The organism is Chromobacterium sp. ASV23 (genome assembly GCF_016428945.1).
GTDB lineage: Bacteria > Pseudomonadota > Gammaproteobacteria > Burkholderiales > Chromobacteriaceae > Chromobacterium > Chromobacterium sinusclupearum.
In genome coordinates this window covers 1-54775 of record NZ_JAELTR010000026.1, presented here as the reverse complement: position 1 = coordinate 54775, position 54775 = coordinate 1, and the positions used below count along the sequence as shown (strand labels likewise).

Sequence of the window (54775 nt, the reverse complement as noted above, 5' to 3'; positions counted from 1 at the left end):
ACCTATCACGGCAGCGCGATGAGCCTGACGGTGCAAGCGGCCAGCATCGCCGCCTGGAACGACGAGGCGCATGTCGAGTCCAACCGGGCGGCCTATGCCGCCAAATTCGCCGCCGTGCTGCCGCTGTTGGCGCCGGTGCTGGACGTCGCCATGCCCGATGCCGGCTTTTACCTGTGGGCCAAGGTGCCGGACGGCGACGACGTCGGCTTCGCCCGCGCGCTGTTCGAACAAGAACACGTGACGGTGCTGCCGGGCAGCTACCTGGCCCGCGACGCCCACGGCGGCAACCCCGGCCGCGGCTATATCCGCATCGCGCTGGTGGCCGAGACGGCGGAGTGCCTGGCCGCCGCGCATAGAATGGTTGCGTTCTGCCGCAGCCGCCAGCCGGCCAGCTCGGCCTGAGCTTTCGAACCACCCCGACCAGATTGAATGATTTAGATGACGACTTCGATTCACATTGCCAAAGGACTGAACCAGATGCATCCGATCCAAAGCCTGATCGAGCAGGCATTCGAGAAACGCGCCGAAATCACCCCCGCCACCGTATCGCCGGAACTGAAAGCCGCCATCGAGCAGGTCATCGCAGAACTGGACAACGGCCACCTGCGCGTCGCGGAGAAACATGGCGACGAATGGGTGGTGAACCAGTGGGTGAAGAAAGCCGTGCTGCTGTCCTTCCGTATCCGCGACAACGCCGTGCTGGACGACGGCGTCAACCGCTATTTCGACAAGGTGGACACCAAGTTCGCCGAGTGGAGCCAGGCCCGCTTCCAGGAAGCCGGTTTCCGCGTGGTGCCGGGCGCCGTGGCGCGCAAGGGCAGCTTCATCGCCAAGAACACCGTGCTGATGCCGTCCTACGTCAACATCGGCGCCTATGTCGATGAAGGCACCATGGTGGACACCTGGGCCACCGTCGGCTCCTGCGCCCAGATCGGCAAGAACGTGCACCTGTCCGGCGGCGTCGGCATCGGCGGCGTGCTGGAGCCGCTGCAGGCCAACCCGACCATCATCGAGGACAACTGCTTCATCGGCGCGCGCTCGGAAATCGTCGAAGGCGTGATCGTCGGCGAAGGCTCGGTCATCTCGATGGGCGTCTACATCGGCCAGTCCACCAAGATCTACGACCGCGAAACCGGCGAAGTGATGTACGGCCGCGTGCCGCCGGGCTCGGTGGTGGTGTCCGGCAACCTGCCGTCCAAGGACGGCAGCCACAGCCTGTACTGCGCCGTGATCGTCAAGAAAGTGGATGCGCAGACCCGCAGCAAGACCAGCATCAACGAACTGCTGCGCGGCGTGTAAACCGTGGACGGGCTGGCCCTGCCGGCCCGTCATCTCCCCTGCGGCGGCGCCCGCCCGCCGGACACGCTCCGGCCCCCGCTGTCAATCAAACAATGTCAATATTGTTGATGCTGCGTCAATTTTGCACTTGGTAACATAGCTATATTTGGCGCTAAGCCGCCAACGCTATAAAATCCGGCTATTCGCGTACGGAATAGCACGCTTCCATAAAATCGGCCCGCCCGGCGATTGCCGTGTACTTCCTCGCGTCGCAGCTCCGTTCCGCCACCGCGGCGCCAACGGCGGAATTTCGCCGTACCGCTCGGGTCATACAGCGGACTCTCCTTGCAAGCTGTTTGGAAATTTCGTGTCCTCAGACTATTTCATTGAATTCAGGAACGTCAGCTTCGCCTACGGCGACCGGCCCATCCTGAAAAACCTCACTCTCGGCGTGCCGCGCGGCAAGCTGGTTGCCGTCATGGGCGGCAGCGGCAGCGGCAAGACCACGCTGCTGCGGCTGATCTCCGGCCAGATCCGGCCGCAATCCGGCCAGGTGCTGATCGACGGCGTGGACATCGCGCGGATGAGCAAGGCCGACCTGTACCAGCACCGCCGCCGCATGGGCATGCTGTTCCAGTTTGGCGCGCTGTTCACCGACCTCAACGTGGCGGAGAACGTCGCCTTCCCGCTGCGCGAGCACACCAAGCTGCCGGAAAGCATGATCCGCGATCTCGTCACCCTGAAGCTGGAGGCGGTAGGCCTGCGCGGCACCCAAAAGCTGATGCCGGCCGAGCTGTCCGGCGGCATGGCGCGCCGCGTGGCGCTGGCGCGCGCCATCGCGCTCGATCCGCAGCTGATGCTGTACGACGAGCCGTTCACCGGCCTGGACCCGATCTCGCTGGGCGTGATCGCGCTGTTGATCAAGAAACTCAACGACGCGCTCGGCACCACCGCGGTGATGGTGACGCACGACGTGCACAAGTCGCTGGAAATCGTCGATCACGTGCTGTTCGTCGCCGGCGGCCAAGTCATCGCCCAAGGTTCGCCGGAAGAAGTGCGCAACTCCGATTCGCCGTGGGTGCGCCAGTTCGTCAACGGCGAGGCCGATGGCCCGGTGCATTACAGTTATCCGGCCGCCACCGCCCTGGCGGCCGACCTGGGCCTGCAAGGAGGCGCACATGCTTGATTGGATGACTTCGCCGCTGCGCCGCCTCGGCCACCTCACCATCAACGCGGTGTGGCGGCTGGGCTTTATCAGCCGTTTCCTGCTGGCCATCCTGGCCAACAGCGGGCAGAGCCTGCTGCGGCTGCAGCTGACCATCCGCGAGATCTACTTCGCCGGCGTGATGTCGCTGATCATCATCGTGGTGTCCGGCCTGTTCGTCGGCATGGTGCTGGGCCTGCAGGGCTACACCACGCTGGTCAAGTTCGGCTCCGCCGACGCGCTGGGCGCCATGGTGGCGCTGGCGCTGCTGCGCGAGCTGGGACCGGTGCTGGCCGCGCTCTTGTTCGCCAGCCGCGCCGGCAGCGCGATGACGGCCGAAATCGGCCTGATGAAAACCACCGAGCAGCTGGACGCGATGAGCGTGATGGCGGTGGACCCGATCGCCCGCGTCGTCGCGCCGCGCTTCTGGGCCGGCGTGATCTCCATGCCCATCCTGGCCGCGCTGTTCAACGTCGTCGGCGTGTTCGGCGGCTATCTGGTGGGCGTGGTGATGATAGGCCTGGATGCCGGCACCTTCTGGTCGCAGATGCAGGGCAATGTGGACCTGCACTATGACGTGATCAACGGCCTGATCAAGAGCCTGTGCTTCGGCGTGGCCGTCACGCTGATCGCCGTGTTCGAAGGTTACGACGCCAATCCGACCGCCGCCGGCGTGTCGGCCGCCACCACCCGCACCGTGGTCACCTCGGCACTGGTGATCCTGGCGCTGGACTTCGTGCTGACCGCCTTCATGTTCTAGGAAAAAAACGAATGAAACGCTCTACCATTGATCTATGGGTCGGCATCTTTGTCGCATTGGGCATTGCCGCCGTGACCTTCCTGTCGCTGAAAGTGGCTAACCTGACGCCGCAAAGCGCCTCGCAAACGTATGTGGTATACGCCGACTTCGACAACGTCGGCGGCCTGAAGGCGAAGGCGCCGGTCAAGGAAGCCGGCGTGGTGGTGGGCCGCGTGACCGACATCCGGCTCGACCCCAAAACTTACCGCGCCCGCGTGGCGATGAACATCGACAAGCAGTATCTGCTCAGCGACGACGTCAGCGCCTCCATCCTGACCTCCGGCCTGCTGGGCGAGCAGTACATCGGCCTGCAGCAGGGCGGCTCGGAAAACAATCTGGCGCCGGGCGGCATCATCACCATCACCTCCTCGGCCATGGTGCTGGAACAGCTGATCGGCAAATTCATGACCGGCTTTACCGGCAAGGACAACAGCAGCCAGTCGAAATAAACGTCCGGCCTTTGCCGGCCCCCACGCGGCGCCGACGCCATGATTGCGGCCGGCGCCGCAAGATTCGCGAAAATGGAATATTGAAAATGAAAAAGCTATTTACCCTGCTCTGTCTCATGCTCGGCTTGTCTTCCACCTCCGTGCTGGCGGCTTCCGACAATCCGGTTGAAATCATCAAGGACGGCTCGCGCCAGGTGCTGGACATCCTGAAGCAGGACAACGGCAAGAACACCAAGCAAGTCCGCCAGCAAGCCGAAACCGTCGCCGTGCCGCTGTTCGACTTCCCGCGCATGACCGCGCTGGCCGTCGGCCTGGGCTGGCGCCAGGCCACCCCTGAGCAGCGCGACCAGCTGACCCAGCAGTTCCAGACCCTGCTGGTACGCACCTACTCCACCACCATGACCCGCTTCAAGACCGCCCAGGTCAACGTCCAGCCCAATCCGGTCGTCAGCGCCAACGGCAAGGACGCCACCGTCAAGTCCAGCGTGACCCTGCCGGGCAACGCCAACCCGGTGGCCGTGGACTACGTGATGTACAAGAGCGACAAGGGCTGGAAGATTTACAACGTCAGCGTGGAAGGCGCCAGCCTGGTCACCGTGTACCGCAACAGCTTCAACGAGGAGATCCGCAAGACTGGCGTGGATGGCCTGATCAAGCTGCTGCAGGACAAGAACGCCGCGCCGGTTGCCGCCGCGCCCGCCGCCAAGAGCAAAGGCTGATGCTGAACCTTACCGCCCCTGGCGCGGCCAGCCTGTCCGGCCGCATCGACATGGCCAGCAGCGGCGCCGTGCTGGCGCCGCTGGCCAGTTTGGCGGCGCAAGGCCCGCTGCGGCTGGACCTGTCCGGCATCGAAGCCGCCGACTCCGCCGCGCTGGCGCTGCTGCTGGAGGCGCATCGCGTCTCCGCCGCCGCCGGCCATCGGCTGACCTTGAGCGGCGTGCCGGCCGGCCTGTCCTCGCTGGCCAGCCTGTACAATCTTGAACCGCTCATATCCTCCGGAGAGTGACATGCGTCGCGCACGCACCCTTGCCGTCGCCGCCACGTTGTTGCTGGCCGGCTGCGCCAGTAATCCCAGCACCGCCTACGATCCCTACGAGCCGTACAATCGGACGATGTTCACGGTCAACGACAAAGCGGACCAGTGGGTGATCAAGCCGGTGGCACAAGGCTATCAGGCCGTAGTGCCCTCGCCGCTCCGCACTGGCGTCAGCAATTTCTTCGACAACCTGAAGGACGTCTACAGCTTCGCCTTCAACGTGTTGCGCGCCGAACCGGAAAAAGCCGCCAACGACTTCATGCGCGTGGCGATCAATACCGGCTTCGGCTTGTTCGGCCTGCTCGACATCGCCACGCCGGCCGGCCTGAAGAACAACAAGACCACCTTTGGCGACACCTTGGCCGCCTGGGGCTGGAAAAACAGCAACTACTTCGTGCTGCCGTTCTTCGGCCCGTCCACCGTGCGCGACAGCGCCGGCCTGACCACCTCGCTGGCCGGCCCGGGTCCGGAAAAGCTGATCTATCACAATACCAACGAAGCCATCGCCTTCTACAGCGTGTATGGCGTCAGCACCCGCGCCAAGTATCTGGGCGTGGACAATCTGCTGGATACCGCCGCGGTGGACCGCTACAGCTACACCCGCGACGTCTACATGCAGCTGCGCGCCAAGCAGCTGGGGCAGCCTGATCCGACCCAGCCGGCGGACAACCTGAATCTGGACGAGTTGATGGACAGCCCCGGCGGCAAGAGCGACAGCTCCGCTCCGGCGGTTCACGCCGTCGACGGTTCGGCGCCGGCAAGTTCGGTCAAAGCGGCGGCCTCGGCCGCCCAATAAGGCCCGACCGCCCCAGACAAGCGCGCCGCCCCCCAGGACGGCGCGCTGTTTTTTTGCCGCTCATGCCCCGCTCAAACACGCGGACCTGCAGCCCTTGCGCCAGTAAGGTTACAATACCCCGGCCGCCCTGCGCCTTTCGCGCGCGGGCGGCTGTTTTTCATTCTTTATTTGTCAGGAAACACCATGAGCCAATTGCCCGCCTGTCCGCAATGCGGATCGGAATTCACTTATCAGGACGGCGCCTTGTTCGTCTGCCCGGAATGCGCCCATGAGTGGTCCGGCGAGACCGCCGCCGCCGTGGAGGAAACCCGCGTGGTGCGCGACGCCGTCGGCAATGTGCTGCAGGATGGCGACAGCGTCACCGTGATCAAGGACCTGAAGGTCAAGGGCTCGTCGCTGGTGGTCAAGGTCGGCACCAAGGTCAAGAATATCCGCCTGGTGGACGGCGACCACGACATCGACTGCAAGATCGACGGCATCGGCGCGATGGGACTGAAGTCGGAGTTCGTCAAGAAGGCCTGATCCGGCTATGATCGCCGGGCCTCAATGCCTCAGGTGATTAGTTCCTTACGAGCCGAAAACCATCAACGCGCCATCGGCAGTGCCAGCACCATCTTGATCAGCTCGCACTGCCGCTCGATGCCCAATTTCGAATAGATCTGGGCGCGCTGTGTCCTCACGGTGTTGATGGACACGCGTCGGAGCTTGGCGATTTCCGCCGGCTCAATGCCCGCCCCTAGCGCCGATGCCGTCTGCGCTTCACAAGGAGTCAGATCATACAAGTCCTGCAATGCCGAGCGATGGTTGCGATGATGTTCCGGATCATGCAACAACAGCACAGCATGCAGCCCTGCGGCATCAAAAGCGAGCTCCTCCGACTTGGCGCACATCGCCCAAGCAATGTAAGCCTTTCTCCCTGAGGGCCGCTCAATCAATAGCGTCTTGGTCTCGGCATTCATGCCCTGCACCAAAGCTGCACTGTTGTAACCGAAAGACTCGCGGTGGCATTTGATTCTTTGAAAAATCAATTTATCCTGTTGCAGCAACACACCGTCTCTTGACTCGAGTACACGACTCGCTTCGTTATTCATCCTCATCACAAGACCATTACGATCGAGCAGCAGCACCCCCTGCGAGAGTTGATCAAATACAGACAAACTAGCCTTGGCCATTCGCTCCAAGCTCTGCATCCGACCAATAACGCCCTGGACGCAACGGATATGCGGCAACAAGGTTAAAAGTGCCTCCCGATCCATATCAGTATAATTTCCTACTTCCGGCGCTCTGACGAAACTGAGAACACCTATCTCATCATCACTCAGTGGAAACAGACCCAACATCACTTGCAGCGTACTTGGCAGCTCATCCTCTTCATTTAAGCTTAGAAAGCTTACTACCGTATCCCGATCACTCCCCAAGTAACTCTTCATTAAATGATCATAAATACGCCCATCAATATTTTTCTCCATTCCTCTTGAAGCTATCTTGATAAAATTCTGGCTACCTTGGTGAAAAAGAAAAAATACGCCCATGCAGGAGCCTAATAGTTCATTCAACTCCGCCAGCAATTCACACAAGCTTGAAGCACCTTGAGCAATCCCATATATTTTTGACAAAATTTTCATATCCCACCTCACCAACATGTCAATGAAGCAATCAAATAGTTTCCCTGAAACTATAACTCCAGCCAAACCCATTTCGCCTGGTCTTCCCATGCATGCTTGGCTAATTCGCTCAAGCCTCGCCAAAAGCATCAAGCTGCAAGCTGGGTTTTTGCGAGCTCGCCGCGCCGTCCAAAAAACAGCACTCTGACTGTGATCACCAACAAAGCACAGACTGCGAACAGCCATCCACAGAATATGGAACCGGCCATGCCCATATTGGTGATGAACCATCCGCCGGCCAAAGAGCCCAGCGTAACCCCAAGATTGATGAAAGAGATGTAGATCCCGGTGGCAAATTCGGGCGCTTCAGGGGCTTCCGATGTCAACCAGATCTGCGTGACGATCAGGCCGCTGGTATGCGCGCCGCCCCAGAACAACATGATCACGATCATCGGCGCCAGCGTCGCGCTGCCGAACAGCTTCAACACCAGATAGGCAATCGCCAAGACGATGGGGTGCAGAAAAGTCGTGCGCACCATATTGCTGGCGATCATGCGGCCTGCCAATAAATTGCCTGCCACCCCGCCGATGCCGAATACGACCAGCAAGATGCTGATCACTTCCGCCTTTAGACCCGTCTCACGGCCAAGGTATTCGCTGGAATAGCTATAGACGGAAAACATCGCGGCGAATATCAGCATGGATGCGATGATGTTCAGCCAAAGCGGGACTTTTTTCAGTATCGCCAGCTGTTTTCCATACGACGGCTTGGCCGAGACCGCTTGCTCAGGCAGCATGAGAATAATCCCCAACGCCGCCACGAGATTGACCGCGGTGCAAAATAGAAAAGCGGCTTCGTACGAAAAGCGCGCGGCGATCCAGGTAGTGATGGGCACGCCCAAAACCATGCCCATGCTTGTCCCGACGAAAGCCTTGGCCGCCGCCTGCGTCGCATGCTCCTTTTCATACAACGAGGCCGCCGCGACAAAAGCCAATGAGAAATAGACCGGATGAAACAGTGCGGGCAGTATCCTCGACCATGTCAGCACCGCATAAGAGGTGGAATAGGCTGACAGCACGCTGCTCAAGGCGAAAACAATCAGACAGAACACCAGCATCTTCTTCCTGTTGTAATTCGACAGAAAAAGCACCATCACTGGCCCGCAAGCCGCCACGATCAATGCGAATAAGCCAACCAAGGCGCCGGCCTGGGCGATGCTCACGCCAAACCTACTGGTCAGGACAGGCAAGATGCCAACCACGCCAAACTCGATGGTATAGACCCCGAACAAGCCCAAGGCGATGAAAAAGATGGGCGAAATCAATCGCATGCTTATCTCCATTCAGAAAACGAAGCATCGAGAGGCCTGCCTCAGGGCCAGGCCAGCCATCCCCTTATCCCCGCTCCGCCGCTCCGACCACCAGCGGCCAAGGCGGGTTGAACAAGCGAGTGGAAACATTCCCGCCGCTGCCTGACAGGCAAGCCAAGAACAGCCTTAGCGGCGGAGGGGGTCGATGCGGACAATCAGAACCAGGCACGCGCGCAACGTTATGACGCCGCTCGCGCCAGCAAATCATTCCTCGCCATAGACGGCGTTGCACAAGTCCACGGTAAATTGGCCGAACATGCCTTCGAACGCCGTATTTGTGAACGCCACCACGCTCAGCTTGCGCGAAGGGTCGACAAACCATGAATGGCCATACGCGCCGCCCAGGCGCCAGCTGCCCGCCGATTCCGGCGTCTGGGCCAGCTGCGGATCCTTCAGGATGGTGAAGCCCAGGCCAAAGCCGCGGCCGGGCCACGGTGCCAGCTCCAGCCCACCGGCCTGATTGCTCGCCATCTCCGCGACCAAAGCCGCCGGCAGCACATTTCCCCCGCCTTGGCGCAAGGTTTCCAGGAAGTGCAAAAATTCCCCGGCCGTGCCTATCATGCCGGAGCCGCCGGAATGAAAAGCCGACTCGTTAAACGCCCGCCCTGGCGCGAAGCTCAGGCCCTCAGTGCCTTCGAAGACCGGCACCACCTCCAGCTCGCCCATCCGCTTCGGCTCGGGCTCGGCATTGACATAGGCCGCGGCCAAGCGAGTTTGGTCAGGCACGGCAAACGAGGTCTCGCCCATGCCCAGCGGCTCGGTGACCAATACGCGGACCGCGTCAGCAAGCGTGCCCCCAAACACTCTCGCGATCACGGCGCCCAACACATCGGTAGCCAAGGAATAGCCCCAGGCCGTGCCCGGTTCGTACAGCAGCGGCGCGGAAGCGATGCGGCGGATATTTTCTTCCAGACTCAGATCGGACAACTCCATGCCATCCGACACACCAGCGCGCTTATATTCTTCGCCACCCGCCCTCTCCAGGAAGCCGTAAGTCAGCCCCGCGGTGTGCGTCAGCAGATGGCGCACCGTCAGCGCCGCTTCCGCGCCGCCGGCCAGCCGCGGCCGAAATTCCGGCAACCAGCGGCTGACCTCATCTTCCAACGCGAGGCGTCCCTGAGCGACCAGCGCCAGCGCCGCCGCGGACACGATGGGCTTGGACACCGACGCGAGGCGGAACAGCGTGTCCAGCTGCATCGGTGTGCCAGCCTCTCGGTTCGACATGCCTTTCGCCCGCTGATAAACCAGCTTCCCATCTTGTGCGACCAGCACCACCACGCCGACTAGTCTTTTGTCCCTCAACGCCTGCTCAACCACGGTGTCGATGCGGCTGCCCCACCCCCGCTTCCGCAGATCGAATATTTCAGCGGATTTATCATCATTCGTCATAAACATATAAATTTCCGTGCATTTCATTCCCAATCAAGAAATATGTTAACGGAATAAACTATAAAAGATTATTCATGCCATTGAAATAGATTAAGATTCCGATATGAATGGACTAAATAGTCCGGAATGGGAGCATTCGATTTGGACAGCATCAGCGGTTTTGCCATCTTCGTTCTGGTCGCAGAAAGCAGGAATTTCGCTTCCGCAGGCCGTCAGCTTGGAATCTCGTCGTCCGCAGTCGGGAAAAGCGTGGCCAGATTGGAAGAACGCCTTGGCGTCAGGTTGCTGCACCGCAGTACGCGCAGCATAACCATGACTTATGAAGGGGAATTATTCCTCGAACGATGCAAACGCATCCTGTCCGAAGTGGAAGCTGCGAAACAGGAGCTATCTCATGCGGCAGAAGCGCCACGGGGAAAGCTAAGAATCAGCCTCCCACTGGTTGGCGGGCTGTTGAATCCCATTTTGGCCAATTTCATCCACCACTATCCTGAAGTCGAACTCGAACTCGACTTCACCGACCGCCTCTCGGACGTAATAGAAGAAGGCCTGGATGCCGTAATACGCTCCGGCGAACCCAATGACTCCAGATTGATGTCGCGCCGCCTGGGTTCCTTCCGCCTGGCGATTGTAGGCTCGCCGGAATATTTCAAACGAAACGGAGTGCCGGAATCCCCGCAAGATCTGTTAAAGCACAGGTGCTTTCATTATCGCTTCTCCAGCAGCGGCAAGTTCGAGCGCTGGCCATTTCGCAAGAATCCAAACGACCCCGAATTGAAAATACCGGTGTCCATGGTCTGCAATACCATAGAATCCCTTATTTATGCAGCCATCCAAGGCCATGGAATTACCTGTGTGCCGGACTTCTCCATCCGCGATGCTTTACAGAATGGAACGTTACGCACAATTCTCGATGAATACACCGAACATACCGGAACATTCAGAGTATTATGGCCTTCCAATCGGCACATGCCGCCAAAACTGAGGGTGTTTATCAATTTCATATGCGAACACATCCCACTCAGGGATGCCGCATCCACATGACTCAAGCAACTCACTCATATTTGAATGAAATAGCGCCGCAACGCACTGAAAACTGTGGTGCCGCGGCGGTCATAGCCAGAATATTCAAGCTTGCTTGATTTGAGACGGGATATGATCCGTCACCTGATACAGGTGATACTCCCAAATTCCCGCTTCTTTCAATTTATTGTAACGAGATAGAAATTCGCCATCCTGGAACAGGGTCTCAAACTCCGCCTGACTCAACCATTTCGCCTGATTGATCACGGTCTTACCATCCACGCTTTTATACAAGTGGCTCCATTCGAAACTGGGATAATGCTGGGCAACGTAAGTCACCGTCTCACGCAGCACATCCAATGCCAAGTCTTGCTTGCCCTCGTTGACATGCACAACGTTGACCAGAAAGACTTCGGCGCTCTGCTGCCGTTCAACGGATACTTCGGTTTCTTTCACTTGGGCTGCGACTTCAATCATTTCTCTCTCCTGTCCGACATTCTTTTCCGAGACGACACGCTGTCGCCTGTTTCATCCACGCATCACGCATTCAACAAGTGAGAAACCGCCAACTTGCCGTCCTGCCACAGCAACGGCGAAATCTCGTCCTCGACCTCAACCGCCTTGACCTGTCCAATCACGATTTCATGGCTGCCGTAAGTAAAGGTATCGACCACAGCGCAGCACAGCACCGCCTGCGCGTTTTTCAGGCATGGCAATCCGTTCAAACTGGTCCAGTCGCCGTATTCGAAGCGCTCCTGGCCCTTCACCTTGCCGCTGAAGACAGGCACCAGCGGATTGGACTCTACGGTCAGCATGTTGACGGCAAACCTCCCTGCTCGCATCAAGGGATGGAACATGCTGGCCGAATGGTTGACGCAGATAAGAACAGCCGGCGGTTCGGTGGACACCGAGCTCACCGCGGTCGCCACCATGCCGAAGCGCTGGTCCTGCTCTCCGGTCGTGATGATCGACACCGTGGCGGTCAGTCTGCGCATCGCTTTCTTGAAACCCGTCAGGATGGCATCCTGCTGCCCAGTTCCCGCGATGTCGATTCGCTCGCTTCCCAATTTCTCAACCAATGCCGGTCGTACAAGATCGAAAGCCATGCCTGTTTCCTTGATGCTTTTCATCACGCCACCTTGATCAGTGTGGTTTCGGGAGTGAAAGGCGCGCGCAAACCTTCTTGCTCCATCAAGGGGAGCACGTCGCGGACGAAATCTTTCAGCCCGGTGTGATAATCCAGCCAGGTCAGGCAAATTCCGTCCACGCCCAGCTCGGAATAACGCTTGAATTGCTCGACGATCATTTCCGGGGTGCCGATCAGCGGCACCCCGGCGAAACCGGCTTTGATGTGGTAGCGGAACCTTTCCGCTTCTTCGGTAGAGCCGAACATGCCGGTATTGATGCCGAGTTCGCGGGTGATATTGCTGCAAGCCTCGTCATCGCCCATTTGATTGACGTAGTAATCGAGGTATTTTTCCGCCTCCTCCAACGAGTCCCGCTGCACCACGTAGGCGTAACACCAGATTTTCAGATCGCGGCCGAACTCGATGCGCGCCAGATCGCGATAGGAGCGGATCTGGTCCCGGATCGCGTCATCGCCGTCCTCATGCTTGAGAATGAGGTACGCTGCATCGCAATGCTGCGCGCAGAAGCGTTTTCCGCGCGGCGAGCCGCCTGCGTTCATCAGGAAAGGACGGTTTAGCGGCTTGGGGTCGGAAACAGCGTTCGTTAGCGTGAAATACTGCCCGTTGAAATTGAATTCACCCGGATCGCCCCACGCCTTTTGCACAACGTGCAGCCATTCGTCAGCCTGGGCATAGCGGGCTTCGTTATCCAAACTCACGCCATTGAACATGCCCATCTCGGAGGTGAACCAGCCGCAGATCATGTTCAAACCGAAGCGGCCACCGCTGATATGGTCTATCGTCATCGCCTGTTTGGCGGCGAACAAGGGATGCACGGTCGACAGATGGGATGTCGCCATGATGGCGATCTGATCCGTCAGCGCCGCCATGCCGGCCGCCCACGCGTAGGTTTCGTAGGACAGGCCCTCCGGATTGCTTTTCCCGCCGAACCCTCGCCAGCGGCCAACAGGCACCAGCGCCTCCAGCCCGGCGGCGTCGGCCAGCTTGGCCACCTCCAGATTCCCGGTCCAGTCGTTGGCGGCCAATCGCTCCGGCGCCGCGCTGAAGGTGCATCCCCCATCGATATTCAATCCGAAAACGCCCAGCTTCATCTTGTTCTGGCTGACGAATAAGGGGTTCGGCTTTCTATTCAACATCGCTTTCGTAGACATCGTCGCTTCCTTGAAATAATTTCTGTGAGATCAAAATGAGCATCGCAGCGCCAATCCGAGCGGAGAGCCGCCTCATGTCAGCATCTCCAGCGGATTGGCCCTACAAACCTCATCCACCCTTGCGGCGCTCAAGCCGAATTCGTGGAAATATCCCCGGCTCATCTCCAGCCAGGTCGCAATGTCAGGCTGGCTGACCTGCCCCAGGTCGGAGCTGTATATCACCCGGGGCAACGCCGAGAGCACCCGGCTAAAATCCTCCTTGTCCTGGTAGCCCAACAGATACGTCAGCGCAGTCTGTTCGACATACACCATCGGCGCCTGGCCAATGTCCGCCAGATCGTCGGCATTCAGCCCGGTCAGCGGATTGGCAGGCTGATTCAGCATCAGCCTCGGCACATCGAACCTCACCGCCGCGTCCACCAGCCGCAATACTTCGTCGCGGTTGGCATGCCCGGTCGAAATCACGATCGGATAATCCTTGGCCATCCGCAGCACGTCGCAGGCGGCTACGGTCAGGCGGCCATCCTCGCCCGACACGGTCAGCGGCCCGATTTCCTTGTCGCGCAAAATGGAATGGCTGAGGCTCCGCGACAGCCGGCTGTTGTGCTTGCGGCCAGTGACCGTCGGCAAGTGGACTATCAACCTCAAGGGCCCCTCACCGTGCTGGCAAAGCGAGCGTTCCACCACCCTGGTATCTATGCCGCCGGCAATTTCGTTCAGCACAATGGACCCCGAAACCGGCAGTCCTAGCTGCCTCGCCTCCCACGCCTGCGCTGCCGTGCATCCCAGATGGTTTTTCAGCACAACCCAGCCTTCCTCCTGGGCGTAATGCTGAGCCGCACCCACCACGGAATGGCGCCTGATATAGGCATCTGGGCCGGCATGGTAGTGAACGTCGATGAAGGATGCCTTGTGGATGGCGAGCTCGCCGGCCTGGTCTGCTACGCGGATCACAACGCGATCTCCAGATGTTCGCGGACTGCCCGCACTACCCCGTCGGGATCGTCCTGCAAAGGCCGCATGCCCCCGCCCTTCACTTCTAACCGCGCATGTCCGCCATGGTCACCGCATGCCACGTTGACATCCCGCACCAACTGCGACTGCTCTCCGTAGACATGCAACAGCCGTCCTGCATAAGCCCGTATCTGTTCCGTGACATCAATATCGCGTAGCAATCCGAACCCCTGTTCCAGACGCCGGCACTGATTCAATCTGTCTCCCGTGATGTCCTCCATTGGCGACGCAGCTTGCACACCCTCTGGCAGTACATACCGGTTCAACAGCATCAATGCCTCCTCCAGCCTTCTCTGTCCGGCCAAATCCGCCATTGCGCCCAGCCTATAGTTGAGCCGGTCATCTGCCTTGCTAGGAGCGGAAATCAACAGCGCCTTTTTTGCCCGGACGCCTCCCAGTCGGTAAAGCAAAGTTTGGGCAAGACAGCCACCCAAAGCGGAGCCGGCCAGTAATTCGATTTCTCCCAACACTTCCAGCTCACGCGACCATGCGTCGAACAGGCGCGCGAAATCGGCGGGGCCGTCCTCCAACAGAGACAGCGTGTCGAAAATTCTGACCCGGAATCCGGCCGCCACCAATTTCTCCGTCAGCGGAGCGAAAAATTCTCCCTTGTCCCACTCCGGCATCACCGGCGACATCACTACCGCCAGGCGGACGCCACCGCCGTATTCGGCGTATACAGGCATGACCTGTCCCATTTTCCCTCCACTCTCCTCCGCCCCGCGGCGGCTTGATTCAGCTGAAGAATCGTTGCGCGCGGGTCAACTCGGCTTGCGCGCCGGAAACCAGCTCCTCCACGATCCGGCCGGCCGGCTGCACATCGCGCACCAGGTCCACCACCTCGCCCGACCAGATGGCCCGGACATTCAGATCATCGTTGCGCACCGCCTCGACATAAGCGGCGGCGACCTCGGCCGGCGCCGTCAGCAAGTCGCCCTCGCGGCTGGCCCAGACATCGGAAAAATCGTTAGCCAGCGCGCGGCCGCTATACTCCTGCGGCCACTCGATGCCGCGCACCAGATCGAACGCCCGGGTTCTGACCGTATCACCCGCCACCGCCTGCAGCAGGCGCTGCTTGAATGCCGGCGATGGGAGCGCTTCTTCCGCGGCGACCAGCCGGGTTCCCAGCATCACGCCATCGGCACCCAGCGCCAACGCGGCAGCCATGCCCCGCCCGTCGGCGATACCCCCCGCGGCGATCAGCGGCGCTGCAGAACCGACCGCGTCTCGCACCGCCGGGATCAACGGCAACGACGCCCGACGGAGGCTATGGCCGCCTGCTTCGGCGCCCTGCACGATCAGAGCGTCCGCGCCGGCGTCCAGCGCCGCAAGCGCCTGCTCCACCTCGTGCACCTGCACCACCACCTTCGCGCCCTGCTCCCGAATTGGTTTCAGAAACGGCTTGACATCACCGAACGAGAGCGCCACCACATTCGGTCCATAGCTGAGCGCCAGATCCAATAGTTCAAACCGCTTGGCGACGGTGAACATCACCAGCCCCACACCCCACGGCTGTTCCACGTCGGCCATCAGCCCCAGTTCCGCCTTCATCCAGTCTGGATCGCCATAGCTGGCGCCTACTAGGCCCAGACCGCCGGCGCGCGATACCGCCGCGGCTAGGCGGCCGCCGGAGACCCCACCCATAGGGGCCAGCACGACGGGATGCTTGATTCCAAATAATTCGGTTACTGCTGAGTTGAAGCGGGTCATAGTTTGTCCTTACATCTATTAAGTCTCGGTGGCTCACGACTTGACCGCATCCGCGGCCGCGGCGAGCCAAGGCTGATCGTAACGGTACAGGGCGCGCGCTTCGGCCAGTGTGGAGCCCCGCTCCACCTCGGCGATGATTCTGCGCTCGGTCTCCTCCACTGCCTTGGCCCGCCGCACCACTTCGTCGGCCTGGGCGCGGGGAATGACCAGGCAGCCGCTGGCGTCCGCGACGATCAAATCGCCGGGATGCACCGCCACGCCGCCTATCTCCACCGGCACCTGGGTGGCGCTTAGCTGCACGCGGTTCTTGCCCGACTGCATGAAGACCGCCTTGCTGAACAGCGGATAACGAACCTGATTGATGGTGTCGATATCGCGCGCGGCGCCGTCGATGAGCGTGCCGCTGATGTTGCGGCGCACCGCGACATGGGTCAGGATGTCGCCCCAGATCGTGCAATCGGCTCGGCCCGCGTTGCTGGAGACGATGACCGAGCCGGCCGGTACCTGATCGATATAATTCGCAGCGTTCTTGAAGCCTGCCTCGTCGCCCACCGGCTGATAGCGGACGGTGTAGGCGAACCCCACGCAGCGGGTACCAGGCACGCGCTGGACCAGGCCCGGCAATCCACCGGCGATGCCGAGGCTGTCCAGCGCGTCGGACAGGCTCGCTGTGTCCAGTTCGCAGCAGTCACCCAGCAGCTGTTCATCGAGGCTGTTTGGCAGATCCTTGTTGATTTCCATCATTTCTCCTCGTTGAGCGCGAATCCGGACACTAGGCGGCCGGCTGCTTTGTCGGCGCTGCGAGCGATGATCGCCGCCGCCATCTCGCGCGTGGAGGCGTTGCCGCCCAGATCGTAAGTGCGGCACGCGCTGCGGGCGGTCTCGGCCACCGCGGACTGGATCGCCGCCGCTTCGCGGCGATAACCTAGGTGTTCCAGCAACATCGCAATGGTCAGGAACATCGCGCTGGGATTGGCCTTGTTCAGTCCGGCGTAGGCAGGCGCGCTGCCATGCACCGGCTCGAAATAGGCGCCCGCGTCGCCGATGTTTGCGCTGGGTGCCAGGCCCAGGCCGCCCATCACGCCGGCGCCAAGATCGGACAGAATGTCGCCGAACATGTTTTCCGCCACGATCACGCCGAAGCGCTCCGGCCGACGGACCATCCACAACGCCACGGCGTCGACGTTGTCGATGTGATGGGAGATATCCGGATAATCGGCCGCGACCGACTCCAGGATTTCCCTGGCGAATGCGCCGCTATGGCGCAGCACGTTGGGCTTGTCCGCCAGCGTCACCCGGTCGAAACCCTGGCTGCGGGCGTACTCGAATGCGAAGCGGAACAGCCGGCTCAAGCCGTGCCGCGTTTGCAGCCGCACCGACATCGTCGCGTCATCAGGACCGGCACGCCGCCAGGGGGCGCCGCTGGCCTCACGGCCGGACAGCACCGGCTCGAACTCGGCCGGAATCCGCGCGAAGTCCAGCCCCGCGTATAAGCCTTCCGTGTTCTCGCGGATCACGGTGAAACGGTAACGTCCCTCCCCCAGAACATCGGTCACCGGGCGGATATTGGCGTACAGGCCCAGACGCTGGCGCAGTTGGATCACCGGCGATACGAAAGCATGCCCGGTGCCGCGCAACGACAACGGCAGCGCGGCCTCCGCCTCGCGCGGCGGCTTGCTGGTGATAGCGCCCAGCAGAGCCGCGTCGCATGAGGCGATCCGGTCCCAGGTCTCCTGCGGCACCGTATTTCCCTCACGGCGCCAGCATTCCCAGCCAATGTCGGCGAACACCAACTCGCACGGCAAGCCCAAGGCGTCCAACACCGGCAGAGCGGCCTCCATCACTTCGATGCCGATGCCGTCGCCCGGCATCACGCATATCCGATGGCGCGGCACCGCGCGTTGAACCGGAAGCGAGCTCATCAGGCGGCTCCCAGAATCGCGCCCGGGGCATTCACCAAACCGACACCGTGGCTGCCGACCTCCTCGCGCAGCGAGCGCAGCTTCTGGAACCAGGCGCTTTCCGTGGGATTAGGCAGGCTGGCGGCGATTTTCTGCTTCGCGTCGAAGGAGATGTTGTAGGCACCGAGCATGATGTCGATCAGCGGCAACGGCAGGCTGCTGAGTTCGACGTTCTCGGAGGCGTGGGAGGACAATTCGAGAATCTTGACTAAATCATAACCACTTTGCATATTCAGCCGATCCAGATAAGCCACAATCATGCCTAGGTGCAAATTCCCAGCGCCCTTGCCCATGCCACAAATGGAGGCGTCGATGTACTCGGCACCGGCGTCGACCGCGGCAATGGCGTTGGACAGCGCCAGCGTGAGATTGTTATGGGCGTGGAAGCCCAAGGGTAGCCGGGTGCGGGAGCCGATCTTGCCGATTAGCCTTTGTACGTCGGTAGGGATCATATTGCCGTTGGAGTCGGCGAACACAATCAGGTCCGCGCCCGCGTCTTCGGAACGCAATGCCATCGCGCTGATGTCGGCAAACGGCGTCTTTGTGACGTGGGTGATGTTGGAGCTGACCATGAAGCCTAGGCGTTTCGCAGTGGCCAAGGTCTTCATGCTGTTTTCCAGTTGGTCCGGGCGAATACAGACGCGGATCTTGGCCACGCCATGCTCGGCCAACATAACCAGGTCGCTTTCTTCGATGTTCTGCGGGTGCACCATCACGCACAGCTTGGATCGCCCCTGAACGGCCTGTTGCAGCGCGTTGATATACTCACTCGTCACCGAACTGGTCAGCCCATGCTCCTGGCGCTTAGCAAAAGTGCCCTTGCAATAGCCAATCTCGATAAATGGTATGCCGGCTTCGGCCAGATTTTGGGCAGCATGCGCCGCAAACTCAGGAGTAAAGTTGAAATTATTCCGATAACCGCCATCGCGAAGCGTGACGTCGACAAGGTGGATGTTTTTCATAGATCAAGTTCCAATTGGTTAGATATGCTTTAAAAAACTCGGACAACAAGATCAAATAACAACAATAAAATCATTTAGATAAAGCAAAAACTTCTAAATTAAAAATCCACACCAGCACAGATAGTGAGCAATTGTTGACCATTCTATGTTCGACATTTCTTGCTTTCATCATCCAAAAGGATGATGTTTATGTCATAAAAAATAATTAAATAGGTAAATGTTTTTTTATTTCAAAAATATTTTCTTTTAGAAAAATAACTTTCAAAAAACAACAAAATGCGTGAAATTATCACCAGAAGAGCCATTGACCCCTCTAGCTAGATAACAACGGGACGATGAGCGGAAAGTAGAGAAGAAGGGGAAAAACCGTAAGAAAAGACCACGGCCGCCTTAGAGGCGGCCGCGCAATGGGTAGATTCATCAACGCGCCGGAACCGGCGCGCTGCGTTCAAAATACAAACTCAGTCCTTACGCAGGTTTGTGACGACAAACATAGCGGCAGCGATCGACACCGCGCCCAGAATAATGGCAAACGTGGTCGCGCCGGCACTCAAGCCCACTCTGTCGATGAGGAAACCCGTCGCCACCGGCAGCAAGCCAGCCGGAATATAGCCGCCGATATTCATCACCGCGTTGGCTTCCGCCCGACGATGAGCTTCGACATGCATGCCGATCAGCGTCAGGCCGCCCAGCTGGCCCAAGCCCTGCCCCGCGCCGGCGAAAACTGCCGCAGCGATCAGCCACGCCGGCTGCGAGGCATGCACCGCGCTCGCCACGCTGATCATGGCCAGCAGCGTCGAACCGGCGCCGATCAGGAAAATGCTGCGTATCGACAGGTTCTTGACCACGAACTGCAGACCCGTGGCGGTCAGGAACATCACGCAAGCCGTGCCGCCCGCCAGCAAGGGGCTGGTGATGTGCAGCAGCTTGGACAGCAGCGACGGCCCCAGCGACAGCACGAAGGACGTCGCGGTGATGCCCGGCGCGAACACCGAGATGCCATAGGCCAGATGACGGCGGTTGGCGCGCGGCACGCTGGGCAGGCGCAGCCGCCAGCCCGGCGCCGCCTTGGCCGCCGGCTTCACCGGCAAGGTCAACGCCACCAGCAGCGCGCTGGCGAGCACGCACATCTCTATCGCGAAGATAGGCACGATGGGCTGAGCCAGCACCTGGGCCAGCGCGCCGGCCAACAGCGGCCCCAGACCGGCGCCCAGCACCATGGAGATCGAAGCCGCCAGCGAAGCCTGCCGCTTGCGCTCCGGCCCGCCAACATCGACGACCGACGCCATCCCCGCCGATACGATGACGCCGACCGCCACCCCGGTCAGCAAGCGGGCGATGCCCAGCTCGATGATGGAGCTGGCCGTGGCGAACAGGGCGCAAGCGACGCCGGCGGCCAGCAGGCCCGGGATCAATACCGGTTTGCGGCCATAGCGGTCGGACAACTGGCCCGCGACCAGCAGCGTCAGCAACAGCCCCGCGATATAGGCGGCGAAAATGACGGTCAGGGTGCCGGACGAAAAGCCCATTGCGTGCTGCCAGCGTACATAAAGCGGCGTGGCTGAATTGGACAGCATGAATACGGCGGTAACCATCCACGCGGCGAGCCACATCCGCGACGAGGAGACCTGGCTGGCCGGCGCCGCCCCTAGTTCAGTCTGTTTTGAAACGGTGGTCATGATGACTCCATATATCGACGTTGTACGAGTTTTATCGAACTTAACACAGTTCGACAAAATTCGTACAACGGTTCATCATAAGGGCATGAACACTGTCGCCCCCACGCCACCCGAACTGCCGCCACCGCTGCCGGAACCGGCGCGCGAAGAACTAAAGCTGGAAACCGTGCTGGCCGCGCTGGCGGATCCGCTGCGCCTGCAGATCATCCAGAAGCTGCTGCTGGAGTCGGAAGACTACGACCACCCCTGCGGCTGGTTCGGCTTCGATCGTCCCAAATCCTCGCTGACCCATCATTTCAAGGCCTTGCGCGAAGCCGGCCTGATCCGGCAACGACAATACGGCCTGGAGCGGCGCAGCCGCGTCCGCGACGAGGATCTTGAACAGCGCTTTCCCGGCCTGCTGGCGCTGGTCAAGAGCTGGCGGTCTCCCGGCGCCTGAGCGGCGCGCGGCAATGAAAAAAGCCACATCCCCGCAGGGATGTGGCTTTGTCAGGTCAGCGCAGACCGGTCAGCTGATGCGTTCGATCAACGCGCCGACGGCGCCCAGCTTCTTCTCGATGTACTCGTAGCCGCGGTCCAGGTGGTAGATGCGGTCGACGATGGTTTCGCCCTCGGCCACCAGGCCGGCGATCACCAGGCTGGCGGAGGCGCGCAGGTCGGTGGCCATCACGGTGGCGCCGGACAGCTTGTCCACGCCCTTGACGATGGCGGTGTTGCCTTCCACTTCGATGTTGGCACCCATGCGGTTCAATTCCGGCACGTGCATGAAGCGGTTTTCGAAGATGGTTTCGGTCACCACGCCGGCGCCTTCGGCCACGCAATTCAGCGTCATCAGCTGCGCCTGCATGTCGGTCGGGAAGGCCGGGTACGGCAGGGTGCGGAAGTTGACGGCTTTCGGGCGCTGCTTCATGTCCAGCGAGATCCAGTCGTCGCCGCACTCGATCAGCGCGCCGGTTTCGCGCAGCTTATCCAGCACTGCTTCCATGCTCTTGGGCGCGGCGTTGCGCAGCACCACGTGGCCGCGGGTCATCGCGCCGGCCACCAGGAAGGTGCCGGCCTCGATGCGGTCCGGCATCACCGCGTATTCGGCGCCATGCAGTTTTTCCACGCCTTCGATCACCAGCTGGTCGGTGCCGATGCCGCTGATCTTGGCGCCCATCGCCACCAGGCAATTGGCCAAGTCGGTCACTTCCGGCTCGCGCGCAGCGTTTTCCAGGATGGTGGTGCCTTCGGCCAGGGTGGCGGCCATCAGCAGGTTCTCGGTGCCGCCCACGGTCACCATGTCCATCACGATGCGGGCGCCGCGCAGACGCTTGGCGTGCGCCTTGACGTAGCCGTGCTCGATCGACACTTCGGCGCCCATCGCCACCAGGCCCTTGATGTGCTGATCGACCGGGCGGCTGCCGATTGCGCAACCGCCGGGCAGGGACACGGTGGCCTCGCCGAAGCGCGCCAGGGTCGGTCCCAGCACCAGGATGGAGGCGCGCATGGTCTTCACCAGATCGTACGGCGCCACCAGGCTGTCCAGTTGCGAGGCGGTGATTTCCACTTCGTGCACGTTGTCGGTCATCACGCGCACGCCCATGCCTTGTAGCAGCTTCTGGGTGGTGGCGATGTCGCGCAACATCGGCACGTTGGTGAAGCGCATGGTGTCGGCGGTCAACAGGCCGGCGCACAGGATGGGCAGCGCGGCGTTCTTGGCGCCGGAAACGCGGATCTCGCCATTCAGCGGGCCGTTGCCGATGATTTTCAGTTTGTCCATTTTTCAAAAACCTCATAAACCACGCACGAGCCAGCAAACAGAAAAGATTCGGCCACGAACCCCACGAAACGACACGAACAAAGCGAAAAACTCATCGCTTGCCCTGTACGCACGAGCGGTGATCTGACCATCTATCTTTACGTGTTTTCCGTGGATTTCGTGGCGAAATAAATCAATCAGCCCTGCAGCTTGGCCCATTCGTCCGGCGTGGCGGCTTTGACGATGGACAGCGCGTGGATTTCATTGCTGGCCAGGCGGCTGGCGATCACTTCCTTCACTAGGCGGTGGCGATCAATCAGGCGCTTGCCCTCGAACGCGGCGGCCACCACGGTGGCGTAGAAGTGGTGGCCGTCGCCCTCCACTTTAAGATAGGTGCATTCGAGGCCAGCCTCGATGTATTGCTTCACTTGCTCTGGGGTCATTTGGATGGTCCGGTGCGAATTGCGAATAGGGTTCAGTGGCGCAGCTTGTAGCCGGCCTGGATCAGGCGCAGCGCCAGCGCGGCAAGCAGCGCGAAGCAGCCCGCCACCACGCCGGCCGACAGCCAGGGGCTGACATCGGCCTGGCCGAAGAAGCCATAGCGGAAGCCGTCGATCATGTAGAACACCGGGTTGGCGTGCGACACGGCGTACCAGAACGGCGGCAGGCTGTGAATGGAGTAGAACACGCCGGACAGGAAGGTCAGCGGCATGATCAGGAAGTTCTGGAAGGCGGCCAGCTGGTCGAATTTTTCCGCCCAGATGCCGGCGATCACGCCCAGCGTGCCCAGCACGCCGCATCCCAGCATGGCGAACAACAGCGCCCACAGCGGCTGCGCCGGCAAGGGCAGGCCGAACCAGGCGGTCACCAGCAGCACGCCGGCGCCGACGGCCAGGCCGCGCACCACGGACGCCAGCAGGTAGGCGAGGAAGAATTCGGCCGAGGTCAGCGGCGGCAGCAGCAGGAACACGATGTTGCCGGTGATCTTGGACTGGATCAGGCTGGAGGAGCTGTTGGCGAAGGCGTTCTGCGCCATCGACATCATGGCCAGGCCGGGAATCAGGAAGGCGGTGTAGCTGACGCCGGGGTAAGCCTCGACATGGCTGGACATCACATGGGCGAAGATCAGCTGGTACATCAGCGCGGTCAGCACCGGCGCGGCGACGGTCTGGAAGGCCACCTTCCAGAAGCGCACCAGCTCCTTCTTGAACAGGGTGAGGAAGCCTATCATGCCGCGCCTCCATTCATCATCTTGACGAACACGCTTTCCAGATCCGTCTCCACCACGTTCAGCTCGCGCACCTCCACGCCGGCCAGGCGCAGCTCGGCCAGCACGCTTTCCAGCTCGGACAGATCCGCCAGCTGCAGCACCGCGCGGCCATCCTCGTCGCGCAGCTTGCGCGCGGACAGGCTGTCCGGCAGCGCGCCGGACAGCTTCACCGCCACTTCGCGGCGCGCGCTGTGGGCCAGCAGCTTGTCCTTGTTCTCCAAGGCGATCAGCCTGCCCTTCTTCAGCATGGCGATGCGGCCGCACAGGGCCTCGGCCTCTTCCAGATAGTGCGTCGTCAGCACGATGGTGTGGCCGGCCTGGTTCAGCTCCTGCACAAACACCCACAGGCTCTGCCGCAGCTCGACATCGACGCCGGCGGTCGGCTCGTCCAGCACCATCACCGGCGGGCGGTGCACCAGCGCCTGCGCCACCATCACTCGCCGCTTCATGCCGCCGGACAGGGCGCGCATATTGCTGTCGGCCTTGTCGGACAGGCCGAGCTTGAACAGCAGCTCGTCGATCCAGTCGTCGTTGCGGGCCAGGCCGAAGTAGCCGGACTGGAAGCGCAGCGTTTCGCGCACCGACAGGAAGGGATCGAACACCAGCTCCTGCGGCACCACGCCCAGCGCGCGGCGCGCCTGCTTGAAGTCGCGCACCACATCGTGGCCCATCACGCGGATGCTGCCGCTGTCCGGGCGCGCCAAGCCGGCCAACGCCGAGATCAGCGTGGTCTTGCCGGCGCCGTTGGGGCCGAGCAGCGCGAAGAACTCGCCGGGCTGGACGGTGAAACTCACCTGGTCCAGCGCCTGCAGTTGGCCGTAGCGCTTGCTGACGGCCTCGATTTCGATAGCGTGGGGCATGAAAACCATGACGCCACCAAGGCGACGGCTAAGGGGCCGAGTCCGCGCTAGTGGCTTGAGAAAAAAGCGCAATTATAGCGCCGGCGCGCGCTCAAGTGGTAAGTTGTTCCATGACTTCCGGCTTGAAAATGCCGCGGTACAAATATTGCAACAAGCGGCTGGCCGCCACCGTGGCATCCGGCCCCGGCTGCTCGATCACCAGACGGTTCATCAGGCCGTCGTGCAGCGACTGCAGCACCATCGCCGCCTCTGCCGGCTCGACGCAGCCATAGGTCTGGCCCTGCTCCTTCGCCGCCTGCACCACCTGGCGCAGCAAGCCCCTGGCCTCATGCATATGGGCCACGCATTCTTCGTGGATGGGCTCCAGTTCGCCCACATGCTCGCTGCGCAGAAACAGGATCAACAGGATGCGCCGCACCTGCGGATTCTGCTCGATCAGCGTCAGCAGCCGGTGGCTGTGCTCCCACAGCGCCCGCGCCGGGTCGCTGCCGGCGCTGAGCAGCAACTGCTCGCGCATATCGTCGAACGACGGGGCAACCCGGTCCAGCATGGCCCGATACAGATCCAGCTTGTTCTGAAAATGCCAATACACCGCGCCACGGGTCAGCCCGGCGGCGGCGGCGATATCCGCCAGCGTGGTGCGCGATACGCCGCGCTCGCTGAACAGCCGCTCCGCGGCGTCCAGCAGCTGCTGCCGCGTCTGCTCCGCCTCTTCGCGTGTCTTCCGTGCCATATCTGGATACTTTGCTAGAACTAGTACTAATTAATGAATTTTAACGCCCTATGCCTGTCGATATCGCGAGTCTTTTACATATCGGGACACTTCTTCATTTTACATACAGACGCGCATGTATGTAAAATGGTCGATCTTGGGACAGGCTTCCCCATTCCCGGGTCCCAATACAATGTATTAATGTAACTACTATCCGCTTCTGGATTTCTGAAGGATTCGAAACCATGCAAGGAATGACGCTTCTTCCGCGCGCAGCGCAAGGCCTGCTGCTGGGGGTGCTGGCTGCCAGCCTGGCGGCCTGCGGCCAAAAACCGGAGGCCAATGGCCCCGGCGCCATGCCTCCCGTGCCGGTGGCCGTGATCAAGGTGCAACCGGCCGATGTGCCGGTTTCGTATGAATTTGTCGGCCAGGCCGCCGGCTCGCGCGAAGTGGAAGTGCGCGCCCGCGTCGGCGGCATCCTGCAGAAGCGTTCCTACACCGAGGGCAAGCCGGTGAAGGCGGGCGACTTGCTGTTCCAGATCGATCCGGAGCCATTCAAGGCGGCGCTGGACCAGGCCAAGGGCAATCTGCAAGTGCAGCAGGCGCAGTTGCTGCGCACCAAGCAGGACTACGAGCGCATCCTGCCGCTGTTCAAGGAAAACGCCGTCAGCCAGAAGGACCGCGACGACGCCGTGGCCGCCTACAACGCCGCCAAGGCTTCGGTCGCCGCCGCGCAGGCGCAGGTGGAACAGGCGCAGATCAATCTGGGCTACACCCGCGTCACCGCGCCGATTTCCGGCATCACCAGCCAGGAGGCGCGCTCCGAAGGCAGCCTGGTGGCCACCACGGCCGACGCCAGCCTGCTGACCAAGGTGTCGCAGCTGGACCCGATCTACGTCAACTTCAGCATGTCCGACAGCGACATGCTGGGCCTGCGCAAGATGCAGCACGCCGGCAAGCTGAAGCTGGCCAACGGCGGCGGTTTCGAAGTGCTGCTTAAGCTTGCCGACGGCAGCACGTACGGCAAGACCGGCCATCTGAACTTCACCGACAGCCTGGTCGACACCAATACCGGCACCATCCGTTCGCGCGCCACCTTCGCCAACCCGCAAGGCAGCATCCTGCCGGGCCAGTTCGTGCGCGTGCAGCTGAACGGCGCGGTGCGCACCCAGGCCATCACCGTGCCGCAGCGCGCTGTGCTGACCACCCAGCAGGGCAAGATGGTGTGGGTGGTGGGCGAGGACGGCAAGGTTGCGCCGCGTCCCATCGTGACTTCGCAGGAAGTGGGTCTGAACGTGCTGGTCGAACAGGGCCTGAAGGCTGGCGACCAAGTCGCGGTGGACAACATCATCAAGCTGCGCCCCGGCGCCGCCGTCAAGCCGCATCCGTACCAGGCCGACGCCAGCGCGCCCGCCGCCGCGGCCAAGCAGTAATCGCAAGGGGAACCTGACTCATGTTTTCCGCTTTTTTCATCCGGCGACCGATCTTCGCCAGCGTGATCTCCATCGTGATCATGCTGGCGGGTCTGGCCGCCATCAAGGCGCTGCCGATCGAGCAGTACCCTGAAATCGTGCCGCCGGTGGTCAGCGTGACCGCCAGCTATCCGGGCGCCTCCGCCGAAGTGATCGCCAACACCGTGGCCGCGCCGCTGGAGCAGGCGATCAACGGCGTGGACGACATGCTGTACGTGCAGTCCAGCAGCGCCAGCAACGGCTCGCTGACGCTGTCGGTGTCGTTCAAGATCGGCACCAATCCGGACCAGGCGACCATCAACGTCAACAACCGCGTGCAATCGGTGCTGTCGCAGCTGCCGGAAGAAGTGCGGCGCCAGGGCGTCAATGTGCGCAAGAAGTCCACCGCCATTCTGCAGGTGATCTCGCTGTTCTCGCCGAACAATAGCCGCGACACGCTGTTCATCAGCAACTACGCGCTGTTGAACATCATCGACGAGCTCAAGCGCATCCCCGGCGTGGGCGACGTGGTCAACTTCGCAGGCCAGGACTACTCGATGCGGATCTGGCTGAAGCCGGACAAGCTGGCGCAGCTGAAGCTGACGCCGAGCGACATCGCGTCCACCATCCGCGAGCAGAACTCGCAGTTCGCCGCCGGCAAGCTGGGCGCCGAGCCGACGCCGCAGAAGCTGGACTTCACCTACACCGTGACCACCAAGGGCCGCCTGTCCGAGCCGGAGGAGTTCGAGAACATCATCGTGCGCGCCAATCCGGACGGCTCGTCGGTGAAGCTGAAGGACGTGGCCCGCGTGGAGCTGGGCGCGCTGTCCTATGACTTCCACGGCAAGCACAACGGCAAGGCCACCATCCCGATCGGCATCTTCCTGGCCCCGGGCGCCAACCAGCTGGCCACCGCGCAAGCCGTGGAAACCGAGATGAAGCGCCTGTCGGCCAACTTCCCGGACGGCATGTCCTACGGCATCCCGTACGACACCACCAAGTTCGTGGAAGTGTCGATCAAAGAGGTGTACAACACGCTGGCCGAGGCCATGGTGCTGGTCTTCCTGGTGGTGTTCCTGTTCCTGCAGAACTGGCGCGCCACGCTGATTCCCTGCCTGGCCGTGCCGGTATCCATCATCGGCACCTTCGCCGGTATGTATGTGTTCGGCTTCACCATCAACACGCTGACGCTGTTCGGCCTGGTGCTGGCCATCGGCATCGTGGTGGACGACGCCATCGTGGTGCTGGAGAACGTCGAGCGCCTGATGACGCAGGAAGGGCTGTCGCCGCGCGAAGCCAGCTTCAAGGCGATGCAGGAAGTGTCCGGCGCGCTGGTGGCCATCGTGCTGGTGCTGTGCTCGGTATTCATCCCGGTGGCCTTCCTGGGCGGCATCGCCGGCCAGATGTACAAGCAGTTCGCCATGACCATCGCGGTGTCGGTGGTGATTTCCGGCATAGTGGCGCTGACGCTGACCCCGGCCCTGTGCGCGCTGATCCTGAAGTCCGAACACCAGCACTCGAACCGCTTCTTCGAATGGTTCAACCGCTGGTTCGACAGCCTGACCAGCCGCTACGCCGGCGGCGTGGCCTTCATCAACAAGCGCGCGGTGCTGGCCATCCTGGTGTTTGGCGGCCTGATCGCGCTGTCCGTCGGCCTGTTCCGCACCATTCCGTCCAGCTTGGCGCCGGACGAGGACCAGGGCTATGTGCTGGCCGCCGCCTTCCTGCCGGACGGCGCGTCCCTGCAGCGCACGGCCGCCACCATGGACAAGCTGGACGCCATGATGGAAAGCAATCCGGCGGTGAAGGACCGCATGAGCTTCGCCGGCTTCGACATCCTGTCCGGCTCCAACAAAACCAACTCCGGCGTGTCCTTCATCACGCTGAAGCCGTGGGATGAGCGCAAGTCGCCGCAACTGTCGTCGATGGCGGTGGTGAAGGACATCTTCGGCAAGGGCATGATAGGCGTCACCGACGGCATGGTGCTGGCGTTCAACCCGCCGCCGATCTCCGGCATGTCCAACACCGGCGGCTTTGAAGCCTATGTGCAGGACCGCGCCGGCGGCAACTCGGTGGAACTGGGCGAAATCACCAAGAAACTGGTGGCCGCCGCCGCCAAGCGGCCGGAGCTGAAGGGCGTGCAAACCACCTTCTCCGCCAGCGTGCCGCAGGTCTTCGTCCAGCTGGACCGCAACAAGGCCAAGGCGCTGGGCGTGCCGATCAACAGCGTGTTCGACACCATGCAGAGCACCTTCGGCGCGCTGTACGTGAACGACTTCAACAAGTTCGGCCGCACCTTCCGCGTGCAGCTGCAGTCCGAAGCGCCGTTCCGCACCAAGGTGGACGACCTGCGCAACGTCTACGTGCGCTCGCAGACTGGCCAGATGATCCCGCTGACCGCGCTGGTGAACATCCAGCAAACCACCGGCCCGGAAATCCTGGAACGCTTCAACGTGTTCCCGGCCTCCAAGGTGGTGGGCGGCCCGGCTCCGGGCTACAGCTCGGGCCAGGCGCTGGCGGCGCTGGAAGAGGTAGCCAAGGAAACGCTGCCGGAGGGCTATACCCTGGCCTGGACCGGCTCGGCCTTCCAGGAGAAGTCCACCAGCGGCTCGTCCGCCCTGGTGTTCGGCTTCGGCATGATCATGGTGTTCCTGATCCTGGCGGCGCAGTATGAACGCTGGAGCCTGCCGATCTCGGTGCTGATGGCGGTGCCGTTCGCCGTGTTCGGCGCGCTGATGGCCAACTGGCTGCGCGGCCTGGCCAACGACGTGTACTTCCAGGTGGCGCTGGTGACGCTGATCGGCCTGTCGGCCAAGAACGCGATCCTGATCGTGGAGTTCGCGGTGCAGAAGATGGAAGAAGGCTTCAGCGCGATGGACGCGGCGCTGGAAGCCGCCCGCCTGCGCTTCCGCCCCATCGTGATGACCTCGCTGGCCTTCGTGCTGGGTTGCGTGCCGCTGGCGATTTCCAGCGGCGCCGGCTCCGCCAGCCGCCACTCCATCGGCACCGGCGTGATCGGCGGCATGCTGGCCGCCACCTTCATCGCCACCTTCTTCATTCCGCTGTTCTTCATCCTGATCATGAAGCTCGGCAAGCAGAAAACGCCTCAGGCCAAGCCCGAGGCAGGAGGAAACGCAGATGCTTAAGCGCGCCCTGATTCCCGTCGCCGTCGCGCTGGCGCTGTCGGCCTGCGCGGTCGGCCCCGACTACAGCCGGCCCAAGATCGACCTGCCGGCCGCCCAGGCCGGCGCCGACGCCCCGGCCGGCGCCGACGCCCCGGCTGTCAGCACCGACTGGTGGAAACAGTTCGACGACCCGGTGCTGAACCAGCTGATCGACGAAGCCGTCAAGAGCAACGCCGACTTGCAGCTGGCCGCTGCCCGCGCCGAGCAGGCCGCGGCCCAGGCCGGCATCGCGCGCGCGGCGCTGCTGCCCTCGCTGGGCGCCAACGCCGGCTACCAGAGCGGCCGCAGTTCCACGGAAACCGCCACGCGCGGCGCGCCGCTGGTCAACGACGTCCGCAACGCCAACCTGACGGCGGCGTGGGAAATCGACCTGTGGGGCAAGCTGCGCCGCAGCAATGAAGCGGCCCGCGCCAACTACACGGCCAGCCGCTACGACCGCGACGCCGCCCAACTGGCGCTGACCGCCCAGGTGGCGCAGACCTACTTCCAGCTGCGGGCGCTGGACGCCCAGCTGGACATCGCCAAGCGCACGTTGCAAAGCCGCGAGGAATCGCTGCGCCTGCAGACCAAGCGCTTCCAGGGCGGCCTGATCTCCGAGCTGGAGCAGCGCCAGGCCGAAGCCGAGGCCGCCTCGGCCCGCGCCTCGGTGCCGCAGATCGCCCGTTCGCTGGAACAGACCGAAACGGCACTGGGCGTGCTGCTGGGCCACAGCCCGAAACAGCTGGTGGCCGGCAACATGTCCCGCGGCAAGGACATCAACAGCCTGGTCAACCCGCCGGACGTGCCGGCCAATCTGCCGTCCAGCCTGCTGGAGCGTCGGCCGGACGTGGCGTCCAGCGAGCAGCAGCTGATCGCCGCCAACGCCCGCATCGGCGTGGCCAAGGCCGCTTACTTTCCCAGCATCAGCCTGACCGGCGCGCTGGGTTCGCAAAGCCTGTCGCTGGACAGCCTGTTCACCAGCGCCACGCGCACCTGGAGCTTCGCCGGCAACGCCGCCGCGCCCATCTTCAACTTCGGCGCCACCGGCTACAACGTAGACGCCGCCACCGCCGGCCAGAAACAGGCCCTGGCGCAGTACCAGAAAACCGTGCAATCGGCATTCAAGGACGCGCTGGACGCCCTGGCCGCCAACAGCAGCGCCCGCGAAGTGCTGCAGGCGCAAACCACCCAGCTCAGCGCCCTGAACCGCACGCTGAAACTGGCCGGCCTGCGCTACGACAACGGCTACGCCAGCTATCTGGACGTGCTGGACGCGCAGCGCAACAGCTTCCAGTCCGAGCTGAACCTGGTCAACGCCAAGCTGGATAGGCTGAACACCACCATAGGCGTGTATAAGGCGCTGGGTGGGGGGTGGGAAGCCGCCAAGCAATAAGTTATTGAATCAACCGCGAAAGCCCATCCGATGATCGGATGGGCTTTTACTATGGAGGTCCACGTTTATTGAATTGATCTGACAGTCTGACTCGGTCAAAACCGAGACTTTCAGATCAAGTCTGAACTTATACAGATTTTCAAACGTGGCTAATTTTGCAACTACTTAGTTTTATTTAATCCCCCACATCATCCACCCCTCCTATATTGATTCTGAATCATACTACTCGAAACAGTGGTCATTGCATCCAAATAAATATCAAATTGCTTCCGACCATCGGTATAAACCAGGTTATTTGCTTCAGAACAATACACAGCCACTTTTGCAGGGTACGAGGTGATAATGTCATAGCTTCTTGCGCCCAACAACCAAACAACTAGCTGACTATTTATCGGAGCATCTTTTGCCAGAAAATTATAATCCGCAACAGGTGGTAGCTTGTATTTATCCGAAAACTCGTAATCATACTCAACAGGATAAAGAATACCTGGTACTAACCGCCCGTCTCTTCCCGATGCACTGATCGGCATCCCCCCCCCCACTCTCCAGACATGCCGCGGAGATAAAAATACATACACCCATTAAACTCCCCATATTTATCTAGGTCATAATGAGTATATCTTGATATATGTATATCTCCCAACATCCGAAAAGGCAAATCAATTACCACAGGATACCAGTGATCTGCAGAACCACCCACATAGAATGTCGATCTGGAAATATTAGCAAATTGCTTTACTGCATTCGCCTGCCAAGTATCGACCTTCGTGGAGACCACTTGTATATCCGCCTTACTTGCCCCATCGGCAATACCATACCCTGCTAACGTATTGGCTTTGTCCGCCTTGCCCGATAGCACCGTCGTCATTTGAGCAAACGGTACTGCATGTGCCGACTGATAGGCAGGTGCCACATTGAAAATTTGATTGCTGGAACCACCCAACGCTGCGGCATCGGCAATGCCATATCCAGCCAATGTATTTGCCCTATCCGCCTTCCCTGACAGTTGCTTGGTGATAGTGGCCGCGTAATTGCTGTCATTCCCCAGCGCCGCCGCCAGCTCTTGCAAAGTATTCAACGCCCCCGGCGCGCCGGCCACTACGCCATCGATGGCGGTTTTTAGGTCTGTCTTGCTGGCACCATCGGTAATGCCATATCCCGCCAGCGTGGTCGCTTTATCGGCTTTGCCAGACAGCTTGCCATCTACCGTTGCCGAGTATTTGGGATCGTTATTGATCGCCGCCGCTAGTTCCTGCAGCGTATTCAGATTGGCCGGCGCATTGTTCACCAAACCATTCACCGCGTTTTGCAGATCGCTCTTGCTGGCACCATCGGCAATGCCATACCCAGCCAACGTAGTCGGCTTGCCGCTGCTTATCTTGCTCCAGTCCAGTGCCGGCACGTCATCCGGGACGATGGCGCGGGCGGCGATGACGCGGCCCTTGGCGTCCACCGTCAGCTGGCCGTAACTGCCGGCCGTCACCCCGCTATTGCTCAGCGTCATCGCCGCGCTGACGTTGCCGCTGGCGTCGAAGGTCACGTTCCAACTGCCATCACCAGTCATGGCGATGTTGCGCGGGGTTTTCAGGCGGTCGGCGTATTCGGCGGTCTGCGCGCCGGATACCAGATCGTCGATCTGTTTCTTCAGGAACGCGGTGCGGTTGGCAAGCTGCTTGCCTTGCAGATTGTCAATGCCGTCCGGGCCGGCCAGCACCGGGTCTGTGGTTTCCAGTTGATAGATGCCGGGTTCCCAAAAGGGCTTCTCCTGCAGATTGGCCATGTCATTCCTCGCTTGCTTGAACGGTGATGGGCTGCCGACCCGCAGGCTGGCAGCGACGAAAGCATGACCGGGCAATAGCGAGAAAACGCCGCCAATGAAAGGCCAGCCACGCCATCGCCGCGCAAACGCGCGAAGACGGCCAGCCTCATGCGAAGCCGGCCATCCGGTCAGGACGACATGGTGCCCAAGCTGGCGACCGCCAGCTTGTAAGCCGCGTTAGAAAAACGCTTTAGAGATCAGGGATGAATGCGCCAAAGTTGAAAAGGGTCCGGACTAGATCCATTGCTCCATTGACGGCAGGCATTGATAAAGTTGGACATGGCATCCTTCTCTACCTGAGTACCCTCTCTCAAGATATTCATCTGTCGCCATAAGGGGTAAACTTGAACGATATAGTCTTCGCATACCGCCTTCGCCTCCTCCAGGCCGCATATGCAGCTGAATTCACCCGCGCTAGTCCCCAACTCAGCCAACAACATGTCGATCAGCGCCCTGTCCTGCACAAAACCATAAGGCTGTCCGTTCCTAAATAATTGCATGCCTATCTCCTCAGCACGAAACCATGAAGCGAGAGTTGAATGGAATAGCCAAATAAGGTAGCGCCATATACGCTTCCACCTCGCCCTCCCCAATACCTATCGAGAATTGAGCGCCTCCCAAAGTGGTAACTTGAGAAATGCCGATCAAGCCAGAATATCGGTACCAACCATCCGCCGCGGAGGCTGTGATTTTAGAATCGATAACTACGCTGCCTGGATTAAACTGCATTCCATTGCTGTCCCACATATAGCCTGCATCCCCTCCCATCCCCAAGCTACCCTTGGCGATATAAAACCAGGCTGAAAAATAGACCACACTAGTAGACAACGGCAGCTTCACCCCAAAGAAAACGGACCTAAATCCACCCGCTCTTGCTACATTGGGGGCGGTTATCTTCATAATATGACCTGTTTTCAACCCACCCCAGCCATCCGCCAAGCCACCTCTCTGGCTCCGGCCACCCATATAATTCACCCCAAACCAAAATGGATTGTCTTGATTTGCATCCGTTGGTGTATTAGCCGTCGCATTTGCCGGCTTGACATCGGTATACGGCCCCTCATACCCCCTAGTAAAGGGATGAACAGCCTTGATAACCGCGCCATTACCTACAACGCTGAATCCCGCCGGGATAGCATTCTCATCTATTTGGATCATATGGCTATTTGATATCAGATTGGGTGGCATCAAAGTCGTCACGCCATCAATAGCCGTTTTCAGATCGCTCTTGAGCGCGGCATCTGTTATCCCATAGCCTGCTATCGTGTTCGCTTTGTCCGCCTTACTCGATAGTGCAGATGTCATTTGCGAGAGCGGTACCGCATGAGCTGACTGATAAGCGGGCGCAACATTGAAGATTTGATTGCTGGAGCCCCCCAACGCCGCGGCATCGGCAATGCCATATCCAGCCAATGTATTTGCCCTATCCGCCTTCCCGGACAGTTGCCTGGTGATGGTGGCCGCGTAATTGCTGTCATTCCCCAGCGCAGCAGCCAATTCCTGCAAGGTATTCAACGCCCCCGGCGCTCCGGCCACTACGCCATCGATGGCGGTTTTTAGGTCTGTCTTGCTGGCACCATCGGTAATGCCATATCCCGCCAGCGTGGTCGCTTTATCGGCTTTGCCAGACAGCTTGCCATCTACCGTTGCCGAGTATTTGGGATCGTTATTGATCGCCGCCGCTAGTTCCTGCAGCGTATTCAGATTGGCCGGCGCATTGTTCACCAAACCATTCACCGCGTTTTGCAGATCGCTCTTGCTGGCACCATCGGCAATGCCATACCCAGCCAACGTAGTCGGCTTGCCGCTGCTTATCTTGCTCCAGTCCAGCGCCGGCACGTCATCCGGGACGATGGCGCGGGCGGCGGTGACACGGCCTTTGGCGTCCACTGTCACCTGGCCGTAACTGCCGGCCGTCACCCCGCTATTGCTCAGCGTCATCGCCGCGCTGACGTTGCCGCTGGCGTCGAAAGTCACGTTCCAACTGCCGTCCCCGGTCATAGCGATGTTGCGCGGGGTTTTCAGGCGGTCGGCGTATTCGGCGGTCAGCGCGCCGGATACCAGATCATCGATCTGCTTTTTCAGGAATACCGTGCGGTTAGCCAGTTGCTTGGCTTGCAGGTTGTCCACGCCGTCCGGCCCGCCCAGCACCGGATCGGAGGTTTCCAGTTGGTAGATGCCCGCCTCCCAGGCGGGTTTTTCTTGCAGATTGGCCATCAGGCGCTCCCTCGGTTGAATTGACGATTACGGCGGATTGCGCCGTTGTGGCGGTTGGCCACGGCTTGGTATTCCAGGCTGGCCAGCACGCTGCGAGCCGGCGCGTACAGCGCCAGCATTCGCCGCAACTGGGCGGCCTGGTCGTTGGTGATGGGCTTGCCGAGGACGACCCGATACTGGTTCCAGGTGTTGGGATCGCCATGCACGTAATAGCCGTTGCGGCGGATGGCGCCATTGCGGCGCTGGCCGGCCAGGCCTTCGATCAGCACGGCTTCGCCCAGGCCCAGGCGGCGAATCACTTCGCGGATGGCCCACGGCGTGCCCTTGTGGCGGTGCAGCTCATTGGCGCTGTGCAGCAGCGCGCGCTTGGCGTCGTCAGACTCCGCCAGCTGCCAGCCCTCTTCGCCGCCGATATGGAATTGGTCGGCCAGCAAGGGCAACAGGTCCGGCTGCACGGTATCGATCAGATTGACCAGAAAGGGCGTCAGATTGATGTCGCGGATGCGTTCGGTCAGCTCGGACAGCGGGCCGAAACGCGCGTCCCGCGCCAGGATGGAAGGAACAGAATCGGTCATCTCAGCCTCCAACGCGGCATCCGCGCAGTGAAGCCGGTGTGCAAGGTCATAAAGAGCCTCCTTGACGACGGGGATGGAATGGACCGCCTTCACGGCCCGGAATGGAGACCTACAGAAAAGACTGGGGGTTATTTGCGCTCGGCCTGCATGGACAGACGCAGCACGGCCAGTGAGCGGAAGAGGCAACTCATGCTAGGAGTCGGTACGGTGGCCGACTCTGCCGCGCGCGGCGCATCGGAAGGGTTGGGAGAATCGAAGGGAAGGACCAACGCGGAAAAAATGGACACGGTGAAGGCTCCTCAAAGGAGAAAGGGGGAAGCTGCCGAAGCACGGCGGGCTAGAGATGAAGGAGATGGGACAGGCCGCAGATGAGGCACAAGAGCAAGCGAATGGATAGGGTGTGAAGCGGAAGCAATGAAAGAGAATATAAGGAAAGCAGTGGGGCGATTCAAGATGACGGAAGACGCCAGGAAAACAATGAGGAGAGAGAAGCCGCCGGGCTTCGGGCGAAGCCCGGCATATTAAGAAGCAGTCAATCTAACAATGCAGGTCAAATAGTGGATACTGGGTGGTACCTTGGAGGAATAATAACTTTCGCTCAGCCATCCTCAAACTATCTAGGAGCGGCTTACGGCTTGATTGTCTGCAAAAGGTTTTGATCGGGGTTGGGCCCATTACTCCATGCGCGGCATGCATCAATAAACGTCCCCATTTTGCTCTTATCTGCATCAGTTCCGGCGCGCAGAATATTGAGCTGCTGCCAAATCGGATAATAGCGCTCAATGTGGCTTTCGCAGCTCGCACGAAACAATGCATTTTGCATTCCTTGCTGTTCTTGCTTGGCAAGCGCTGCGCTATCGTAGCCCTGTGTCAAATCAGTCATGTTTTTCTCCTTAGAGGTTTGGATAGGCCGGTTTCACTTGAGAGGCGAAGTTGGCGGCTGGCTTAGCATGCGGGTCGGAATAACGGGCAGTGATTCCCAAATACTCATCCGCTCCACAGCTCGAACTACAAACCAGCATCAAGGCATATTTTTTATCATTTCCGTCATTGCCGATTTGTTTGACCGCAAAAGGAACAGGCGCACCAGTCAGAGGCAACGGTATGATATTGCTGGCATTAGTGGCATCTGATGTGAACAGGCTGACTCTATCTTCGCCATTGGAGAATTTCCGCGCGATGCCACCAATACCGTCATACCAGTACGTGCCTCGTAGTTCCAGATACTCGTAGTAGGCCGCATACCCCATGCCCCGGTGAGCCTTGTGAACATTCACCTCGAAAAAGGAGCCCTCCACCGCTCCGGCAGTAAACTCCAACAACTGCACGTAAGTCGGTCCCATTGGAGCAGTTGTGCAAGCAGGCCACCCCCCAGTTTCAATATGCAGATTGCGCTTGAACTGATAGATGCCCCCTACTTTGGCAACTTCTACGCCATTAATGACTTCCACCATGCCGTTTTTCCAAGCATCCAGCTCCGCCGTCTTGGCCGCCACCTTGGCGTCAATGTCAGCCTGCTTGCTCGATACAACGCCGGTCAGATTATTGGATGCCGTCACCAGGGCGGCTACCTGTTGCTCCAGACTCATGGTTTCTCCTTCACTTGGGATTCAAAACGGTATGTTGCAGGGTCAGGCACTGCAGCTGGATCAGCGCTGCCGCCTGTGCGGTGGCCAATTCGGCCAGGTCGTCGCGGTATTGTTGGCCGCGCCGGTCTAGGTTCAGCAAAGCATCGTCGTGGCCGTTCAAGCGGCTGTCATGGCTGGCCAGCCGCTGCTCGGCCTGATCCTGCCGGGCTTGCTGTTGCCGCAGCGCGTCATCGCGCTTGAGGCCGCGCGCCATCTCGTCGATCTGCGCCGCCCCCAGGCTGGCCAGCTCCTCGCCCAATGCCAGATTCAGGCCGGCGCCGGTGGACTGCACGGTGACGCTGTCGGCCGGCACGCCGGACAGGGCCAGGTCGTAGGCCAGGAGCAGCTGCATGCCCGCCTGTTTGTAGGCGAGAACTTGCTGCGGGTCGGACCAGATGGCCAGCGGCTGGCCGCCTTCCAGAATGAAGGCCACCTCGCGTATCCAGAACTCCTTGTCATCATCGGCCAGCGCGGTCAGGTGCAGCTGGCGCGGCCCCACGCTCTGGCCGTCGGCGATGGGATAACGGGCGATCTCATGTTTCAACGCGGTCTGGCCAACATCCGGCGTGTAGCCGGCATCGCCCAGCGCGACATGGGTGATCCTGAGCTGGACGCCGTCGCGGCTGGCCAGCTGGATGGCGGCCAAGCCGCCATCCAGGATCAGGGGAACAAGCGGGTTACTGCTCATCTGCTAGCCTCCATTTTGGCGCGCGCCACGGCCAGCGGCTTCACCGCGTTGGCCAGGCGCAAGATCGAGAAAACCGGTTTGGCCGGCGCCGGGCGGCATGCCGCGTCCAACCGCCGCAATTGCCGGCCTTGCACCGCGCCGGCCCAGCGCAGCGGTTGCGCAAAGGCCGCGCCCAGCTTCAGCCGGTAGGCGCTGCGCGCCGGCTTGACCTGCTCCACCATGCGCCGCAGCCGGCCGTACAGTTCCGGATTCAGCACCACGCGGTCGGCCATCAGATTGGCGTTGGCCCAGGCAGTCAGCTCGAAGGTGTAGCGCGGACCCGGCGGTTGCTGTTGCCACCACTCGCTGACATCCACCGCCACGTCCAGCAGCCGGAACACTTCCTGCAACGCCCAGCGCGTGCCCTTGTAACGGTGCAGCTCAATGGCGCGCTTGATCAGCTCGCGGCGCTGCCGCGCGTTGCGGGCCAGCAGCCAGCCCTCGTCGTTGCCAAGGTGGAACTGCTGCGCCAGCTGCGGCAACAGCTCCTCTTTGACGCTGTCCACCAGGTACACCAGCAGCTCGGCGGCGTCGAAGCGGCCCTGCGTGGCCGGATCGGCGTCGGCGCGCGGCATGCCCAGGCGGCGGGTCAGCTCGGCCAGCGCGGCGAAACGCGCGTCGCCGGCCAGCACGCTCGGGACGATGGCGGCGTCAGCCATTGGCCTGCTCCTTCTGGTCCACGCTGATGCCGTCCGTGCCGTTGACGCAGTGCGCCCAGCCGTGGGCCGGCACTTGCTGGATGGCGGTAGGTTGCTGCAGATCCACCTGATAGACGCCCGGCACCGACAGCACGGCGATCAGCTGCGACGGCACGATGTCCTGCCCCAGCTGTGCCTGCTGCTGCTTTTGATACGCCAGCAGCGCGTCCTTGGCCCGCTGCTTGGTCTGCTGCGCGTCCACGCCCGGATACAGCTTGAGCATGGCCACCACCTGGTAGGAGAACTCCACCGGCTTCAAAACGCTCACCTTGTCGGTCAAGGGGCGCACGCGGTCCGCGCTGCAGGTGTCGTTCACCGCCTTCAAGATGGCGTCGCTGGGCAGGCCATCCGCCACCAGCGGGTACAGCCGCACCTCTCCCGGCGGCACCTGATCGGCCGGCGGCACGCCCACGGATTGCGAGCTGGCGCTGACCACCGCGACATCGACGATGCTTTGGTTGGCTCGCAGGGCATGGTGGCGATAGGCGGCTGCGCTGCCAGCCACGCTGAACGATTCCGGCGCCAGCCGGATGCGCTGCCGCAGCCGCTCGTCGTCCTCGGCGTCGGCGCCGCCGGCGCTGACGTCCACATTGGCCACCGTCACTTTCACGCCCAGGTCATCCACCAGTTGGCTGATCTCGCCCGGCTGATAGCCGTTGCCGGCCAGGCCCGGCAGCTGCGCCACCACGTCCAGCACCACGCTGGACGCCTCCGGCGCCACCACTTGCTGCGCCACGGTCTGGAAGCGGAAGTCGCTGCGGCCCGCCACCTGGGTTTGCGCCGGAATGATCACCTGCTGTTTGCGATCCGGCATGAAGCTGAACTGCACCTTGCAGCGCGCCGGCTGCGCCGGCAGACGGGCCACCCCCACCAGCTCGCCCAGATAATCCAGCATCGGCGCGCGGGCGAAGGCCACCAGGTTTTGCCGACCGGCATCGTTGAAAGCGGCGCGGGTTACGCTCTCGCGGTAGGCGATCAGGTCGATCAGCAGCCGTTCCACCTGGCCCGGATACACGGTCTTGCCGGACTTGTTCTGGTAGGCGGTGATCAGTTCGCTGACAATCTGCTGCGGATCGTCGTCGATAAACTTGGGAAGATCGGTCGTGCTCTGGGTCATGGTTGTTATCCTTGGTGGGGGCCGGCCGTCACAGCCGCAGTTCGGTCTCGCGGATCACGCCGTCGGCCAGCTTCCACTGCGCGATCAGATGCGCGCTGCCGTCGGTATCGATGCTGAACAGCACCCGCTGCAGCTGGATGCGCGGCTCGCCGTACAGCGGATGGCTGATCGCCGCCACCGCCTCGCGCACCACATGCGGCCGGGCGCGGTCGGCCGGGTAGTCCAGGTAGCGGAACAGGTCGCTGCCAAACTCCGGCCGCAGCGGGTCGCTGCCCTTGGGCGTGCCCAGGATGATGCGCAGCGCCTGATGGATGTCGTCCAGGTTCTCCACAATGTCCGGCGCGTCGGCGTCCGGCGTCTGGCCGCGGGGCTGAAGCGCCGGCTGCCAGTGCAGGGATGAGATGTCGGTTAGCTGTGTCATGGCGTCATGGTGCCAAACCGCCGCGGCGGAGGCTTTTAAAGGGCTTTAGAAAAGGAATTGAAGCCGCGCGGCTTCACGGTGACGGTTTCGCGGCATAGCTGGCCGGCGGCCCACTGCAACGGAATCTGGCCGTTCAGCGCGGTCTGCCGAAATGGATAGAGCGTCGTCCGCTCCATCGCCCCTGCCGCTGTCGCCGGATGCCAGGTATTCCCCTGGCTCAGCAGCCGCACGCGGTAGGGATAGACCGTGGCCAGCTCCCCGCCCGCGGCGGTGGAGGCCAGCACCGGCGTCCGCTCATGGCGGGAGAGGCGCAGACTCAGGCCCTCCAGCTGCGAGCGGGCGTTGCCGTACTGCTCAAGCATGCGCCGCAGCGCGTGGTAGGTCGGTTCGGTCAGACCGTTGGCAGACAGATCGAGGTCGATGCGGAAGCGGTACTGTTCGCCCTGGTACTCGAACCATTCGCTGATCCTGCCGTTCACGCCCAGCGTGGCCAGCACCTGGCGCAAGGCCCAGCGCGTGCCCTTGCTGCGATGCAAGGCGATGGCCTGCTTGATCAGCTCGCGCCGTTGCGACTCGGTTCGCGCCAGCAACCAGCCCTCGTCGCCGGCCACGTGCAGCTGTTCGGCCAGCGCCGGCAGCCACTCGGCCTGCACGCTGTCTATCAGGTAAACCAGAAACGGCGGCAGCGCGATCTGCTGGAAGCGCCGGCTCAGCTCGGCCAGCGGCGACAGCCGGCCATCGCCCGCCAGGATATTGGGGGTGGTGTCGGTCATGGGAGGACTCTGCAGGCGCCGGCCTGGCCATAAAGCGGCGGCTCACGCCGGCGAGGGAGGAAAGGCGCGATGCGCGCCCTGGGGATCAGCGAGAGAACAGCTTCAGCGGCGAGCGCCACAGGCTGGTTTTGGCCGCAGCTTCAGCGGGGATGGCGCCAGCAGGAGCGCCCGCCGCCAGCGCCTGCAAAGCGGCCAGCGCGCTGTCTGCCGCGGTCTGGACTGCATCCAGACTCGTCGCGTTGCGCACCGCCTCCTTGGCTTTCAACCGGACGGCGCGGATGGCCGCCAGCGCCTGTTCCGCCGCCATGGCCTTGGCCAGGATGCCATCGGCCGCGTCCTTGCCGGACAGGCCCTTGGCGTCCGCCCAGGCCTGCACGCCGGCCGGCGCGTCGCCCTTGTAGCCGGCATCTTTATACGCCTGGGCCTCGGCGGCCGCCTGCCGGTATTCTATCTGACGCACAGCACTGCCCTGCAGACTCAAGCCAGCCTCATCGGCCGCGCCGTCAAGTTGCTGCAGCGCCCGCTCCTGGACTTGCTGCAGGCTTGGCGTGGGCGCGGGCACCACCGCCAGCGAGCCGTTGACCCACTCCAGCGTGTCTTCGGCGTTCCTCCTCATCGCGCGCTCGTATTCTTCGGCGGTGATCGCCACCAGATCGGCTGGCAGATCCTCCGCCGCGTAATTCAATTCCTCGGGATAAAAGCGGCCCGTCGTCTTGCTGAATCTCATAACTTCTCCACTCAATGTCCGATTACGAAAAACCGATAGGCCGTAGTCGTATACGTGGTGGCGGAACCGTTGAAAGTCCCCCCACACAAAGTGATGGTGTTTTTATCTCCGCCAATCAGGCCGACACTGTGTATGCCGCCACCGGCATCAGTGGCGACGCCTTGCAGAAAACCGTTCGGAAACGGGATGGCCAGGTTGATCTTGTCGTTATTGCCAGTCCCCCCGGACCAGATGCCCCATTGCAGAATCAATGGATCCGGATCCCCTGGGTAGGCCGGCAGCAACCGGTAACCATTCTCTTTGGTAGAAACCGGTGTTCTCTCGCTGGCGGAAACAATGACCCAGTTGTAGGAATCGGACACCAGCTGCAATACACCATTCTGCGGAATGTCCCGGGAGGCCAGGCCGGAGCCACCAGCCGGACCATAGAACACCCCGGCAGACGTCTTCACCGTCACCATTCCGGTGGTGTTGTTCCAGATCAGGAACTGCCCGCCACCTACGTCGCTCGCTCCACCCTGCGGCGAGGGCAGCGTAATCGCGTATCCCCCCGTTCCGGTACAGGTAACGAACGACCCCAAATCGGCCTGCGCCAAAACGGCAACCCCACTCAATTGCACTGTCTTTTGATAATTGCCAATCGCCTGCCGTACAAACTCGGTGGTGGCAGGCGCGGCGGAGCGGTCAAACTGCGGCGGCGTACCCGGATTGCAACCACCCACCACCTGTCCCCGCGCGTTGACCGTGACGCTGCGATATGTGCCGGCCGCCACGCCGGTATTGCCGGCAAGCAGCGTGAAGGCCAGCGCCGATGTGCCCAGAACGATCGGCGACGGCGTCGTCAGCTGCCAAATCGCCCCGCCGTTAACCGCCCCCTGCTCCACCGCCACGAACAGGCCCGGCGTCACTTCCATGCTGGCGTTGGCGTCCGCCGCGCGCGTCCAATTGCCGGCGCCGGCCACATAGATGCCGTTGTCGGCGCCATTGGCCTGGTTCTTGACCAGGACCCGGTCGCCTGCCTGCAGCGCCACGCCGTCGACCGTTTGCAACCCGGCCAGCACGATGGCGGCCGTGGTGGCGGCGCGCACCGAAGGCTTGCCGTCCAGCTTGGCCAGTTCCTCGGCGATGCGCTGGTCCACTGTGGCGCGGGTGGCGAGAACCACGCTGGGGTCCACCTGCAGCGTTACCGCCGCGGCGTTGGACACCTCCATGATCAGCCGCACGTACAGCTGCTTGTTGGCGCCGTCGGCCAGCACCGGCTTGTAGCTTTCCGGGAATTTGCCGACGGCGATCAGCGCGCCGTCGGCGTCGAACACGCCGACTTCGCGGATGGTGAAGCCGCCCACCTCGTCCGGGATCACCAGCTCGGCGATGATCCAGTTGGGATTCTGCGGATCGGTGGACAGATTGTTCAGCGGCGCGCGCCACACTTCATGCTTCAACGCGGCCTGCGCTTCGCTGGGGGTGTAGTAGCCGCCGTTGTCGCCGTCGCCCACCGCCATATGGGTAAGCTTGAGCGGCGCACCGCCGGTGGAGGCCGCCGCCAGCTTGTTCTTGCCGACGGCGGTGAGGAGAGTGAAAAAGTCGTTGCTCATAGGGTTTCCATTGAGAAGGAAAGGAATCAATGCCGCCCCGGCTTACAGCGGCGGGCTGGTCGGGCCGTGCGCGCCCATGTGGTTGTGACCCACCAGGCTCTTGCCGCTGGCGATCACATCGCCGCTGACGTTGACGCTGCCGCTCACCGTGGCCCCGCCGCCGCCGGACACCGCCAGGCCGCCCTGGCCGGTGATCGCGCCCTGCACGGTCAGCGTGCCGCTGATCTCGGTGGCCGGGGCTTTGATGCTGACCTTGCTTCCCGCTTTGACGGTGACCGTCTGGCCGCCGTCTATGGTGACGCTGGAAGCCGCCTTGATCAGCACGTCGGCCTGAGTATCCACCACCACATGCTTGACCCCGCCATTGACGGTCAGCTGGTTCTGCTGCCGGTCGTATTCCAGCACCGCGCCGTCGCCGAAGCGGCGCTGCCATTTTTCGGCGCTTTTCACCGGCACCGCGTCCTGCTCGGAATAAATGGCGCCCAGCACCACGCCGTCCTCGCCGCGCGCGTCCAGCAGCACCGCCACCTGCTCGCCGATATCGGGCAGCCAGTAGTCCTTGTCTTTCAGGGTTTTGCGGCTCAATACCGGCAGCCAGGCGGTCAGCAGCTGGCCCAGCTCCGGCAGCCGCACCCGCACGCGCTGGCTGTCCGGGTCTTGCTCCGCCACGCTGCCGAACTTCAATGTCGCCAGCGCGTCGGGCAACGATACGTCGTTCATGCCGCCCCCTTGTCCGCGGGCGCCACCCGCTTCAGTTCCAGTTCACACAAATAGCCCTCCTGCCGCGACAGCCGGTGACGAGCCTGCTCGATCAAATAGCGGCCGGACAGCTTGCCGAAGCCAGCCAGGTCCACATTGCGGCCGGCGGCCAGCTGCGGCGCGCCGTCCACGGTGATGAACATGGAGGTCCGCGCCAGCTGGCGCTTCTCCATCTCCGCCTTGGCCTGCAGCTCGGCCTGCAGCTTGCCGCCGGACTTGCGCGTCAGCTTCACCACGTCGGCGCTGCTGGCCTTGCCGCCGGGCGCGCGCGCGTCCGCCGCGGCCCGCGCCGTCTGCAGCGCGCGCTTGTTCGGATCGTGGTAGCTCACCTCCACCGCGCTGGGCACTTGCGACAGCTGATCGCGCGCGCGCCAGCTGATCAGGTCGGCCGGGGTGAAGCGCTTCACGCTGGCGGAATCGATCAGGTCGCCGCGCTTCCAGAACACCAGCTTGCGGTTGTTGTCGATCACCTTGCAGATGTAGCCGTAGTGGCTGGCCACCCGCTGCAGGAAAGCCAGATCGGTTTCGTGGTATTGGGTGAGCCGGTCGATGTCCACGCCGTCGATCTTGCCCTGCAGCGTCATGCCGTTGCGGCGGGCGATGCGCTGCGCCAGGTCTTGCAGCGTCAGCTTGTCGTAGGCCTGGCCCTGGCGGGTGCGCAGCGGATGCTGCACCCCGGTGGCCAGCGCACGGATGCGGACCACGGACGGCGGCGCGCTGTACTCCACCTCGTCGATATCGAAACTGCCCAGCGCCGCCAGCGCCGCGCCGCGGTAGCCCAGCTTGAAATCCAGCGTGGCGCCCTTGTCCGGGTACCAGCCGTTCAGCCAGCGGCCGTCGCTGTCTTCCAGCTCCACTTCCAACTCGTCCGATTCGCCGCTCAGGTGGTCGGTGTAGCTGATGTTCAGCGCGTAGCGGGCGATGTCGGCGGTGATGGACTGCCCGTTGTAAGCCAGCTCGAACACCGGCGTCGCCACGTCCTGTATGCGGCTGTCCATCATGGCCGCCTCCAGGGCGGCAGTTGGTCGACGGCGGCGCTGTCCTGCGCCTCCAGCAGCGGGATGGCCAGCTGCAGGCCGGCCGGCAGCGTCTCGCTGATCGGCGCCTGCGGGTTGGCGGCGATCAGCATCACCATCTGCCCCACGTCGCCGTAGTACTGCCAGGCGATGTGGTCCCAGCGATCGCCTTCCTTGCAGGTATGCTTGAGAAACATGATTCACTCCAGAATGCTGCGCACCGCCGCCCGCGCGGCCAGCTTCGCCAGCGCCAGATCGCGGTCCGGCCAGTTGTTGTCGATGTCGCGTATGGTGTCGGCCGCCTGTCCCAGCTTGTCGGCGACGTTGTCCAAGGTGCAGCCCTCCAGCGAGCGCGCCATGGCGGTGATTTGCTGGCCCATCTTTTGAAATTGCGGAACCAGCGGCTTGATGGTGTCAGCCAGATGGGAAAACGGCTGGATGAAGGTTTTCAGTCGGCCCACACCCTGCGACAGGCCGGGCAGCGCCGTCTGCACGTCGGTCAGCACGTCGGGCACCCGTCCCAGCGCGGACAAGGGGTCGCGCCGCGCCAGGTCTTTCAGTTCGCGCACGTCGTTCACCACGGTCCGCACCTGGCCGACCACGGTCTTGACCTGCGACACCGCCTGCGCCAGCCCCTGCAGATTGGGCTTGAAGCCGGCGCCGGCCAGCGTCTGCGACAACTTGGCCTGCGGCAAGCCGCTGACCGTGCCCAGCAGGCCGGGCCGCGGCGCAGGGGCCAGCTGGCCGCCGAATTCGCGCAAGGACAGCTGCGCCTCCACCGCCAACAGATTGCCCTTGCTGTCGCTCTGCCGGCCGCTGCTGCTCAGGTCGGTGATCACGAACAGGCCCTTGTGGTCGCCGTTGCCCAGCACCAGCGCCAGCGCCTGATGCTGCTGCCGCGCCGCATGCAGCCGCTGCAGCTCGGCATCCGGCTGGCAGTAGGCGGCATGCAGCACCAGATCGATGCGGATCTCGTCCAGCCGGTCGCCGACGAACTGCAGCACCGGCTTGCCGCCGATGCGGCCGTGTTCGGCGTAGTCGCTGCCGGCGCGTTGTTCCAGGCCGTCGAAATAGCTGATCAGGTCGAACTCGATGTCACCCAGTACTGCGTACATCGTTTGCTCCTTTGTTCATGGCTAGGCTCCTCAACCGCGCGCGGCATAGCTGCGGCGCTGGCGGTCGGACTCGTAGCGGCGCATCAGCCGCTCGAACTCGGCGAACGACAGCTGCATCGCCTCCTGCACCTGTTGCTTGACGCCCTGCGCGCCGCCGCTGATGGTGATCTGCGGCGAGAAGGTGATATGGAAGATGGCCGCCGCCGGCGCCGGCTTGGCCGGTTTCGATGTGTTGGCCACCGCCTGCTGAATGCGCTGTAGCTGCTGGGCCTGCCGGTCCTGCGCGCGGGCGCGGTCCCGGACGGGCATGGGCTTGGCCGGCGCGGCCGGTTTCCTCGCAACCGGTTTGAGGGCAGCCGCCGGCTTGAGCGAGGCGGGCTTGGCCGGGACGATGGACTGGGGCCGCGCGACAGGCTTGGGAACGGCCACCGGCTTGGTCGACAGCGCATGCTTGGCGAACAGCGCGCCGGCCTTTTCGCCCAGCCACTCGCCGCCCGTCTGCCCCAGCCAGCTGCCGGCCTGCTGGCCGATGAACGCGCCGACCGGGCCCAGCACGCTGCCTATCGCCGCGCCCGCCGCGCCGCCGGCCACCGAACCCGCCGCTCCCCCCAGCGCCTTGCCATAGGCCGCCGACTTGGCCTGCGGACTCTGCCGGGACTGGCGGATTTCCGCCAGGTCCGCGCCCAGGCTGGCGATATCGCCCAGCGCCCCCATCCGTTTCAGCGCGCCTTTGGCCAGTCCGCGCGCGCCGCCCATGGACTTGAGCGCGCCGTCGCCGGACTTGAGCAACTTGCCTTCGGCCAACAACGTTTTGCTCTTGCCCAGGCTCCTGGTGACGCGCGCCTCCTTCAGCGCCGCGCCGCGTTGGGCAAGCGGCTTCGCCGCGGTTTTGGGTGTGGATTTGGCCGCGGCCTTGCCGCCGCTCGTCTTGCGGCCGGACTGCTTGCCGGGTTTGCCGGCGTCCTCATCTTCCAGGTCGTTCTTCAGGAAGCTGACGCCAGCCGCCAACAGCCGCTTGGGCAGGCTGCCCTTGGTCTGGCGGAAGCGCTTGAGGGCCGAGCCGGTGCGGCCCAGGTATTCCGCTGCCGTCGAGCTGTAGTCTTCCGCCTTGTCCAGCCAGGCCAGGGCGCGATCGGTATCCGGCAGACGGTTGCCCAGCAAAGGATTGAGTTTGGCGCGCGCCTGTTCATACCGCTTGCGGCCAGTCTCGGTGCGCAAGACCTTGGCCGCGCCGCCAGTCAGTTTCTCGCTCAGCTCGCTGCCGCGTTTCAGGGTGCCGGTGGCGTGAATGACCTTGTCCAACAGCGAGGCGGTCGCGGCCGACTTCTCCCTGGCCTGCGCAAGCGCCTTGCCCGGCTTGGTCCGGCTCGCCGGTTTCCCAACCTGCGCGGTGGCGTGGCCAGCCTGTTGTCGGCGGGCCGATGGAGACGTCTTTTTCTTGGACGGAGCCGTCGCTTTGCTGGGTGTGTCGCGCCGCGCCGATGGATTCGTCTGTTTCTTGCTTGCGCCAAGCGCCTTACCCGGCTTGGTCTTGACAGATGCTGAGGCGGCCTTCCGCTTAGCCTCGGCTACCGCCGCGCCGCGCTTGGCTTTGCCCGCCGCTGGGCTGCGCTTCTGCTTGTCCGCCTTCCTGTCCCCGGTTGCGGCGTCCGCTTCATCGTCCTTCAGGAAGGCCACGCCGGCGGCCAATAGCCGCTTGGCCGTGCTGCCCTGGGTGTCTCGGTAGGCTTTCAACGCCGTGCCGGTGCGGCCCAGGTAGTCCGCCGCCTTGCCGCTGTAGTCCTCGGCTTTGTCCAGCCAGGACAAGACGCGCTCGGTGTCGGGCAGTCTATTGCCCAGTACCGGGTTCAGCTTGGCCCGCGCCGCTTCGTAGACTTTGCGGCCCATGTCGGTGCGCAGGGCCTTGGCCGCGCCGCCGGTCAGCTTTTCGCTGATCTCGCTGACTTTCTTCAGCTGCTCGGTCGCGTCTATGGCCTTGTCCAGCCAGCCGTCGGATTCGCTTTCCTGCCGCTTCAGCTCGGCCACGGCCTCGCCGGGACGGCTCTTGCCGCCGGGCTTGGCGGACGATTTTTTCTTGGTTTGGGCGCTGTCGCGCTTGCCGGAGGCTTTGCCTTCCGCCTTGGCGTCAGCCTTTTTGTCTCCGGCAGCCGCGTCCGCCTCGTCGTCTTTCAGGAAGGCCACGCCGGCGGCCAATAGCCGCTTGGCCGTGCTGCCCTGAGTGTCGCGATACGCCTTCAGCGCCTCGCCGGTGCGGCCCAGGTAGTCCGCCGCCTTGCCGCTGTAGTCCTCGGCCTTGTCCAGCAGGGGCAAGACGCGCGCGGTGTCGGGCAGTCTATTACCCAGTACCGGGTTCAGTTTGGCCCGCGCCGCTTCGTAGACTTTGCGGCCCAGGTCGGTGCGGAGGGCCTTGGCCGCGCCGCCGGTCAGCTTTTCGCTGATCTCGCTGACTTGCTTCAGCTTCTCGGTCGCGTCTATGGCCTTGTCCAGCCAACCGCCTGCTTCGCTTTTCTGCCGCTTCAGCTCGGCCACGGCCTCGCCGGGCTTGGCGGACTCAGAAGCGCGGATCGACGTCTGCCGGGTGGGCAAGCGGTTTTTGTCGAGTGATGATGATGAGGAGGAAGGGGAGGAGGCGGAACGAGGCGCGTCGCCGGCGGCATCGCTGTCGCCGCCTTTGCGCTCGCCGTGCTTGCCGCCGCGCTGTACCGGCCGCTGCCAGTCGGCCGACGGCATGTCGCGCTGGGTCTTGTCCTGGTCGCGCCGCTGCCGTTCCACCTTCTCTTCCACCAGGCGGATGACGGCGCTAAGCCGGACCGAGGCCAAAAGCTCGATCCGGCGGGTCTGCTGCAGACGCAGGACGGATTGCAGCGTTTGTCCGCGCCGCAAGCTGGCCTGCCACGCCTCGTGCTGGCGGGTCAGCCGCCCCAAGGAGGACTCCAGCTGGCGGTGCTGGCTCTCCAGCCTGGCCAGATCCAGTCCGGCGTAGGCCTGGCGGGTCCGTTCGACATTGCCGGCCAGATCCTTCTGCGCATCGTTGAGGCGCAGGCTGCACTTGCGCAGTTCGTCCAGCGCAGCGCGGGCGGAGCGGAAGGCATTGTCGAAGACCCCGGACAGCGTCGCGCCCACCTTAAGACCGATGAAAAACTCGCTTACCATGGTGTGTGCCTGTGATGGGGAAAGAAAGGGGCGGCCGGCCCCGGCCCGGCTTGCAGACGGCGGCCGACCAGAAAGATGGGGGAATCAGATAGCGTCCAACAGTTGCTGCTGACGCTCGCTGCGGCGCTGGACTTCGCGTTCGGCCACTTCGCACCAGAACCAGTAATCGTCCATGGCCAAGGCGTCGATTTCCGACGGCGGCAGGCCCAGCACCGTCAGCAGCACCTCGTCAAACGCTCTGAGCGTGCTCGGTTCCGCCCACCATGTCGCGAAAGCTGTCCGCCAGGGCGCGGCTGTCGGCGATGTCCAGTTGGTCGATGTCTTCCAGCGTCAGGCCGGTCATGCGGGCGAACAGGAAGTCTTCTTGGTCGGCGTCGTCCTGGCTGTGCTGGCTGGCAGCCTTCAGGTCGGCGCGCTTCAGGCGGCGGATGTCCAGCACTTCGATGCGTTGGCCGGCGGCATTGGTGAACGGGTATTGCAGCTTGATTTGCATGATGTTTCCTTGAAGCGGGTTGGGAATGCCGTCATTGTCCGGCTTCCGGAATGCGGGGTATGCGAAAGCGATTTAGGAAGCGGCTTTAAAACCTCCCGCAGGGCAAACCCGCGGGAGGCGTCAGCCAGCCTTAGCCGCCGATGTTCTGACGGTACAGTTCCAGCATGTCGTTGCCGGCCACGCGGAAGATGTTGGCCATGTAGTCCAGCTCCAGGATGTCCTCGCCGCCGATCACCTGCTTGATGTAGGTGGCGGTGAAGGCGGAGCTGAAATCGGCGTTTTCATGCTGCTTGAAGGTGCCCATCGGGTTCTTCTTGAACATCACCGTCAGGTAGGTCACCAGGCTGACCTGCTGCAGCCGGCCCTGCGAGCCGTAGGTCTCGATATTGGAACGCGCCTGCAGCTGCACGGCCTGGAACGGATTGGCGACGGTCTTGGCCACGTCCTTGTACAGCGAGTTCCACTTGATCTCGCCTTCCAGCTTGTCGAAGCCGGCCGGCAGCTCGATCTTGCCGACCATGCCCAGCGCCTTGTGCTCCTGCATGATGGCGGCTACGTCCGGCAGCTTGATCTCCTCGGCGCGGCCGAGCAGCGAGTTGCCGTTGATGTAGATGTTGGCGTTGGTGATGCGGTTGATTTCAATCTTGCCGGCCATGATTAGTTGCCTCCTTTCAGGCTGAGCAGGTATTCCGAGGTGATCTCGGTTTCAAAGGTCAGGCGTTCCAGCGGCGGGGCCACGGTGTACTTGTAGCTGATCAGCAAGTGGCCGGAAGACAGCTCGGTGGCCGGGTTGCGCGCCGGATCGAACCAGGCCTTGAAGCCCAGCAGGGCGCCGTCGCCGATCAGCTTGCGGCCGTAGCCGTTCACCGACTCCACCAAGGAATCGATGGTGGCCTGGTCCAGCGGCATATCGATGTACTGCTGGCTGAAGTAGCGGATGGACTCGTTGATCACGTCGCCGGTGCGGCGCACGTTCTCGAAGTTGCGCATGCTGGACACGGTGGGCCAGGCGGCGGTGCGGTTGCCCCACAGGCGGAAGCCGGTGCCCACGCTGTTGAACACGGTGGTGATGCCTTGCGCGTTCAACTGGTTCACTTCGCAGTTCGGATCGTCGATCATCGCCGACAGCGGACGCTCGACGCCGACCACGCCGGCCAGTTCCTGGTTGGAGCTGGACCACCAGAAACCCTTGTCGTTGTCCACTTTGGCGCGCAGGCCGGCCGCGCGGGCCGACAGCGCATCCAGACGCAAGCCGCCGTTGCCGTCAGCCACCATCACGTACGGGTAGCACAGGCGCACGCGGTCGCTGGAGGTGTTGAAGTTGATGGTGCCGTTCGGGCCGCGGCCGGCCAGCGCGTCGGCGAAGGCTGTGCCGATAGGCGCATCGACATAGGCGATGGCGTCCAGGCGATCGGCCGCCGCCGCCAGTTCCGCCGCCACGGTGTTCTGGGTGCAGAAGCCCGGCGCGATCAGGATCTTGGCGAAGAAGCCGAACAGGTTGTAGGTGTCCTGCAGCGCCTTGATGCCGATGCGCTTGCCGGCAGCGTTGACGCCGCCGATGATGTCGGCTGCAGTCACCTTGGTCGGGTCAGCGTAGTCGTAGCTCACCTTCAGGCTGGCGCCAACAGCCATCGCGCCGGTCTTCACGCGGGTCAGCTTGCCGTAGGTCGCGTCCAGCTGGTAGTCGGTGCCGGCCACATAGGTGATGCTGCCGTCCGCGCTCTTCACCACCACATTGGCCACCGCCTGCTTTTGCAGCGCGGCCACGCCGCTGATCGGGTCCAGCGTCACCGCCTCGGCGGCGATGCTGGTCTTGTGCACGGACGGGTCCAGCACGTTGATCACGATCACCGAACCAGCGCCGTGGTCATAGATGGCGCTCAGCGCCTGCGGGATGGTGAAGCCCGGCAGTTGCGGGCCAAAGGCCGCCGCGTCTTTTTCGGACAGGCTCAACACCGGGGCGTTGATGCCGCCCGCCGGAGCTTGCGGCGCGGTGCCGATCAGGCCGATCACGGCCGACTTGACGGTGCGCACCGGGCGCGGGCCGCGCTCCACTTCGATGGTTTCTACGCCATGCAGATAGTTTGCCGCCATGCTTACGCTCCTTGTTCAGCGGTATGGAAAGACGTTGCGACGCTGGCAACGGAAACCGGTTGCGGGTTCAGATAACCCAGCGCCACCAGCGTGCGGGTGTAGTTGTGGTCTTCCGGCATTTCCACTTCCTTGCCGGGAAACAGCATGATTTCCTGGCCGTCGGCCAGGGTGACGCCGCTGATCGGGCCGGAATAGAGATACTTCATGGTTGCTCCTCGAGTGAGACTGCGGTTAGCACAGGCAGGGATTCCGGGGACGCCGCCGTCACCTGCAGGGTGTCGGTGGCCAACGCGATGGCGTAGCGCGCCACCCCATCGCGGTAACCCAGGAAGGTTTCGGACAGCAGCCACGCCGGCTGGCAATCCGGCGGCGCGAAGCCCAGGCAGCTTTGCCGGACAGCGTCCAGCACATCGCCATCCGCCTCTCCGGCGCGGCTCTGGCCGAGCAGAACCGTGATTGTCAACTGCAGGGTGCGCAGTTGGCCGTAGCCGTCGCGCAGCGGACCGAACTGGCTGCCGCGCAGGCACAGCAGGGCTGCGCCTTGCGGGTGCGTCAGCGGATAGTCATCCTCGGCGCCGGCGAAGTACTCGACGGTCAACTGCGGCACGCCGGCACGCAAACGCGCCAACAGCGCGTCGACAATTTGGGAAGTGCTTGCCACAACGGAACTCCAGGACAGGGAAAGGGATGCGCGCAAACGCGCCCGGATCGCCGGCCAGCAAGGCTGCTTGCCGAACGAGGCAGAGAATGCCGGATGGGAGGGGGTGATATCTTGTAGCCGGCTTTAGGAAGTGCGGCACTGACACGGCGCTGACACCGGTCAAAAGGCGTGACGGGAACGGAAATGGAAAAATGGCCGCATTGGATGACATCGCCCGCGGGAGCGCACATGCAAGCACAATTTCGCAGCAAGGGACCGGAACTGCTGACCGACCTGACCGACCACATCGCCTTGGCCTTGCGGCAGCTGGCCAACACCGAGAGCCGCCAGGCGGAAAAGATCGCCCAGGAAATCACCCGCCGCATGGCGCAGCACTGGGGCGGTCAGAACATCTACTTCCCGCTGGGCAAAAGCAGCAAGTCTGCCGAGCGCGACCGCCAGATCCTGCAGGAATTCAATGGCGGCAACCACGCCGAGCTGGCGCTGAAGCACGGCATTTCCGTGCAATGGGTGTACAAGATCCTGAAGAATGCCCGCAAAGCGCAATAAGACTGGCCGCGCCGGCCGCGACCATGCAAAACGCCCGATGGTTTCCCATCGGGCGTTCTAGATGAAAGTGGCAAGCGATCAGCGCGCCGGTTCAATCGATACCGCGGCCGACTCGGTAATCACCGCCACCACTTGGTCTTTCACCGCGATCTCATCCAGCAGTTGCGGATTGCGCACATCCACATCCATCCGTCCGCCATGCGGGCCTTCCAGCGTCACGACGCCATTGGCCCGATCCAGGGCCACGACATTGCTGACCACCGTGCGCCTGCGGCTCTCAGTCACACCAGGCTTGCCGCCTTCCGGCGCTTGCGTCTGCACACTGCCTTCAATGTCCTTGCGTATGTTGTCGCCGCCCTTCTTCAAGGCCAGCGCCAATGCGCTGCGGTAACGGATCCTAACCCGGTCCCCCACCTTCAGCTGCTCCAGATTGCGCACCTCAGGCGAAACCGGAAACTCCAGCACCCAACCCTGGTCGCCCTTGAGCATGACCACGCGTTGGGCAAGATCGATGGCTGCCACTACGCCGCCCGTCTCGCGCTGCTGCACGGCGACATCTGCCGCGACCAGCTGCGCGGGCGACGCATCGGCATGCGCCCAAGTTGCCGTGACAAACATGCCGCTGAACAGCACTGCATAAACTCCGGCTTTGAATCGCATCGCGAGACCTCTGATTAAGAATGGACTCCCATCATACCGCGTCCAAACGCAAAAAACCCCAGCTCATGGAGCTGGGGTTTCTGGTTCGCGTGCGAATCTTCGATTCTCTCAGCAATCCGGCCAGGGCCGCAAAGGCTCCAAGTACGGTATCGAAGACTATCTGGAAATCAAGCACGTATCGCTGAGCCTGTTCAGCGATAGGCAGGATTTCTTCCCCCTCGCCGCTGTCCAAGCAGCGGGGATTTTTTATGACCGCCATTGAGGACGAAGAATGAAATACAACCATATCGGCATACCGACCAGCGGTCGCTTCGACAATGAAATCGATCTGCCGCACTTGAAGATGACGGTCAGCGACCATCAGGACAACGCCTTCGGCATCCAGTGGCAGCGCTACTGGCAGGACGCGCCTTATCCTGAGCTGGTCAAACGGGTGCCCCACATCGCCTTCGAGGTCGATGATCTGGAGAAAGCTCTGGCAGGACACAAGCTGCTGATCGCCCCCAACAGCCCCAGTCCGGGCCTCACCGTCGCCTTCATCGAGGTCAACGGCGCCCCGGTAGAACTGATGCAGTACGGCTCAGATTAAATGTCCGTGCCGTGAACCGGCAGGATTTTCGGGGCGGGTTTCGCGCATTCGGCGCGCGCAAAGCACAAAGCCCAGCTCGTGTGAGCTGGGCTTTGTCTTATGGGGCGTCTGGCGGTGTCCTACTTTCACATGGCGAATGCCACACTATCATCGGCGCTAAGGCGTTTCACGATCCTGTTCGGGATGGGAAGGCGTGGGACCACCTCGCTAAGGCCACCAGACATA

Annotated in this window: 60 protein-coding genes and 1 rRNA gene (1 of these 61 cut by a window edge); 16 read left to right on the top strand and 45 right to left on the bottom strand. The window is 62.3% G+C overall.

All coding sequences use genetic code 11. The annotated features are described in order from the left end of the window. From dapC to JHD59_RS12255, 9 genes are all read left to right on the top strand, one after another. A protein-coding gene (dapC, locus tag JHD59_RS12295) for a succinyldiaminopimelate transaminase (RefSeq protein ID WP_199154449.1) crosses the window boundary here: on the top strand, nucleotides 1–402 show its end. It extends 804 nt beyond the left edge of the window; 402 of the gene's 1206 nt are visible here — the last part of the coding sequence; the start codon falls outside the window, past its left edge; the stop codon is at nucleotides 400–402. A gap of 75 nt (nucleotides 403–477) precedes the next feature. Further along, nucleotides 478–1299, top strand: coding sequence for a 2,3,4,5-tetrahydropyridine-2,6-dicarboxylate N-succinyltransferase (dapD, locus tag JHD59_RS12290; protein ID WP_103318081.1), 822 nt, complete (start codon nucleotides 478–480; stop codon nucleotides 1297–1299). 346 nt (nucleotides 1300–1645) lie between these two features. Beyond that, nucleotides 1646–2464: an ABC transporter ATP-binding protein gene (locus JHD59_RS12285; protein ID WP_199154448.1), complete on the top strand. Its 819-nt coding sequence runs from the start codon at nucleotides 1646–1648 to the stop codon at nucleotides 2462–2464. Then, nucleotides 2457–3242, top strand: coding sequence for a lipid asymmetry maintenance ABC transporter permease subunit MlaE (gene mlaE / locus JHD59_RS12280; protein ID WP_043626820.1), 786 nt, complete (start codon nucleotides 2457–2459; stop codon nucleotides 3240–3242). Before JHD59_RS12285 ends, mlaE begins: the two co-directional genes overlap by 8 nt. Before the next feature lie 11 nt (nucleotides 3243–3253). Beyond that, nucleotides 3254–3730, top strand: a complete 477-nt coding sequence (mlaD, locus tag JHD59_RS12275; RefSeq protein ID WP_199154447.1) for an outer membrane lipid asymmetry maintenance protein MlaD — start codon at nucleotides 3254–3256, stop codon at nucleotides 3728–3730. Nucleotides 3731–3816: 86 nt separating this feature from the next. Next, on the top strand, nucleotides 3817–4449 hold the full coding sequence (locus tag JHD59_RS12270; RefSeq protein WP_199154446.1) for a phospholipid-binding protein MlaC: 633 nt from the start codon (nucleotides 3817–3819) through the stop codon (nucleotides 4447–4449). Then, nucleotides 4449–4736, top strand: a complete 288-nt coding sequence (locus JHD59_RS12265; protein ID WP_199154445.1) for a lipid asymmetry maintenance protein MlaB — start codon at nucleotides 4449–4451, stop codon at nucleotides 4734–4736. Before JHD59_RS12270 ends, JHD59_RS12265 begins: the two co-directional genes overlap by 1 nt. Before the next feature lies 1 nt (nucleotide 4737). Then, the gene (locus JHD59_RS12260; RefSeq protein ID WP_199154444.1) at nucleotides 4738–5562 is read left to right on the top strand and encodes a VacJ family lipoprotein; all 825 of its coding nucleotides are present in this window, start codon (nucleotides 4738–4740) and stop codon (nucleotides 5560–5562) included. 183 nt (nucleotides 5563–5745) lie between these two features. Next, nucleotides 5746–6084 carry a zinc ribbon domain-containing protein YjdM gene (locus tag JHD59_RS12255; protein WP_199154443.1) on the top strand — a complete coding sequence of 113 codons (339 nt, stop codon included), beginning with the start codon at nucleotides 5746–5748 and terminating at the stop codon, nucleotides 6082–6084. Nucleotides 6085–6146: 62 nt separating this feature from the next. On the opposite strand, the gene JHD59_RS12250 is transcribed toward JHD59_RS12255, so the two are convergent. The 3 genes from JHD59_RS12250 to JHD59_RS12240 all read right to left on the bottom strand — a co-directional run bounded on the left by JHD59_RS12250 (nucleotide 6147) and on the right by JHD59_RS12240 (nucleotide 9952). Continuing rightward, the gene (locus JHD59_RS12250; RefSeq protein ID WP_199154442.1) at nucleotides 6147–7187 is read right to left on the bottom strand and encodes a LuxR C-terminal-related transcriptional regulator; all 1041 of its coding nucleotides are present in this window, start codon (nucleotides 7185–7187) and stop codon (nucleotides 6147–6149) included. Nucleotides 7188–7315: 128 nt separating this feature from the next. After that, complete coding sequence (locus JHD59_RS12245) at nucleotides 7316–8497, bottom strand: MFS transporter (protein ID WP_199154441.1); 1182 nt, start codon at nucleotides 8495–8497, stop codon at nucleotides 7316–7318. Nucleotides 8498–8740: 243 nt separating this feature from the next. After that, complete coding sequence (locus JHD59_RS12240) at nucleotides 8741–9952, bottom strand: serine hydrolase (protein WP_199154440.1); 1212 nt, start codon at nucleotides 9950–9952, stop codon at nucleotides 8741–8743. Nucleotides 9953–10066: 114 nt separating this feature from the next. Here JHD59_RS12240 and JHD59_RS12235 point away from each other — a divergent pair, with 114 nt between their 5' ends. Then, on the top strand, nucleotides 10067–10969 hold the full coding sequence (locus tag JHD59_RS12235) for a LysR family transcriptional regulator (protein ID WP_199154439.1): 903 nt from the start codon (nucleotides 10067–10069) through the stop codon (nucleotides 10967–10969). A gap of 84 nt (nucleotides 10970–11053) precedes the next feature. Here the strand turns inward: JHD59_RS12235 and JHD59_RS12230 are convergent, their stop codons facing one another. From JHD59_RS12230 to JHD59_RS12185, 10 genes are all read right to left on the bottom strand, one after another. Then, the gene (locus tag JHD59_RS12230; protein WP_199154438.1) at nucleotides 11054–11425 is read right to left on the bottom strand and encodes an antibiotic biosynthesis monooxygenase; all 372 of its coding nucleotides are present in this window, start codon (nucleotides 11423–11425) and stop codon (nucleotides 11054–11056) included. A gap of 62 nt (nucleotides 11426–11487) precedes the next feature. Further along, nucleotides 11488–12078: a flavin reductase family protein gene (locus tag JHD59_RS12225; RefSeq protein WP_199154437.1), complete on the bottom strand. Its 591-nt coding sequence runs from the start codon at nucleotides 12076–12078 to the stop codon at nucleotides 11488–11490. Beyond that, entirely contained in the window at nucleotides 12078–13247 is a 1170-nt protein-coding gene (locus JHD59_RS12220) for an LLM class flavin-dependent oxidoreductase (protein WP_199154436.1), read from the bottom strand. Before JHD59_RS12220 ends, JHD59_RS12225 begins: the two co-directional genes overlap by 1 nt. 72 nt (nucleotides 13248–13319) lie before the next feature. After that, complete coding sequence (locus tag JHD59_RS12215) at nucleotides 13320–14201, bottom strand: DUF6282 family protein (protein ID WP_199154435.1); 882 nt, start codon at nucleotides 14199–14201, stop codon at nucleotides 13320–13322. Next, entirely contained in the window at nucleotides 14198–14947 is a 750-nt protein-coding gene (locus tag JHD59_RS12210; protein WP_199154434.1) for an alpha/beta hydrolase, read from the bottom strand. The genes JHD59_RS12215 and JHD59_RS12210 overlap by 4 nt, the downstream gene beginning before the upstream one ends. A gap of 49 nt (nucleotides 14948–14996) precedes the next feature. Then, nucleotides 14997–15971: a nitronate monooxygenase family protein gene (locus JHD59_RS12205; protein WP_255521391.1), complete on the bottom strand. Its 975-nt coding sequence runs from the start codon at nucleotides 15969–15971 to the stop codon at nucleotides 14997–14999. Between the two features lie 33 nt (nucleotides 15972–16004). Then, a complete protein-coding gene (locus tag JHD59_RS12200) occupies nucleotides 16005–16712 on the bottom strand; it encodes an RraA family protein (RefSeq protein ID WP_199154432.1) in 708 nt (235 codons plus the stop codon). Continuing rightward, a complete protein-coding gene (locus JHD59_RS12195) occupies nucleotides 16712–17893 on the bottom strand; it encodes an isocitrate/isopropylmalate dehydrogenase family protein (RefSeq protein WP_199154431.1) in 1182 nt (393 codons plus the stop codon). The genes JHD59_RS12200 and JHD59_RS12195 overlap by 1 nt, the downstream gene beginning before the upstream one ends. Then, nucleotides 17893–18894 carry a hypothetical protein gene (locus tag JHD59_RS12190; RefSeq protein WP_199154430.1) on the bottom strand — a complete coding sequence of 334 codons (1002 nt, stop codon included), beginning with the start codon at nucleotides 18892–18894 and terminating at the stop codon, nucleotides 17893–17895. The genes JHD59_RS12195 and JHD59_RS12190 overlap by 1 nt, the downstream gene beginning before the upstream one ends. 461 nt (nucleotides 18895–19355) lie before the next feature. Then, entirely contained in the window at nucleotides 19356–20573 is a 1218-nt protein-coding gene (locus tag JHD59_RS12185) for an MFS transporter (protein WP_199154429.1), read from the bottom strand. Nucleotides 20574–20658: 85 nt separating this feature from the next. Here JHD59_RS12185 and JHD59_RS12180 point away from each other — a divergent pair, with 85 nt between their 5' ends. Beyond that, nucleotides 20659–21012, top strand: a complete 354-nt coding sequence (locus JHD59_RS12180) for a helix-turn-helix transcriptional regulator (protein ID WP_103318066.1) — start codon at nucleotides 20659–20661, stop codon at nucleotides 21010–21012. A 69-nt stretch (nucleotides 21013–21081) separates the two neighbouring features. Here JHD59_RS12180 and murA read toward each other — a convergent pair whose 3' ends face one another. The 5 genes from murA to JHD59_RS12155 form a co-directional block, all read right to left on the bottom strand. Next, the gene (gene murA, locus JHD59_RS12175; RefSeq protein ID WP_199154428.1) at nucleotides 21082–22335 is read right to left on the bottom strand and encodes a UDP-N-acetylglucosamine 1-carboxyvinyltransferase; all 1254 of its coding nucleotides are present in this window, start codon (nucleotides 22333–22335) and stop codon (nucleotides 21082–21084) included. 176 nt (nucleotides 22336–22511) lie between these two features. Then, nucleotides 22512–22757 (bottom strand): BolA family protein, encoded by a 246-nt coding sequence (locus tag JHD59_RS12170; RefSeq protein WP_043626834.1) that lies wholly within the window; start codon nucleotides 22755–22757, stop codon nucleotides 22512–22514. Nucleotides 22758–22789: 32 nt separating this feature from the next. Continuing rightward, nucleotides 22790–23545 carry an ABC transporter permease gene (locus JHD59_RS12165; protein WP_199154427.1) on the bottom strand — a complete coding sequence of 252 codons (756 nt, stop codon included), beginning with the start codon at nucleotides 23543–23545 and terminating at the stop codon, nucleotides 22790–22792. Further along, complete coding sequence (locus JHD59_RS12160; protein ID WP_103318118.1) at nucleotides 23542–24444, bottom strand: ABC transporter ATP-binding protein; 903 nt, start codon at nucleotides 24442–24444, stop codon at nucleotides 23542–23544. The genes JHD59_RS12165 and JHD59_RS12160 overlap by 4 nt, the downstream gene beginning before the upstream one ends. A gap of 91 nt (nucleotides 24445–24535) precedes the next feature. Next, on the bottom strand, nucleotides 24536–25177 hold the full coding sequence (locus JHD59_RS12155; RefSeq protein ID WP_103318060.1) for a TetR family transcriptional regulator: 642 nt from the start codon (nucleotides 25175–25177) through the stop codon (nucleotides 24536–24538). A gap of 224 nt (nucleotides 25178–25401) precedes the next feature. Here JHD59_RS12155 and JHD59_RS12150 point away from each other — a divergent pair, with 224 nt between their 5' ends. The 3 genes from JHD59_RS12150 to JHD59_RS12140 are packed head-to-tail and all read left to right on the top strand — an operon-like array spanning nucleotide 25402 to nucleotide 31164. Next, nucleotides 25402–26589 carry an efflux RND transporter periplasmic adaptor subunit gene (locus JHD59_RS12150; protein WP_103318058.1) on the top strand — a complete coding sequence of 396 codons (1188 nt, stop codon included), beginning with the start codon at nucleotides 25402–25404 and terminating at the stop codon, nucleotides 26587–26589. Between the two features lie 20 nt (nucleotides 26590–26609). Continuing rightward, the gene (locus JHD59_RS12145) at nucleotides 26610–29753 is read left to right on the top strand and encodes an efflux RND transporter permease subunit (protein WP_199154426.1); all 3144 of its coding nucleotides are present in this window, start codon (nucleotides 26610–26612) and stop codon (nucleotides 29751–29753) included. Next, the gene (locus JHD59_RS12140; protein WP_199154425.1) at nucleotides 29746–31164 is read left to right on the top strand and encodes an efflux transporter outer membrane subunit; all 1419 of its coding nucleotides are present in this window, start codon (nucleotides 29746–29748) and stop codon (nucleotides 31162–31164) included. Before JHD59_RS12145 ends, JHD59_RS12140 begins: the two co-directional genes overlap by 8 nt. Nucleotides 31165–31352: 188 nt before the next feature. Here JHD59_RS12140 and JHD59_RS12135 read toward each other — a convergent pair whose 3' ends face one another. The 25 genes from JHD59_RS12135 to JHD59_RS12015 all read right to left on the bottom strand — a co-directional run bounded on the left by JHD59_RS12135 (nucleotide 31353) and on the right by JHD59_RS12015 (nucleotide 52752). Next, a complete protein-coding gene (locus JHD59_RS12135; RefSeq protein ID WP_199154424.1) occupies nucleotides 31353–31694 on the bottom strand; it encodes a hypothetical protein in 342 nt (113 codons plus the stop codon). Beyond that, nucleotides 31658–32944, bottom strand: coding sequence for a hypothetical protein (locus tag JHD59_RS12130; protein WP_199154423.1), 1287 nt, complete (start codon nucleotides 32942–32944; stop codon nucleotides 31658–31660). The genes JHD59_RS12135 and JHD59_RS12130 overlap by 37 nt, the downstream gene beginning before the upstream one ends. 236 nt (nucleotides 32945–33180) lie before the next feature. Then, entirely contained in the window at nucleotides 33181–33483 is a 303-nt protein-coding gene (locus JHD59_RS12125) for a hypothetical protein (RefSeq protein WP_199154422.1), read from the bottom strand. Nucleotides 33484–33493: 10 nt separating this feature from the next. Beyond that, a complete protein-coding gene (locus JHD59_RS12120) occupies nucleotides 33494–35200 on the bottom strand; it encodes a hypothetical protein (protein ID WP_199154421.1) in 1707 nt (568 codons plus the stop codon). Next, nucleotides 35200–35775, bottom strand: coding sequence for a phage tail protein (locus JHD59_RS12115; RefSeq protein WP_199154420.1), 576 nt, complete (start codon nucleotides 35773–35775; stop codon nucleotides 35200–35202). Before JHD59_RS12115 ends, JHD59_RS12120 begins: the two co-directional genes overlap by 1 nt. A gap of 628 nt (nucleotides 35776–36403) precedes the next feature. Then, complete coding sequence (locus tag JHD59_RS12110) at nucleotides 36404–36658, bottom strand: hypothetical protein (RefSeq protein ID WP_199154419.1); 255 nt, start codon at nucleotides 36656–36658, stop codon at nucleotides 36404–36406. A 10-nt stretch (nucleotides 36659–36668) separates the two neighbouring features. After that, on the bottom strand, nucleotides 36669–37364 hold the full coding sequence (locus JHD59_RS12105; protein ID WP_199154418.1) for a hypothetical protein: 696 nt from the start codon (nucleotides 37362–37364) through the stop codon (nucleotides 36669–36671). Nucleotides 37365–37374: 10 nt separating this feature from the next. Continuing rightward, a complete protein-coding gene (locus JHD59_RS12100; protein ID WP_199154417.1) occupies nucleotides 37375–38091 on the bottom strand; it encodes a phage tail protein in 717 nt (238 codons plus the stop codon). After that, nucleotides 38088–38789, bottom strand: a complete 702-nt coding sequence (locus tag JHD59_RS12095) for a phage tail protein I (RefSeq protein ID WP_103318039.1) — start codon at nucleotides 38787–38789, stop codon at nucleotides 38088–38090. The genes JHD59_RS12100 and JHD59_RS12095 overlap by 4 nt, the downstream gene beginning before the upstream one ends. Next, a complete protein-coding gene (locus JHD59_RS12090) occupies nucleotides 38782–39945 on the bottom strand; it encodes a baseplate J/gp47 family protein (RefSeq protein WP_103318037.1) in 1164 nt (387 codons plus the stop codon). Before JHD59_RS12090 ends, JHD59_RS12095 begins: the two co-directional genes overlap by 8 nt. Before the next feature lie 28 nt (nucleotides 39946–39973). Beyond that, entirely contained in the window at nucleotides 39974–40366 is a 393-nt protein-coding gene (locus JHD59_RS12085; RefSeq protein ID WP_199154416.1) for a GPW/gp25 family protein, read from the bottom strand. A gap of 35 nt (nucleotides 40367–40401) precedes the next feature. Further along, nucleotides 40402–41139 (bottom strand): phage tail protein I, encoded by a 738-nt coding sequence (locus JHD59_RS12080; RefSeq protein ID WP_199154415.1) that lies wholly within the window; start codon nucleotides 41137–41139, stop codon nucleotides 40402–40404. Between the two features lie 85 nt (nucleotides 41140–41224). After that, on the bottom strand, nucleotides 41225–41866 hold the full coding sequence (locus JHD59_RS12075; RefSeq protein ID WP_199154414.1) for a hypothetical protein: 642 nt from the start codon (nucleotides 41864–41866) through the stop codon (nucleotides 41225–41227). A gap of 11 nt (nucleotides 41867–41877) precedes the next feature. Then, nucleotides 41878–43461, bottom strand: a complete 1584-nt coding sequence (locus JHD59_RS12070) for a phage tail protein (RefSeq protein WP_199154413.1) — start codon at nucleotides 43459–43461, stop codon at nucleotides 41878–41880. Between the two features lie 42 nt (nucleotides 43462–43503). Further along, on the bottom strand, nucleotides 43504–44181 hold the full coding sequence (locus JHD59_RS12065; RefSeq protein WP_233164049.1) for a phage baseplate assembly protein V: 678 nt from the start codon (nucleotides 44179–44181) through the stop codon (nucleotides 43504–43506). Then, on the bottom strand, nucleotides 44178–45221 hold the full coding sequence (locus JHD59_RS12060; protein WP_233164047.1) for a phage late control D family protein: 1044 nt from the start codon (nucleotides 45219–45221) through the stop codon (nucleotides 44178–44180). Before JHD59_RS12060 ends, JHD59_RS12065 begins: the two co-directional genes overlap by 4 nt. Continuing rightward, nucleotides 45218–45433, bottom strand: a complete 216-nt coding sequence (locus JHD59_RS12055) for a tail protein X (RefSeq protein WP_083341074.1) — start codon at nucleotides 45431–45433, stop codon at nucleotides 45218–45220. The genes JHD59_RS12060 and JHD59_RS12055 overlap by 4 nt, the downstream gene beginning before the upstream one ends. Before the next feature lie 3 nt (nucleotides 45434–45436). Further along, on the bottom strand, nucleotides 45437–46351 hold the full coding sequence (locus JHD59_RS12050) for a phage tail protein (protein WP_103318027.1): 915 nt from the start codon (nucleotides 46349–46351) through the stop codon (nucleotides 45437–45439). Between the two features lie 30 nt (nucleotides 46352–46381). After that, the gene (locus JHD59_RS12045) at nucleotides 46382–49504 is read right to left on the bottom strand and encodes a hypothetical protein (RefSeq protein ID WP_199154412.1); all 3123 of its coding nucleotides are present in this window, start codon (nucleotides 49502–49504) and stop codon (nucleotides 46382–46384) included. 84 nt (nucleotides 49505–49588) lie between these two features. After that, nucleotides 49589–49729, bottom strand: a complete 141-nt coding sequence (locus JHD59_RS12040) for a hypothetical protein (protein ID WP_168209604.1) — start codon at nucleotides 49727–49729, stop codon at nucleotides 49589–49591. Between the two features lie 4 nt (nucleotides 49730–49733). Continuing rightward, entirely contained in the window at nucleotides 49734–49997 is a 264-nt protein-coding gene (locus JHD59_RS12035) for a phage tail assembly protein (RefSeq protein WP_103318024.1), read from the bottom strand. 130 nt (nucleotides 49998–50127) lie between these two features. After that, nucleotides 50128–50652 carry a phage major tail tube protein gene (locus JHD59_RS12030; RefSeq protein WP_043623302.1) on the bottom strand — a complete coding sequence of 175 codons (525 nt, stop codon included), beginning with the start codon at nucleotides 50650–50652 and terminating at the stop codon, nucleotides 50128–50130. 2 nt (nucleotides 50653–50654) lie between these two features. Further along, entirely contained in the window at nucleotides 50655–52091 is a 1437-nt protein-coding gene (locus tag JHD59_RS12025) for a phage tail sheath subtilisin-like domain-containing protein (protein ID WP_103318022.1), read from the bottom strand. Nucleotides 52092–52093: 2 nt separating this feature from the next. Then, the gene (locus tag JHD59_RS12020; protein WP_103318020.1) at nucleotides 52094–52297 is read right to left on the bottom strand and encodes a hypothetical protein; all 204 of its coding nucleotides are present in this window, start codon (nucleotides 52295–52297) and stop codon (nucleotides 52094–52096) included. After that, nucleotides 52294–52752 carry a Gp37 family protein gene (locus tag JHD59_RS12015; RefSeq protein WP_158248700.1) on the bottom strand — a complete coding sequence of 153 codons (459 nt, stop codon included), beginning with the start codon at nucleotides 52750–52752 and terminating at the stop codon, nucleotides 52294–52296. The genes JHD59_RS12020 and JHD59_RS12015 overlap by 4 nt, the downstream gene beginning before the upstream one ends. Before the next feature lie 228 nt (nucleotides 52753–52980). Between JHD59_RS12015 and JHD59_RS12010 the strand changes: the two genes are divergently transcribed. Then, a complete protein-coding gene (locus tag JHD59_RS12010) occupies nucleotides 52981–53301 on the top strand; it encodes a Mor transcription activator family protein (protein WP_103318016.1) in 321 nt (106 codons plus the stop codon). A gap of 78 nt (nucleotides 53302–53379) precedes the next feature. Here the strand turns inward: JHD59_RS12010 and JHD59_RS12005 are convergent, their stop codons facing one another. Further along, on the bottom strand, nucleotides 53380–53961 hold the full coding sequence (locus JHD59_RS12005; protein WP_103318014.1) for a hypothetical protein: 582 nt from the start codon (nucleotides 53959–53961) through the stop codon (nucleotides 53380–53382). 271 nt (nucleotides 53962–54232) lie between these two features. Here JHD59_RS12005 and JHD59_RS12000 point away from each other — a divergent pair, with 271 nt between their 5' ends. Beyond that, on the top strand, nucleotides 54233–54550 hold the full coding sequence (locus JHD59_RS12000) for a VOC family protein (protein ID WP_103318010.1): 318 nt from the start codon (nucleotides 54233–54235) through the stop codon (nucleotides 54548–54550). A 106-nt stretch (nucleotides 54551–54656) separates the two neighbouring features. On the opposite strand, the gene rrf is transcribed toward JHD59_RS12000, so the two are convergent. Next, a 5S ribosomal RNA gene (rrf, locus tag JHD59_RS11995) occupies nucleotides 54657–54771 on the bottom strand. Nucleotides 54772–54775 lie beyond the last annotated feature (4 nt).

Bases quoted from the DNA above. Each gene is read 5' to 3' on its own strand.
- JHD59_RS12120 (WP_199154421.1), bottom strand. From the start codon at position 35,200: ATGGCCAATCTGCAAGAAAAACCCGCCTGGGAGGCGGGCATCTACCAA.
- JHD59_RS12095 (WP_103318039.1), bottom strand. From the start codon at position 38,789: ATGGCTGACGCCGCCATCGTCCCGAGCGTGCTGGCCGGCGACGCGCGT.
- JHD59_RS12260 (WP_199154444.1), top strand. From the start codon at position 4,738: ATGCGTCGCGCACGCACCCTTGCCGTCGCCGCCACGTTGTTGCTGGCC.
- JHD59_RS12050 (WP_103318027.1), bottom strand. From the start codon at position 46,351: ATGTACGCAGTACTGGGTGACATCGAGTTCGACCTGATCAGCTATTTC.
- JHD59_RS12150 (WP_103318058.1), top strand. From the start codon at position 25,402: ATGCAAGGAATGACGCTTCTTCCGCGCGCAGCGCAAGGCCTGCTGCTG.
- JHD59_RS12170 (WP_043626834.1), bottom strand. From the start codon at position 22,757: ATGACCCCAGAGCAAGTGAAGCAATACATCGAGGCTGGCCTCGAATGC.
- JHD59_RS12255 (WP_199154443.1), top strand. From the start codon at position 5,746: ATGAGCCAATTGCCCGCCTGTCCGCAATGCGGATCGGAATTCACTTAT.
- JHD59_RS12210 (WP_199154434.1), bottom strand. From the start codon at position 14,947: ATGCCTGTATACGCCGAATACGGCGGTGGCGTCCGCCTGGCGGTAGTG.
- JHD59_RS12145 (WP_199154426.1), top strand. From the start codon at position 26,610: ATGTTTTCCGCTTTTTTCATCCGGCGACCGATCTTCGCCAGCGTGATC.
- JHD59_RS12065 (WP_233164049.1), bottom strand. From the start codon at position 44,181: ATGAACGACGTATCGTTGCCCGACGCGCTGGCGACATTGAAGTTCGGC.
- JHD59_RS12190 (WP_199154430.1), bottom strand. From the start codon at position 18,894: ATGAAAAACATCCACCTTGTCGACGTCACGCTTCGCGATGGCGGTTAT.
- JHD59_RS12245 (WP_199154441.1), bottom strand. From the start codon at position 8,497: ATGCGATTGATTTCGCCCATCTTTTTCATCGCCTTGGGCTTGTTCGGG.
- JHD59_RS12200 (WP_199154432.1), bottom strand. From the start codon at position 16,712: ATGGAAATCAACAAGGATCTGCCAAACAGCCTCGATGAACAGCTGCTG.
- JHD59_RS12030 (WP_043623302.1), bottom strand. From the start codon at position 50,652: ATGGCCGGCAAGATTGAAATCAACCGCATCACCAACGCCAACATCTAC.
- JHD59_RS12155 (WP_103318060.1), bottom strand. From the start codon at position 25,177: ATGGCACGGAAGACACGCGAAGAGGCGGAGCAGACGCGGCAGCAGCTG.
- JHD59_RS12115 (WP_199154420.1), bottom strand. From the start codon at position 35,775: ATGACCGATTCTGTTCCTTCCATCCTGGCGCGGGACGCGCGTTTCGGC.
- JHD59_RS12180 (WP_103318066.1), top strand. From the start codon at position 20,659: ATGAACACTGTCGCCCCCACGCCACCCGAACTGCCGCCACCGCTGCCG.
- JHD59_RS12130 (WP_199154423.1), bottom strand. From the start codon at position 32,944: ATGGCCAATCTGCAGGAGAAGCCCTTTTGGGAACCCGGCATCTATCAA.
- JHD59_RS12195 (WP_199154431.1), bottom strand. From the start codon at position 17,893: ATGAGCTCGCTTCCGGTTCAACGCGCGGTGCCGCGCCATCGGATATGC.
- murA (WP_199154428.1), bottom strand. From the start codon at position 22,335: ATGGACAAACTGAAAATCATCGGCAACGGCCCGCTGAATGGCGAGATC.
- JHD59_RS12085 (WP_199154416.1), bottom strand. From the start codon at position 40,366: ATGACACAGCTAACCGACATCTCATCCCTGCACTGGCAGCCGGCGCTT.
- JHD59_RS12010 (WP_103318016.1), top strand. From the start codon at position 52,981: ATGCAAGCACAATTTCGCAGCAAGGGACCGGAACTGCTGACCGACCTG.
- JHD59_RS12220 (WP_199154436.1), bottom strand. From the start codon at position 13,247: ATGTCTACGAAAGCGATGTTGAATAGAAAGCCGAACCCCTTATTCGTC.
- JHD59_RS12075 (WP_199154414.1), bottom strand. From the start codon at position 41,866: ATGAGATTCAGCAAGACGACGGGCCGCTTTTATCCCGAGGAATTGAAT.
- JHD59_RS12230 (WP_199154438.1), bottom strand. From the start codon at position 11,425: ATGATTGAAGTCGCAGCCCAAGTGAAAGAAACCGAAGTATCCGTTGAA.
- JHD59_RS12055 (WP_083341074.1), bottom strand. From the start codon at position 45,433: ATGTTTCTCAAGCATACCTGCAAGGAAGGCGATCGCTGGGACCACATC.
- dapD (WP_103318081.1), top strand. From the start codon at position 478: ATGCATCCGATCCAAAGCCTGATCGAGCAGGCATTCGAGAAACGCGCC.
- mlaE (WP_043626820.1), top strand. From the start codon at position 2,457: ATGCTTGATTGGATGACTTCGCCGCTGCGCCGCCTCGGCCACCTCACC.
- JHD59_RS12185 (WP_199154429.1), bottom strand. From the start codon at position 20,573: ATGACCACCGTTTCAAAACAGACTGAACTAGGGGCGGCGCCGGCCAGC.
- JHD59_RS12240 (WP_199154440.1), bottom strand. From the start codon at position 9,952: ATGAAATGCACGGAAATTTATATGTTTATGACGAATGATGATAAATCC.
- JHD59_RS12070 (WP_199154413.1), bottom strand. From the start codon at position 43,461: ATGAGCAACGACTTTTTCACTCTCCTCACCGCCGTCGGCAAGAACAAG.
- JHD59_RS12045 (WP_199154412.1), bottom strand. From the start codon at position 49,504: ATGGTAAGCGAGTTTTTCATCGGTCTTAAGGTGGGCGCGACGCTGTCC.
- JHD59_RS12110 (WP_199154419.1), bottom strand. From the start codon at position 36,658: ATGACTGATTTGACACAGGGCTACGATAGCGCAGCGCTTGCCAAGCAA.
- JHD59_RS12135 (WP_199154424.1), bottom strand. From the start codon at position 31,694: ATGCCGATCAGTGCATCGGGAAGAGACGGGCGGTTAGTACCAGGTATT.
- JHD59_RS12080 (WP_199154415.1), bottom strand. From the start codon at position 41,139: ATGACCGACACCACCCCCAATATCCTGGCGGGCGATGGCCGGCTGTCG.
- JHD59_RS12125 (WP_199154422.1), bottom strand. From the start codon at position 33,483: ATGCAATTATTTAGGAACGGACAGCCTTATGGTTTTGTGCAGGACAGG.
- JHD59_RS12000 (WP_103318010.1), top strand. From the start codon at position 54,233: ATGAAATACAACCATATCGGCATACCGACCAGCGGTCGCTTCGACAAT.
- JHD59_RS12060 (WP_233164047.1), bottom strand. From the start codon at position 45,221: ATGATGGACAGCCGCATACAGGACGTGGCGACGCCGGTGTTCGAGCTG.
- JHD59_RS12270 (WP_199154446.1), top strand. From the start codon at position 3,817: ATGAAAAAGCTATTTACCCTGCTCTGTCTCATGCTCGGCTTGTCTTCC.
- JHD59_RS12250 (WP_199154442.1), bottom strand. From the start codon at position 7,187: ATGAAAATTTTGTCAAAAATATATGGGATTGCTCAAGGTGCTTCAAGC.
- JHD59_RS12205 (WP_255521391.1), bottom strand. From the start codon at position 15,971: ATGACCCGCTTCAACTCAGCAGTAACCGAATTATTTGGAATCAAGCAT.
- JHD59_RS12035 (WP_103318024.1), bottom strand. From the start codon at position 49,997: ATGCAAATCAAGCTGCAATACCCGTTCACCAATGCCGCCGGCCAACGC.
- JHD59_RS12225 (WP_199154437.1), bottom strand. From the start codon at position 12,078: ATGAAAAGCATCAAGGAAACAGGCATGGCTTTCGATCTTGTACGACCG.
- JHD59_RS12025 (WP_103318022.1), bottom strand. From the start codon at position 52,091: ATGGCGGCAAACTATCTGCATGGCGTAGAAACCATCGAAGTGGAGCGC.
- JHD59_RS12165 (WP_199154427.1), bottom strand. From the start codon at position 23,545: ATGATAGGCTTCCTCACCCTGTTCAAGAAGGAGCTGGTGCGCTTCTGG.
- JHD59_RS12090 (WP_103318037.1), bottom strand. From the start codon at position 39,945: ATGACCCAGAGCACGACCGATCTTCCCAAGTTTATCGACGACGATCCG.
- JHD59_RS12005 (WP_103318014.1), bottom strand. From the start codon at position 53,961: ATGCGATTCAAAGCCGGAGTTTATGCAGTGCTGTTCAGCGGCATGTTT.
- JHD59_RS12100 (WP_199154417.1), bottom strand. From the start codon at position 38,091: ATGAGCAGTAACCCGCTTGTTCCCCTGATCCTGGATGGCGGCTTGGCC.
- JHD59_RS12140 (WP_199154425.1), top strand. From the start codon at position 29,746: ATGCTTAAGCGCGCCCTGATTCCCGTCGCCGTCGCGCTGGCGCTGTCG.
- mlaD (WP_199154447.1), top strand. From the start codon at position 3,254: ATGAAACGCTCTACCATTGATCTATGGGTCGGCATCTTTGTCGCATTG.
- JHD59_RS12160 (WP_103318118.1), bottom strand. From the start codon at position 24,444: ATGCCCCACGCTATCGAAATCGAGGCCGTCAGCAAGCGCTACGGCCAA.
- JHD59_RS12265 (WP_199154445.1), top strand. From the start codon at position 4,449: ATGCTGAACCTTACCGCCCCTGGCGCGGCCAGCCTGTCCGGCCGCATC.
- JHD59_RS12105 (WP_199154418.1), bottom strand. From the start codon at position 37,364: ATGAGTCTGGAGCAACAGGTAGCCGCCCTGGTGACGGCATCCAATAAT.
- JHD59_RS12020 (WP_103318020.1), bottom strand. From the start codon at position 52,297: ATGAAGTATCTCTATTCCGGCCCGATCAGCGGCGTCACCCTGGCCGAC.